Origin of the sequence: Chromobacterium sphagni (genome assembly GCF_001855555.1) — a bacterium.
GTDB lineage: Bacteria > Pseudomonadota > Gammaproteobacteria > Burkholderiales > Chromobacteriaceae > Chromobacterium > Chromobacterium sphagni.
The window spans coordinates 1-44,288 of the sequence record NZ_MKCT01000028.1 but is presented as its reverse complement, the minus strand read 5'-3'; the positions used below and the strand labels follow the sequence as shown (position 1 = coordinate 44,288).

The following is a 44,288-nucleotide window of genomic DNA, read 5'->3' as shown; positions in this document are numbered from 1 at the left end:
CGCCGCGCAACTGGCCGCCACCCGCCTGAGCAGCCAGGCTCAGCTAGCCACCGCCTACCTGCAGCTGGTGGTAGCCGATGTGCAGCTCTCCAAACTCACGGACAGCGCAAAGCTGCTGGCGCAAACGCTGCAATTGACCCGCAACCAGTACGCCGTCGGCATCGTTGGCGACGACGCGGTGGCCTCGGCGGAAAGCCAGTGGAAAACCGCCCAGGCGGTAGTGGTGGACAAGCGGCTCACCCGCGCCCAGCTGGAACACTCCATCGCCGCGGCGCTCGGACAGCCGCCGGCCAGCTTCACCCTGCCGGCGGCCAGCCAACCGCCTCGCCTACCGCAAATCCCCGCCGGCCTGCCTTCCACCCTGCTGGAGCGCCGGCCCGACATCGCCGCCGCCGAACGCAACGCGGCCGCCGCCAATGCCCAGATCGGCATAGCAAAGGCCGCCTTCTTCCCCACCCTGACCCTGGGCGCCAGCGGCGGCTACCACAGCCCCAGCTTCGCCGACTGGATCAGCCTGCCCAACCGCGTCTGGTCTATCGGCCCGCAATTGGCGCTGACCCTATTCGACGCCGGCCTGCGCAAGGCCCAGACCGATCAGGCGATAGCCAGCTACGACGCCAGCGTGGCCAGCTACCGCCAAACCGTGCTGGCGGCATTCCAGGGCGTGGAAGACAATCTGTCCGCGCAAAGCCTGCTGCAGCAGGAGGCGGACATGCAGGCCGCGGCGCTGAATGCTGCCGCGCGGGCGGAAACCATCACCCTAAACCAGTATCAGGCCGGCACCGTCGCCTACCTGAACGTGCTGTCGGCGCAGAACAGCCGAATCAACGCGGAAAACAATCTGTGGAACGTGAAGAATCGCCAGTACGCCAGTAGCGTAGCGCTGATCGCCGCGCTGGGCGGCAGCTGGTAATCCCGCCCCGCCAATAGAAAAAACCGGGCATCCGCCCGGTTTTTTCTTTGCCGAACCATGCAGCATGGTTACTGCCGCGACAGACCCTGCCTCACCGCCGCCCAGAAACCGGCGTCTTCCATGCCCAGCGCGTAGGTGGAAGTGCCGCCCAAGCCATAGGCATTGACCAAGCTGGCCTTCAGCGCCACGCTGCGGCTGTTTTCCGTCCAGACGGTATGCTGGCCGCTGCCATCCCTGGCGATGTAGGCGAAATTGACGGAATTGGCGCCGGCATCATAGCGCGGCTTGACGCCATACTGGTTGATCAAGGCCTGGGTCTTGCTCCAGTACAGCTGCTGGCCGCTGTTATCCGCCTTCCAGTCGTAACCGTAAGCCGGAATGCCATTCAGTATCTTGCCCGGCACCACCAGCGACACCGCATAGTCCAGATCGTTTTCCATCCAGTCCGAACCCGCCACCGGACCTGGGCCCAGGTGGGGATCGCTTCGTCGTAAGTCATGATCTGCAAGTAGTCGGCGGCTGCGCCCAAGGCTCGCAGATCGTAGCCGTAATTGGCCTCATGGTTGAAATCCTTGGCCGAGAACGCAGGCACGCTGACGATCAGCTTCAATCCTTGGCGTGCAATGCCCGGCCCAGCGCTTGGATGAAGTTGCTGAAATTGTTGCGGTCGCCCTGAGCCACCGCTTCAAAGTCGATATTGATGCCGGCAAAGCCATTGGCCTGGGCGAATTTCACCAGGTTGGCCACCGACGGGTTCAGCGCGGTGGTGGACACCGCATGGGCGATATCCGCGCTCCAGTCGCCATCCACATTGGAAACGCAGCCGTAGGCGGCGATTTTCTTGGATCGGAGGAAGGAGAGCGCGTTGGTCGGCGCGTCCGCGCCGTTACCGGTGATCACGCCGTCCTTGGTGATGTTGTAGAAATCTACCGATGCGGCATTGAAATTCGAGTAGTACTTGGTCAACGCCGCGTAATTGCCCGGATAATCGGAGTAGTAGGTCAGCACCATCGGAGCCGCCATGGCCGCTGCGGACGAGAAAGCCAAGCCAGCCAGCAAAACAGCAATCGTTTTTTTCATGCATCCACCTTGAAATATTTCATAGCCAATCCTTTGCATTCAGCATGGCCGGCAATCGTTTACTTACAACCGTCCACACTCTACCGCTGCAACTTTAAATATTTCCTAAACAGCGTCCCACAATAATACTAAGTACTTATCAAAAATCAAGCCACCTGTCGCAATTTCCTCCAACAACCTCACCCCGTATTCGCCGCGTAGTCCTCTCTTTCCCTAGCCTTTCCTAGCTTCGCGCCGGGATTGCCAATCCGCGCTCAACCGCCGGCCGCTCGACGAAAGCTTGCAACACCCGCTGCACATTGGCAAAATCGGCAAAGCTCACCAACTCGCCGGCATCGTAAAAACCCACCAGATTGCGCACCCACGGCCAAATGGCGATGTCGGCGATGGTGTAGTCGTCGCCCATGATCCAGCTGCGGCCCGCCAGCCGCCCCTCCAGCACCTGCAGCAAACGCTTCGCCTCGGCCACATACCGATCGCGCGGGCGCTTGTCCTCGTAGTCCTTGCCGGCAAACTTGTGGAAGAAGCCACTTGGCCGAACATCGGCCCCACGCCGCCCATCTGGAACATCAGCCACTGGATGGCCTCGTAACGCACGGCCGGGTCCTTGGGCAGCAACTGGCCGGTCTTGTCGGCCAGGTAGATGAGAATGGCGCCGGACTCGAACAATCCCAGCGGTTTGCCGCCGGACCGTCGGGATCGAGTATCGCCGGGATTTTATTGTTCGGATTCAAGGACAGGAATTCGGGCGACAACTGATCATTGCGTTCGAAGCTGACCAGATGCGCCTCGTAGGGCAGCCCAGTCTCCTCCAACATGATGGAAACCTTGACGCCATTGGGCGTCGGCAACGAGTACAACTGCAGTTGATCAGGATGCTGCGCCGGCCATTTGCCGGTGATTGGGAAAGCAGACAGATCTGCCATGGCGTTATCCTTTGAGAAACGGCAAGACGCTCACTATACCCGCATGGCATCCTTGCGTCTTCCGCTTCGCCGCGCCGAACATGCCATGAGGATGCCGCTCCAGCAGTGGCGACGAACGGAGGCGCCCAGCTCGGGATGGCTCGCGCCTCGCCGCGGGTATATCATTGGGGCTTTGCGCAATGCGGCGGCGCTTCGCTGCCGCCACGGCTGAACACACAGGACAATTCCCTTGATGAACGTTACCCTCTCCCCCTCCATCAATGTCGGCAACCAGGCGCCGTTCACGCTGTTCGGCGGCATCAACGTGCTGGAGTCTCGCGACCTTGCCCTGCGCTCGGCGGAAGAATACGTCCGCGTCACCCAGAAGCTGGGCATTCCTATGTGTTCAAGGGCAGTTTCGACAAGGCCAACCGCTCCTCCATCCACTCCTACCGCGGCCCCGGCCTGGAAGAGGGGATGAAAATCCTGCAGGCGGTGAAGGACGCCTTCGGCGTACCGGTGATCACCGACGTGCACGAGCCCTGGCAAGCCGCGCCGGTGGCGGAAGTGGCCGATATCCTGCAACTGCCGGCCTTCCTCGCCCGCCAGACCGACCTGGTGGTGGCGCTGGCCAAGACCGGCCGGGTGATCAACATCAAAAAACCGCAGTTCATGAGCCCGCCGCAGATTCAGAACGTGGTGGAAAAGTTTGTCGAGGCCGGCAATGAACAGCTGATCCTGTGCGATCGCGGCACCTGCCTGGGATACGACAACCTGGTGGTGGACATGCTGGGCTTTGGCGTAATGAAGAAAGTGACCGGCAACCGCCCGGTGATCTTCGACGTCACCCACTCGCTACAACAGCGCGAAGCCGGCGCCGCCGCTTCCGGCGGCCGCCGCGAACAGGTGGCGGAACTGGCGCGGGCCGGCATGGCTGTCGGACTGGCCGGTCTGTTCCTCGAAGCGCATCCGGACCCAGCCCAAGCCAAGTGCGACGGCCCGAGCGCGCTGCCGCTGCATCTGCTGGAACCTTTCCTGGCCGACCTCAAGGCTCTGGACGATCTGATCAAGTCGTTCGCTCCGTTGCAGGTGAGCTGATACAGCGCACCAGCACCAACAGCAGCCGTAAAAATGGCGCAGCTCCCGGCTAGGACTGCGCCATTTCTTGCGGCCAGCGCCGCTGAGCCATCCCGCCGTCAGCGCCGGGGAAACCACCAGCCGCGCCGGAAAGCATCGCGGATGCGGGATTGCTCCAAGTCGCCCGTTTCCATCTGACGCGCAATCAGCGCATAGCGCAGCGCCAGCACCACGCCGGTGGCGGCCGCCATCACCAGATTGTACGCCAACAGATAAGGCAAACCCTTGATCAGCGCCAGGGTGGCCAACAACGGGCAGCACGCAGTGCAATACCAGATCAGCCTGGATGTCCTGGCCGCAACAAGGCGGATGGCCTCGTGATTGGCCGGCCTGGCCCAGGCGACAAAGCCGCCCTCTCTCTGCCCAGGCAAAGCCGAACGGCGGATGGCTGCCAAAGTCTTGAACGGCGCCAGCAGCGGGCTGATGATGAATCCAAAAAAGCGCATATCGATTCCCTGCAAGATTAAGATTGTTCGCCGCCTCTCCGCCGACCTCGATCAATCAGCGGGACTTTCCTCTGACACAAACAACTGGTTTCCGTCCACGCCAAACAACTTGGCGATGTCCCCCTCGGCAAGTTGGCCATCCCGGACTCCGGCCCGAAGAGGCGCCGGCGGAATATAGGCGGCGCGGCCATCGGGATCATGCGCGGCACGATTGATCGACATGAAGAATTGCTGCAAATCTGTCTGGCTCAACTCATCCTCCACCACCACTCCATGGCGACGATCCCGTCGCCCCGCTCCCGCAGCGCTTCGCGCCCGCACGCTGGCATAGGCTCGGCTGACCTGCTGCTTGCGTAATCTTCGCAGCTGGCTATAGGCACTTTCTTCCTTTTCAAAGCACTGGCGTTCTCGTTCGCATTGCCGCGCCTCTACCATGCGACGACGATCATCCCGATACGATTGCCAGGCAAGACAACCGGCCACAATGGCGACGATGGCGAAAGGGAAACTCAATGGGCTGGCCACGACCGCCGCCAACAAGCCAAAACCGGCAGCGCCACCGGCCAACAATCGAGTCTGCAGCGATTGCGGCGCGTGGCGCGGCCCAAACTCCCGTGACAGCAAGGGGTCAGGCGCTAGCGGCACTCCCAGACAACGTTGCAATTCCGCCAGTCGGCAGGATGCCCTGCCGCGCCTCCTCGCATGCCCCCTATCTCCCCCCACGACGGCCTCGCCCATATTACCTCTAAATTGTTATATTAAAATATCAATCATAATAAACAAATTCTATCCTTGCCAATAACGAATGCGTCCGGTGTCAATATGAACGAAACCCTTGCCAGGATAATAACCCACTCCACCGGCCCGCAATGCGGCTGACATTTGCCACAGCTGGGTAGTGGTGAGTCCGCGCACCCGCACATCCGCCGCCTTGCCATAAGTGTGCATCGAATTTTTGACCGCACCTTCGATGCCGCGATTGCGCGCCGGATTGCGATACCCCGATGTCACCACCAGCGGCTCATACACGCCGTTGGCCAGATACCAGCTCTGTATCGCGTACAACATGTTGAGCAAACCCAGGTCGATCTGCCTCACTTCGCCCGCCACCACATCGCGCAATAGATTGCAGGCTTCGATATAGCCATCGCGCAACCAGCCTTGCTGCGGATGCCACAATAAGATGCGATGTCGCTCAGCAGTGGCCTGACGATGAATGACCACCTCGCGCGGACGCTCCCAAATTGCGGCAAAAGGATTTCCCGCCAGCCCCCGAGCCGCCAGCACCTCGGCATCGGACCTGTCGGCCAATGCGGACAAGCCGGAAAGCGCCAGAAACGCCCCGCCGGCCTGCCGCAGGAAACCGCGCCGGGACAAATCCGGCAATGCGATGGGCTTAATCACGGCTAAATCGCCAAAGAGGATGTAGGCTTCTTGGGAACACGGGCATCCTTCATGACATCCGCAGGCGACTCTCCATTCAGCAAGCGCTTCACCAGCCCCTGCTCGGCCTCGCCCAACGCGCCCATTCTGCGTTCAACCCGCTCCGCCAATCCCTTGGCGCCATGCGCTTCCTCCAGCGCCACATTGATCATCAGGTCCTTGCGGTACTTCGCATTGCCACGCATCTGGAAAAAGTCCAGCAAATTGCGATCCACATTCACGCTCTCCGGCTTTGCCTGCGAAGCTTGCTGCATGGCCGCCATTTTCTGCATTTCCCTGGGCGCCACCGGCGTAACATCGGCAGGACGAATGGCCATGTCGACCACCTCGCGGGTCAGGCTGGTATGGCCGGCAACCGCCGCACGGCGCACTGCGGCAGCATCCAGCGCCGTGATGGGCGCGCTGCTCATCGGAAACAGCGTGGACAAAGGCATCGCGCCCAGCGCATCCTGCTGCTTGAGGGCCTCGGCGCGCAAAAAGAATTTGGCGACATTGCTCTCCGTCATGGACGCGGGAGGTGCCCCATCCAGAAAGGCATGCTGCTTCCACTCATCGAAGCGTTCCCGCATTGACGCAGGCACTTCGCCTCTGAAATAGCTAGTCCGCAATTCCTCCGGCAGAACGGCCGCAAGTTGACGCTCATACACAGGTATGTTTACCGTAGACATCTATCACACCCTTTTGCGTTAGACCCGATCATTACCGAATAACACCTTGCTCTTTCAGGGCCGGCATTTCACCGGTGGCGACTTGCTCCATTCTGGATAACAGTTGCAACAACTTCGCTAGGCTGGCCACGCCAGACACCGACAGGCTGGGCATCGCGCTTTGCTGCAGCATGGTCGCCTCGGCCTCGCCTTTTGCCGCAACGAAATTCACCACCGGATCACGATCTGGCGAGTGATTCTTGGAAAAACCAACCACCACAAATACCTGATCCTCAGGCAGCCTGCCATTCTGACGCGCAACGCCCTCCTGCATCAGACAGATTTCGTCGCCGGAAACAATGCGCTTCATATAAGCGACATAACGGCGCACCTCGGCAAGGCTCATGACTCCAGCGGGCAGAAACTGCGGCATGCAGCGCTTTGCCAAACTGGACGCGATTGTCGCCGTGTCAGCGACAACATACACTGAAGCGGCGGCAAAAGCCTTCTTCAGCTTTGCCCAATACCCAGCCACCAGGAATACGCGACCGTCATCGTACATTTTCTTGTCCCTTCACTTGGCTGTCGCGAGCAGTCCAAAACTCTTGGCACCAAGGCCAGGAGATTGCTGTTTCTTTTAGTTTCATTACTATTAGAGTGTACCACAAGGCCACAAAAAGTCATTTCCCTGGAGTGCAAGCAGTTATTAAGCGCATCAGAGCAAAGATTTTCGCGCTGGCTGCGCGCCCGCCCCCCAAGCCAAGACAAGGACATTCCCAAACATGGCGCCAACGCGGCAAGGCCGCCGCTCGGACCAGTCCACTCAAGAGGCAAACAGGCAAACAGGCAAATCAAAAGTCGACCACGCAATGGGGCCGGCCCGTCCCGACGGACACGCCCGACAAGCCTTTGAAGGCTCCCGCCATTATTTATGCGATCGTATTGTCATGCATTGCCGCCTGCAGCTTGCCGATCGTCTCATCCACCCATAACAGGAAATCCCGTATGCTGATAACCAGCTCCTGAAACTCCTCGGCCAGGGCCGGGTCATTGAGATCCTTGGCAGTCCAGTACGCCATGGTTTCGAGGCTGTTCGCCAGATGCCCCCTGATCCGCACGCCCTGCACCAAATCATTGGCCTGCTCCTGGCTCAACACCCCGGCGTGCGTTGCCTCATCGATCAAGTTGGCCAATAGCAAGGTTTTCTGTGCAATATCCTTGAGTACCGCTTGAATTTTTCTCATATGAACTCTTTTCCGCCCTTCGCGCCTCGTTAAAAGCCAACTGCCCGGTCAACGCAAGCCTCCCTCCACTCCGCGCGGCCCATACCGGACTAGCCACGCCCTTCGCCAACCCTGCGCATTAGGCGGCAAGAATAACATACTGTATAAATTTGTTATAGTTTAATACATATTATAGTACTATTTTTTAAAGGAAAATCACTCCATAGGACAGGGGAAAAAGCTCAATAAATTATCAAATTCCAATTTAAATCAATAACATACAAAACAATCCATCGACCCCAATGACAGCACGGCAAAACTGCAACACCGCGCTTGCCAACATCATCCACAGATGCAGAAATTTCTTGCTGCTCGTCAATACAAAAACATATACTATAGTTAGTATTATGATGAACTTTATTTTAATGCCCAAGTAAAATCGCATCTACAAAAGCCCCACCTCACGGGATGACCCTCGCCAGTCCGCGAGCAACTCAGGCATCGCTCAGCCACACCGACGGCGAGGCATGGCACACCGCATTCAGGAGATATCGATGACTTACAACAACTCACACTCCACGGCATCGGCTGAACACACCACGGAGGTTGTGCTGAATCTAGAGGACCGCAACCATTTCCTCCACATCGCCCATGAAGCTCAACGCGAAGTGACAAATGAACAGCAAAGCTCAGCCCCAACACGCAAAACCAGTCTCGACCATCAAACCCCACACCCCAAGAACGCAATATGATCTCTTGGCCACAATGATCAGAAATTATCCATGCGCCCGCAAAACGCACTTGAAAACTATCGACTTCAATGCCTTGCAGTCAGAATGCTCGAGCAGGCGGCTCTGGATATGGCGACCCACCTTCGAAGCCCTGACGAAGCTGGCATCACCAAACAAGAGCGCTACATGAGAAACCAGGCGGCAAGCCATCGGCTGGATGCGGAAAGGTGGCTATGCAATAACACCGAACAGGCGGATGGCCTGAATTTTCTGCTCTGCTCTGCCGTCATCGGGGATCACCTGAAACTGGACAGCCTACCCACCGATGAAATAGCCCGGTGCATACGAAAAGCAGTCATGCGGACCCCCAGCGAAATGGCATTGATCCTGAGTAATCTGCGTAGACAGATGATGAGCGAAACAGCCACCGCCGAATAGGCATCCGCTTCGACACCTCATGGAATATTTTGGCAAAATGAATACGAAAAAACTGAAGATATTTGATTACAATCCAGCGTTTCTCTATGCAGAAAAACCTGCCCTCACCCCATATCAGGTACGCCACCGGGGCAAGCCCGTCGCCGGTTCTGCCATCTTGCCCCATGGCACATTTGTTCTGATTGATCAACTCAATGGTTTTCTTTCATTGAAACATTTGGTCGTCAGAGCTTTCCTGCATCAAGAAGATCGGGAACTAAGCACAAGAGCCCTAGTCAGTGAACATCATGAACATCAAGATAAAAAATGGCACAGCTGCATTATTCAGCAAAAAGACGTAATCCAGGACTTTGGTTGCTACTCAAGCTATATCTCGCGAGCAGAAAATACCCAATGGCATGAAACTCTGCTGCGATATCAATCACAATGGCATGGCTCGCTTGACATGATACGACTGATTGAATTCCTGAAAAGCACCAATCCACCGACAACTCGAAATGCAATCCATGCCGCCGAGAACCAGCTGAATCACTGGTATCAACTTGCCGCCAGGGCCATTCACCATCTCGCGCCTCAAAACATGCCATATGCCTAATCAGCAACAAAGCTCCGTGCAATTCAAACGCACCAACCAGTTTTTACGCGCCACGTATGGCAATTTCCGGATTGAGCTATTCTCATCGGAATCATTTAAAAATACCATAATCATAAATATAGAAGTATTTGACGAGAATGGAATTTTCCAAAACTCTCTTGAAAAAAAGGCGGAATTCAGCACGCTGGATGCCGCCTTCATGATCGCCCACGGCACAACGGAAGATCTGCTGATGATACTTCACCGCTGCCAGCAACTAGCTTTGGGGGCCATTCACACCAGATCAAGCATAGGCCACAAGTCGGACGCCACGCTGACCGGGCTGAAAGAAACATTATCCCTCCCTTGGGGCATTGGCATCTGACGGCGCACCATTATCGTCTTGCCCGATAAAAAAACCCTCCACCAATAGCAGAGGGTTTTCGTTTGGGATGCGGGCATCTAGCCGCACGCACCGAGTAGAGTCAGTCGCGATTGCCGCCAAAGGCCAACAGCAGTTGCAGCAGACTGGTAAACAGGTTGTAGATGCTGATGTAGATGGACAAGGCAGCGGAGATATAGCTGGTCTCGCCGCCATCCACCACCATCTTGACCTGCCACAGAATCATCAGCGAACTGAACAGGGCGAAAGCCGCGGACAGCATCAGTTGGAACGCAGGCATGCGCAGGAACAGGTTGGCCACAATCGCCACCATCAGCACGATACCGCCTACCATCAAGAAATTGCCCAGGCCACTCAGATCGCGCTTGGTGGTGGTGGCGATGCCCGCCATCACAAAGAAAACCACCGAAGTGGCCGCGCCGGCAGTCATGATCAACTGGCTACCGTTGGTGAACTTCAGTGCAAACTGCAGCAAGGGCCCCAGCAGCACGCCCATCATGAAGGTGAAGCCCAGCATCAGGAACACGCCAGCCGAGCTGTAACGGTTTTTCTCGATGGCGAACACCAAACCGTAGAAAACCGCCATGATCAGTAGCATGCCGATGATCGGGCTGCCTGCCAGGAAGGCGAAACTCATGTGGGTGCCCACAATGGCGCCCATCACGGTCGGGATCATCGACAGGCCCAGCAGGCCGTAGGTATTGCGCAGAACCTTATGGCGTACATCCGCCATAGGGGTCGATTGATAGGCCGTTTGAAAGTCCGGGTGCATGTGAAACTCTCCTGAGTTGGTTGTTCTGTAGAAACGCTTGGAATTGTAAGCAAGAGACCATGCCAAAGGGAATAAGTTTCCGCCATCCACCAAACACTTGTCTTGGCCGGGCACTTAGGTTAACATCACGTCCTCTTCTAGCCAGAAGGTGGGTGGCAATATCCCCATTTTCAAGCCCTGAAGGATGCGAGAGTGGCGGAATTGGTAGACGCACTGGATTTAGGTTCCAGCGCCGCAAGGCGTGAGAGTTCGAGTCTCTCCTTTCGCACCAACCTAAAAGTTCTAAATTCCCTCAAAACACCGCCCCCCCCCCCCCCCACAGAATAAGGCTTTTAAGCCAGCTCTAGCGGTTTGCAAAATCAATATCCTACGCACTTTTACACCGTTTTCCGCTATAGTTTGTCCCACCAGTGACTCAGGAATGGCCGCCTACGAACAGCGCGGCGACAAATGGCGCGCCAAAGTGCGCAAAGCCGGCGCATCCAAAACGGAAACATTTAAGCGAAAATCTGACGCCGTTGCCTGGGCAACGAAGCGTGAAGCTGACATTGAGGCCGGGAAAGTGGGATTGATCCCGAACAAGTCCTTCGCTGAATTGCCAAAACGGTATGCGGACGAGGTCAGCATCAACAAGCGCGGCGCCCGTTGGGAGCAGATGCGCATCGCCATGTTCATCCGGGAGTACACGCAGCTTTGCGAGACTCGCCTTCCTGACCTGGGGCCGGAAACTTTCGCAGCCGCGCCTGCAATTGGTCAGCCCTCGCGCCGCAGCAGCACATGGATGCGTCGCGCGCCGTAGCGAATGCGCGTGGCAAATCCGCTGGCGCTCCGCACGGTCATCGCGGGATCGGGGTCGATAAAAATAGGTGCCTTGCCGCAGTTGAATGACGGCAGTCGCGCGGCGAATGCTGACGCGGTAGGCGGCGATCAGGAAGTTGGCCAGCTCGCGTCTGCGAGCCGGCTTCACAGCTTTTTTTGGATAAAGTCCTGCAGCATCTGCTTGTCCAGGCTCAGGTCGGCGACCATGCGCTTGAGCCGAGCGTTCTCTTCTTCCAACTGCTTGAAGCGGCGCAGCTCGCCGACGCCGAGACCGCCGTATTTCTTCTTCCAGTTGTAGAAAGTGGCCTCGGAGACGCCCATCTTGCGCCAGACCTCGTCGACGCTGGTGCCCGACTCCGCCTGGCGCAAGGCGAAGGCGATCTGTTCTTCGGTGAACTTCGATTTCTTCATGACAAATCTCCTGCCCGGATGGGCTTAAATTTGCCAGAAATCTCTACTTTTCGCCGCTACGTTTTTGCGGGAGGAGGTCATGATTTCTCGCTTGAGCAAAGCACATTCTGGCACCTGCTGATCATAAAAAAACCACCAAATATCATCCACACGACCATTTACCGACTTGCCAAGCTTATCGTGGACTTCCTTTGACAACACCATGCTGCCAGCGCTAGCTGTTTGATGTTTCCTTCAATTCATATGGCTCAAGCGTGTAGCCACAATACCGTTCCTACGTACACGCCGATAGCAATGATGCTGAGGCATGTACCGCAGGCGATCATGCTGGCGGAGCGACCACTCTTCATGTAGTGGGTCTCAAGTACAATGATATTGGCTGCCGGTGGCAAAAGCCCGATCAGGTACAGAGCTGGTTTGTTCTCGGTGACCAAGGTTATGTCGTAATGCTCGCAGACCAAGATAAACAAACTGGTCAGGGCCGACACAGTCAAGAGGCGTGCCACGAACGGTAGCAACGCTTTTTTGAAGTCAGCGGTTTTCAGTGGCGTCGCCGATAGCCAGATACCAAGTATTGCCATACCAAGGAAACCCATCAGGAATTTTAGCAAGTCGTATATAGGCTTGGCGTAGTGTTCAATCTGTCCACCAAAGGGGATGCAGGCGAGTCCCAGCAGCAGCGCCCATACAGGTGGGGCCTGTATTGTTTGACGAAGACGGGTCTTCAGGTCTTGGCCATGGGCCATGAGGCCTACGCCTACTGAGTTGCCGAACAGAGAGCTGCCCACATAGGCGGCGATGATGACCATCGCCGCTCCGTCGCCAAACAAGGTGCTGGCGATAGGGAGGCCTAGCCATCCGATGTTCAGGTAGCAGAAACACAGATTCTTCACTGGGTCGCGGGTAAAAACCCGGCTCAGTAGCAGCATCAGCCCCATCATGGCGATCATGCCGAGCATGATGGCAAAGACACCGGACCGATGCGTGGCAATGTTGTAGATAATGACCGATGGAATCACCCATTTGGTTAACATCGCAGATGCACGTCCCTTGATTTCAAACGGGACTCGGCTTAGCCCAAGCCCAACCAAGAGGTATAAGAGAGGAGCGAAGAGCGAAATTGACATGTCAAATACCTACCGAGTTCTTTTTGGTCATCTCAATGGCCCATTGCCTGGCCCAGTGCCCTGCACAACGTGCATTGAACCAAAATGCATTTGTTGAGAACAAACTTCCCTTGTTCAAAGGCCCCAAGCTATACAGCCCTGGTACTGGCTTGCCGTTCACCTGACATTGGAAGGTCAGCGGATGAATATCTATGCCGCCGCAAGGATGGGCTTCGATGAGTTGCTGTTCCGTTAGGTTGCGCAGCAAAGGTGAGTCGATCAAATCTAGCCGATTGGTACCCCCAGTACCATCTACCAAGTTCTGGGCACGAATGGTTTTCCCGGAAGTGGTTTCCAAGACGAACTGGCCATTTTCCCAATACGGTGAATTTTTCCCCTGATGGATGTGCAGACGCTGCTCTCTGGCTGCAGCAGCCAGTTCCGCGATGACTTCATAAGGAATAGGATGCCGCCAAGCCGCCCAACCCGCACCGTAATTAATGTTGAAGGAAATTCGGTCTTCAATTGGCATAGAACGCCAGAGTTTATGCATGTACGGTCTGGTAGATACCAGGATATCTTGATAAGGCAAATCCGCTGCCTGGGATCTCTCCATCAGATATTCAAAATATTGTGCTGGCCTGTGTTCTCGCAGAATCTGCATTGCCGGTATCCGCTCACCGCCATCCGGCAAGCGCTTGCATTCTTGTTTGAGTGTTTTCAGAAAGTACTGCAGCCGAACGGAGCCATTCTGCTCTTTCAGCAATGTGGTCCAATTCAGAACTACCGGTATGTAACGGTTTTCTTTGGTCAGGCAGGTGGGGGCAAAGCCCTGTCTCGAGAAAAGATGGATCTCGTTATTTTTCCCTTGGTTCAAGGAGCGGAATACATCAACAGCAGTCAGGCCCGAACCTGCAACCAAAACCGGCCCTCCCTTGACCTTGGAAAATTTAGTGTGGTGATCGATAAAACCAGGCTGTTCCGACAGTTGCCTAAAGTTGGTTCCATGCAAAGAACCTAGACAAAGCATAATTTTATGCGCTGTTACAGTTTTGCCGCTCTCGCTGCGTAGTTGGTAGCCAGGAGTTTGAGCTGTTACCACTTGAACCGTTTCGTGAAACTCTTCGATTTCCAACAAACCGGAACGAGCAATGTCCTGATAAGTCTCCTGCAAGAATTTGGAATAGACCAACCGATTGGGATAGAGCTCGTTGGCGTTGCCCTTGGCGTTCATCCAGTGGGCGAATCCGACAGGTTCACTGTTGGAAACGGAAAGCATGCTGGGGGGGTATTGACTTTATGGATAACGTCAGCATCTCCGAATGCGTGCCCACGGGCAAAAGCTGCTCGGGGACTGAATAGGGCAATCCGTGGGGCTCTTAGCCCGGATGCGTAAACTTCATCCTGAATTTGTTTGAGAAGGCTAACTCCAGTCGCTCCAAACCCGACAATGGCAAGATCAAACAATTGCAATCCTAACGACATAAATTGGGTGCGTATTCTATTTGCAAAAAATATCATCGTCAATTAAGTTGATGCAACTTTGGACTTGAAATGATGTGGGCGCACACGCCAATTTGGACCGCCCCGGGCTGGGCTGACCCGGCTCCTGTAGGCATTCCTACCTTATGATTTGTGGAGTTGGAGTTGACCCAACTCCATGGACGGTTGGTGGTTTGATTTTCAAATCATTTCAGGCTCTATCATCACCTCTGCATTGACCTCATCTGTCACATCAAACAGCGCGGCGCAGCTTCTTTCGAAGTTCATCGGCGAGAGATAGCCCAGACCACTATTGGCGGCGTCTGGGGTTGTACCAACCCTCAATCCAGGTAAACACCGCCATCCGCGCCTCTGCCTTGCTGCGGAAGCTGTTACGCTCAATCAGCTCACCTTCCAGACTGGCAAAGAAACTCTCCGCCATCGCATTGCCGTAGGCGTCTCCTGCCGTTCCCATTGAAGGTCGTACCTTCATCTGCCGGCAGCGCTCGCCGAAAACCAAGCTTGTGTATTGACTACCCTGGTCCGAGTGGTGAATGACGCCATCAGGCCTGCGTTGCTCCAGCGCCATGTTCAACGCCATCAACACCAGGTCAGTGGTCATATGCTCTCCCATGGTCCAACCGACGACACGACGGCTCCAGACATCGATGACCACCGTGACCTCCTCCCGGCTAACCGAGCGGTCTAGTCTAGAGATTTCCGGCTTCAAGGTGAGCAAGTCGGAACTCGCTCGGGGTCTGGTCGCCCAGCGAACTGTGCGGCCTGAACTCGTTGTAATCCTGCCGCCAACGCTCGATCTTTTCACGTGCGTCATCCAGCGACAGAAACCAATGCACATTCCGGCACTCATCCCGCAGACTGCCGTTAAATGACTCGATGAAGGCATTATCCATGGGTGTCCCTGGTCGTGAGAAGTCCAGCGTGACGCCTTGCTCATGGGCCCACTGATCCAGCGCCACGGGAATAAACTCGCTGCCGTTGTCGACCTGAATCCGTTGCGGCGTCCCGCGCAAGGCTTGCACATGCTGCATCGTAGCAACCACGTCCGCGGCTTTCAGCGCGAAATCCACCGTGATCGCCAGGCTCTCCCGGCTAAAATTATCCACTACAGTTAAGGCCCGGATTTTCTGGCCGTTGAACAGCTGATCAGCGACGAAATCCATGCTCCAGCAGGCATTCAAATTGGAGACAGCCGGCCGAGCGTGGCGATGCGCCGCCGCCACTCACCGTTTGGGCCGCTTGCGCCGCAGATTCAAGCCTTCTTCGCAGTCGATCCGGTAGGTCTTCTTGTGATTGATCCGCCAGCCTTCGCGCCGCAGCAGAACATGGATGCGGCGTGCGCCATAGCGAATGCGGGTGGGGGCGATCTCGCGGATTCGCTGCCGCTCGGCACGATCGTCACACGGGTGAGGGCGATAAAAATAGGTGCCTTGCCGCAGTTGAATGACGGCAGTCGCGCGGCGAATGCTGACGCGGTAGGCGGCGATCAGGAAGTTGGCCAGCTCGCGTCTGCGAGCCGGCTTCACAGCTTTTTTTGGATGACTTCCTGCAGCATCTGCTTGTCCAGGCTCAGGTCGGCGACCATGCGCTTGAGGCGGGCGTTCTCTTCTTCCAGTTGTTTCAGGCGGCGCAGTTCGCTGACACCCAGGCCGCCGTATTTCTTCTTCCAGTTGTAGAAAGTGGCCTCGGAGACGCCCATCTTGCGGCAGACCTCGGCGACGGTCGTGCCTGACTCGGCCTGGCGCAATCCGAAGGCGATCTACTCTTCGGTGAACTTCGATTTTTTCATGACAAATCTCCTGCCCGAAAGGGCTTAAATTTGCCAGAAATCTCTACTTTTCGCCGCTACGTTTTTGCGGGAGGAGGTCACCTCGAAACTCCCCCCGTTAGCCGTATCGTAGCCGACAAAGCGCTTTGCGCCGGCCAAGAAAACCGGGCTTCAGCAACAATGAATCGCGACCTCCTCAAAACTACGCACTAAAATTCACCCCGTATACAAGGCGAAAATGGCGACTGGTTCAACTCTGGGCGCCGACAGCCGCCCATCAGCGCCAACACATGCCGGATAGTCGCGCCGAATACGGGAGTTATTAGTCGAAAAGAGAGGAATCTCATGGGCATCGTCACCACAACTGAGCAGCTGGGCCGCATTGTTCAGGAACACCGCGCCTATACCCACCCGATATTCCAGCACTGGTCGCATGCCGCGCCGAATGCGGAAGAATGCGCAGCGTTGCTCCACCAAATATTGACGCTATGCGCCGCCACCCGCCCCGGACAAGCCTTCCCAACGGCGCTGGAAGCCATCGGCCTGGTCCGCCAGGCTCAGTTGATGGACGAGATCGCGCTCTCCAGGCAAGGAAATGGCGCGGAGCTTGCCAGAATGGCCGGCCACATTGTCAACCGCAGCGGCATGCATGCCAAATTTGCCGATATCGAAGACCAGCAGCAACTGGAAGCCGGCCTGCGGGATGCATCGAACAGGCTGTTGGGCGATCAGCCCGGCTATGAGCATGCCACCGGCCTCATGCAGCAGACACGCCGCGCCATGGCCGCTTTCCAGCGCCGCGCGCGCAGCGATTTCGATTCCAGCATGCGGAATCTGGGCACCGCCTTCGCGCTGGAGATCATCTTCAATCGCTCGCTGATACCCGGCGCAAAACAGGCCCTGGTGGACGCCGGACACTACGGCGTCAAGCTGGACGACCCGGAGATGCGCTATCTGCGGAACCACTGGAAAGAGGGTGGCGGCGAAAGCCGCGACGAGCACTGCGCTCGCGAAGCTCTGGCCGCCACCTTGACGGCAACAACCGCTCCGCTGATTCTGGAAGGCATGCTGGATTTTCTCGATTCGCTGGCGGAGTTATGGGATGCGCTGGACCAAAGCCTGCTGCACTCCCGCGCCAGCAACACGGCATAGCCGCCGCATTCCGGAGAGGCTCCGCCTGACGGCAGGGCCATGACAGCGCGCCTAGCGCACGCACACCAGCGAGCACGCCTTCATAGCCACCGGATTGGGGTTGCGGACCGTCTTGACATACTTGCTCGCCCGGCAACTGCCATCCATCTCGAAAACATACTCCTCCAGCACCGGATATTGCTGGTCGGACACATGGGCGGTCACCGCCTGCAGCGCATGTCCGCTCAGCCCACCGATCTCCTGCTCGGCAAACCCGCCGCCACCAACGATATCGATCTGATACATCCATCTGGCGCCATCGAAGCGCCTGATCCTGTCTTCTTCGCCCGACACCTGCGTCAGCGAGTGACTGCCATCCGACGCGGTCACCACGCACTCGCCCGAGCAATGATAAACACCGCCGATATCGCGCAGCTCGCCGCATTTTCCCGCGCCAAGGACAAGATCGTCGGCCCAGGCAGGCGCTGCGCAAAATTGCGCAGCCAGCAGCAACGCCGCGCCCCACCCCGCATGTCGGTTCATAAGCCCTCCTCAACAGCCTGAGACTCACTCCGCCCATTCATTCAACATGACAAAACAATGAACTGAGAACCTCAAGAAAGACAAAGCCATGCCTGCAGAACCAAGCGACGGGCCTGCCACCATCAACAGCATGCCGCGACTGGCACGCCGTTTCCATCTACAACGGGAAGGCAGCTGCCTGACACAGATCCCGCCCGCCAATTCCCGCATGGACGTCACCCAGGCCAGACCAACGCTGGGGCAGCCTGGCGCGGAAACCCTGCTGTACAGTGGATGCAGTTTCAGGCCGAGACAAGACGACACCGCCATCTCCCCCCAGGCAAGGCCAAGCCAGCCCGGACTCAGAGCGGAAACTCCGCCTCCACCTCGTTGCCGCCGCCGCGGTAGACCAAGCTCGAACACAAAGCGTGCACCATCGCCACGCCGCGGCCATGAGGATGGCTGTATTGATTCCGTCTGAGCCGCTCCATCAGCGAGTGGTGATCGAACCCCTCTCCGCTGTCGCTCAGCCGGATATAAATGCAGTCTTTCCGCTCGTCGCGTCGACGCTCGAGCAGCAATGCTATCTTCCCTTCCTGCAAGGCATTCAGACGCTCTCGCCGCAGCACAAAATAGCGTTCGTAACCGTCTTGCTGATCCTTGATCTTGGAGTCCAGCCGCAATACGCCGTGATCCAACGCATTGTTGAACAATTCGGAGATAATCAGCAGCACCTGCTTGAACTGCCGGCCGCGCAGGCCCAGCTGGTTCAGCCAGCCAATCAGCAAGGGGATGGACTGATCGCGGCGCAGCTCCGCCGCATTGAATTCCAGCCTCACCTGCCAACTGGACAGCTGGCCGCCGTCGTCGCGCCCCACATGATCGGCAACCCGCCCCAATACCGCGTTCACGCCGGCCTCAAGGCGAATCACCCCCAACGAGATGTCGTCTCGATTCTTGGCGCCGGCCAGGTGCTCCAGCACCGCCAGCCGTATCGCATCCAAAGGCGCGCCCTCTCCCGCCCGCGACAACGAGTCCAGCACGCCCCGGTTGCCAAACTGCTCGCCTCGGCTGTCCTCGGCCTCCGTCAGGCCATCGGAACACACCACCAATTGTCCGGTCTGCTCCCAAAAATAGGACTCGCTGCCCCAGCGGAACGCCTCCGCATCGAAAATGCCCAATGGCGGATATTGCGACTTCCATTCCTTGAGCAAGGTGCCGTCGTCGGCAACGAACATCACGCAGGGGATGCCGCCGTTCCACACCTCGATGCAACCCAGCTCCCAATCTATGGTGATTAAGGCGGCGGCGACAAAGCGGCCTATCGGCAACAGGCGGTTCAGCTTGGCGTTGATCTCCCGCGCCATTGCGGTAAGGGGAAAACCGCGCCGAGCCATCGCGTAGAAGATGTCCACCGCCGGCAGGCAAGCCAGCGCGGCGGACAGCCCGTGGCCGGTGCTGTCCGCCAGCATGAGGCATAACTGGCCGGTGGGAGACAGCGCGCGCGCCAGCACATCGCCGCTGAACTGCTCGGCCGACAGCTGCCAACTGGAAACGCCGGGCAAATCCTGCTCCTCACTGCCGACTATGCTGTCCAGAACGTGCTTGGCGAAAAGTTGCTCGCGCTCGTTGACGTTGTAGTAGCTGAGCAGTTTTTTCGAATCCGCCGAAATCCGGCTCTGCATCTCGCAGATGCGCTGCATCACGCGGATCTTGGCCGCCAGCATGGTGAGGTTGATCGGCTTGGCCAGATAATCGTCGGCGCCGATGTCCAGGCTGCTGATATGCGCCTCCTCGTCGCTGCGAGCGCTGAGAAAAATGATGGGCAGCCAACGGTCGCTGCAAAACTGGCGGATCTGCCGCGTAGCCTCGTACCCGTCCATCACCGGCATCATCATGTCCATCAGAATCATGTCCGGCAATTGCCGACGGCACTGCTCCACGGCCTGCTGGCCGTTCTCGGCATACCAGACAGCATGCCCAAGCTCTTCTATCACCAGCCCCATCAGCAGGCGGGTCGGCTCCACATCTTCGGCTACCAACACAGTAAAAGCGGGTTCCATCGCTGCGTCCTGATGATGAAAATGTCAAAAACCCCGCTCAAACGGTCGATTCAGCGGCGGCCAGATGGCCATCTTGCGGAGCCTTGGATTCCTGGGGCCGGAATGGCAAGACAACCAACAACTCCAGGCTGCGAGCGCCGCCATCCGCCATAAAATGAAAAATGGATTGTCCGTCCAGCCAAGGATGCTAAAACCCTTAACTGCGATATGGCGCATCAAGACACCCATGTCAAACGAACGGGAGCAAAAACCTCCTGGCATGCCATAATTAGCCGCCATATCCTGCAAAGCCTATCCTTGCAGCCTCCCATGGCTGCCACGACCTCCATGCAATGCCGACAACATGGATTGGGTTTTGTTGCATAGCCCCGCCGTCCGTTGCGGTATGCTGAGTCGATGAACACCGCAACGCCCCAGAACAAGAAGGCCAAGCAGCGTTACACAACCACGAACTGGCATGACTACGATGCAGCTCTGGCCGCACGCGGATCGCTGCTGGTCTAGCTCGACAAAGACATGCAATGGCTGGCCCAACCAGCCAGCAACAACGGCCGGCCTGCCAAAACTTAACCTCATGACCAAGAGCGCTGAGTTGCCGGGCCCAAACGTAGTGAACCTGGAAGACGTTCATTTCATTCTGTTCAATCTGCCATTGCGGCAGGCTCTGGGCATGGTGCAAAGCCTGCTGCAATTAGCTGGACTGACTGGCCGGTGCCGGATCACTCCACCGCATGCCGTCGCCAGCGCACCTTGCAGGTCAAGATCGGCTATCGCCGCAGCAACGGCCCGCTGCATCTGCTGATCGATAGCACCGGCATCCCGTTTCTCGGCGAAGGCGAGTGGAAACGCAAAAAGCACGGCGCCGAATATGGTCGGCAGTGGCGCAGGGCACACCTGGGCATTGACGCCGAAACGCTGGAAATCCGAGCTGTCGAGGTGACCGGCAACGGCGTGGGCGACGCGCCGATACTGCCGGCGTTGTGAATGCAGCTGGCGGATGAGCCGGCTGCCACGACGACGCTGGATGGCGCCGATGACGCACAGGGTTGTTACGCTGCGCTGTTTGGCCGAGAGATCATGCCGATGATTCCGCCGCGCAAGAATGCCAAGCCGTCGAAGTCGAAAATCACCGGCAGCGAGGTGCGCAACGCCGCGATCGCGGCGTGCAAACGCTTGGGGCGGCGAATCTGGAAGCATTGGAGCGGCTATCACCGCCGCAGTCTGGCGGAAACGAAGATGCACGGTTTCAAGCGACCGTGTAGCCGGGTGATGGCGCGCACCTTTGATCGACAGGTGGCGGAACTGCAAGTGCGCGCAGCGTTATTGAACCATTTTACCGCTCTGGGCCGCCCCCCGAAGACCGTGGCGGTGGCAGCGATGAACTGAATTCGCCTTGGGCAAGGGGACACTCGTTCTTGGGCGGGGCAACAAAGCCCATATGCAATACTAATGCACAAACAATGCAATCAAGATAATGATGGGAATAGGTATGCCCAGAAACAACAGAAGTAGCGAACGCATAACTATCCCCTCCCGAAAATAAGTGTCTGGTTTATTGATTCAGCGGTCGCGATGCCGCCCTCCGTAGGTGGCCGCCAGACTGGCAAAAAACGCTCCTATCAATAGTGAAATAAACAGCCAAAGCGCTACATAGGCAGATGCCTTGCGTGCTTTTTCAGCCGCTTCCTTCGCCATAGTTTCTGCATTGCTTAAGGCGGTCTGCATACGAGCATAGGTGTTTTTCACCCGTATTTCGGCGTCTTGCTGACTAAGATCAGTACGCTGGGCGACCAATTGGCCGACATAGCGCACATCCGCAGCAGGTAGCGCATCGCCTCTTACCAAGCTGTTCATGAAGATTCCACCCACTTCGGCAATTGGTCTCGCTGTTTCAGGGTTAGACGCAGAGTCAAGTTGTCTCGAAACAGGTTTTGCGCCCCGACGGAATAGAGAATCCAGAAGATAAACCGTCGATCCTTGCCCAGCGCCGCTGGGCCCCGCCATCTGGAGTGTGGGTATTGTCGAGGCACCGACGGCAGTCGCGGCCACGCCGACGCCATTGTTGATAATCGATCCAATCACTGACGTCAGCAGCGTTGCCGTTATCAGAGCGGCTAGCGCCCACGCTAGAAAACCATGCGCGGTATCGCGGAAATAGACCTCGTTGGTATGCCCGGAAACCCATTTTGTCCTCAACCTGCCGGCGAGGTAGCCCCCCATGCCGGAGGCGAGCAGTTGGGAGATAGTGATCCAGATAATTGCTGAGACGCCGAAGGTAGTTGCGGTAACGCCGCTATAGGCCCATGGTGAGACGGTGGAAAGCTCCAGTCCGGCGCCAAGAAGCAGTAGGATGAGGGATAGCGCCGCTGTGGCAACTGCGCCGGCCACAATGGCACCCCAGGATACGGCGCTGGGGGTGGATATTGCTGGGCTATTCTCTAGGGCTATCGTATTGTCGATATAGCCGCTCTGTTCGTTTGGCTTATTCATGATGGTCTCGAGGTAAATTTCACAACTCGCCAAATTGCGGCGCACTTGGGAGGAATGTCACAACCAGACCTTGATGCATCGGCAAAAAAGTGTCTGTGCGTTACCACACATGGCACATTGGACTGTCCCAGCTCCTGTAGGCATTCCTGTCTTCAGACCTTTCCTAACTTTTTAACACATTCTCTTGCCAGGTTTTCTTTAAACACCTTAATCAACAAGCATATATCTTGCTTGGCTAATTTACTCGGCCATCCCTCCCTGGTTTCTGCTATTACTTTTCGACACTTAACTCGGGCAACAATTAAGATATGGAGTTTATGCTCATCTGTCTGCCTGGCTTGTGCCACCTTCAAGAGATTGTCTACGCGACGAAGTAAAGAAGGGCTGATATCTTTTCCTTTTTCAGAAATCAATCTTAGCATTTGAGTTAGTGCGTCGATGAAAGTATTATCTTCAATCAACATTAATTCCTCTCAAGTAGTGTTCCGCAAATTTTATAGTGCGTATCACCCACCTGAAAATAAGACTAATCTTAAAAATACTTTGTTAATGGTATGGACGCTCCCTTCCTGACCAGGGCAATCGCACCTTCACGTCATAAAGGCGACATGCCCAGCAACTCGGCCAACGCGTCATCACCCCAGCCTGCCCGTTTGCGCCGCACCCGCATGCTTTTCTTGGCCTGATACGGCGAGCTGCGCAGCAGGTTGAGCGCAAATTTCAGCAGCAGCGCAAAATTCTGCGGTCCATGATCTTCGCGCAATGGGCAGTTATCTTCCCGAAAATCACATCCAGACACCAATGCAGGCCATTTTTGATCGCCCAATGACGGCGCACCGCCTGCGCCAGCTCTTCCGCGCTCAACGCGCGCGACGACAAATAATAGCGCTGCTCCAGCGCCGATTGTCCGCGACCATCCAGCCGCACCGAATCCACGCGGCCCACTGTTTGGCAACTGGGCCAGGCCTGAGCGTCGACAATGCCTTCCTCCGGGGCAATCACGACATGTTGCAACACCGTGCGGCCATGCCCCTTTTGCGCGCTGGCCACTCGCTCGGTGGGATGGTCATGCAGCGCACACGCTACGGCCTGGCGCAGCTTGGGCTGGTTCTCCTTCACCGCCAGCAAATAGTCCGCTTTACGCGCCACGATGGTCTGGGCCACCTGTTTACTGGCAGCCCATCGCATCCAGGCTGACCAGACAGCCCTCCACATCCAGCGCAGCCAGCAATGCCGGTATCGCAGTGTTTTCATTGCTTTTGTCAGCAACTTTCTCCTGCCCCAGCGCCAAGCTCAGTTCAGTAGCGAAGGCACTGACCATGTGCACCGGGCTGTGCGCGCCGCGAGCGGTGCCACGCAGGCATTTGCCATCGATGGCGATCTGCTGGAACGAGCCCAGCAGTCCTTGCGTCCAGCTACGGAAGGCGTTCTCGAACTGCTTGGGATCCAGCAGTCGGAACATGCGGTTGATGGTATCGTGAGAAGGAATGCCGTTCTTCAACGGCAGGAAGCGCCGCAGCCAAGCCTCCTTGACCTCCGCCCACTCGACCGCCTCCACAAAACTCTCCGCCCCCGCGAAGATGGCGCACACGGCAATCACCAGAATTTCGTCCAACGGATGGGCAATGTAGCGCCCGGTTCTCGGCTCAGGCACCTCGGCCAAATGTTCCATCAACGTTCTCATCCCGGTAAAACCCGGGAGTTCACCTCAAGTCTGGGCAGGTTGGCAAGTCTGTTTATTTATGACAAGAAGGTGAGATTGCCCTGATGCACATGTGGCTTGCTCAAAAAATAAAATTAAGTCTTTGGTTTAATCTTCCTAATATATACAACTTCGACTCTATCACCAAAAACACCACCAAAGAATTCACCAACTCTGAGCTTGATTTCGAAATCCTCATTTTTCGGTGTATAAACCTGCAGCACAATCCTAACAGGCCAAACCATCTTATTTGATGTCACGACTTTAACAACACAGCCGGGGTAATTCTTTTGCAACCATTCGCGGGCCATCTCTCGCGCAACTCTATCCCTTCGCCCCATCTCAAAATAGATACCATACACAGCAAATGGAATGATAAATAAAACTGGAATTACATTCTGCATCAACATCCCCGGCCACCTTGCTGTAACTTTGCGCGCCCAAAGCACCGGGCTGTCACTCTTTCACCCAGTAACTTGAAGCAATGCATCTTGGTTTCCACCAAGCTGCGGCGATGGTAGCCGCTCCAGCGTTTCCCGATCGCCCTGCCTAGCCGTTTGGTGGCCCGCAGAATCTCGTTTCGAGCCAGCACACCCGGCGAACTTCCTTTCCACGGCCGCGCATTCTTGCGCGTCGGGATGCACCCGATTGCGCCGCGCGCGGCAATCGCCTCATGACATGCCTTGGTATCGAAAGCCCCCTCGCCACTCACGCAGGCTATCGGCTGATCGGCCGGGATTTGCACCAAGAGCGAAGGCAGCATTTGCGCATCGCCCTGGCGCTTGTCTGTCACCTCCATGGCACGGATTTGCAGGGTTTTCGCATCGATGCCCAGATGCACCTTGCGCCATTGCCGGCAGTATTCCGCGCCGTGTTTCTTGGTTTTCCACTCGCCTTCGCCCAGCATCTTGATCCCGGTGCTATCCACCAGAATATGCAACGCGCCTGAACGCTTTTGATAGGGGATGCTGACCTGCAGCATCTGCTGCCGCCTGGACAACGTGCTGTAGTCCGGGACGCTCCAGTCCAGTCCCGCCAACTTGAGCAGGCTTTGAATGAAACCGATGGTCTGCCGCAAAGGCAGTCCAAATAGGTTCTTGATGGTCAGACAGAATTGAATGGCGGCATCGCTATAGGCCTGCGCCCGGCCGCGCTTGCCCTGTCGCGTTGCCCGCCATGACATGCTCGTGTCCAACCAGATGGACAGGGAGCCGCGCTGGATCAGGGCTTGGTTGTAGGCTTTCCAGTTGGCGGTTCGGTAGCGTTTCGGAGCGGGCTTGGTCATACCGCTATCTTACCAAGCCGCTGCGTTGGCAGATTTTTGCACAGAGCTGGTTGGCAAGTCTGTTTGTTTATGACAAAAAGCTGCGATTGCCCTGCTTCCTGACCGGGTAGTCCAATGAAATAGTGCAAACAGGCATGCAGGTCGATGGAGTCATCCTGATAGTCGCTAGCTGGTGAAGAAAATCTGGCCCGGACTGTGGAAGCTGCCAGCGGCAGGATGGCAGGCTGTTGCGAGATAGCGAATGGGAGATTGGTGATCATGAGTGTCGGCAATTTTGAATTTGCACGAATTCAAATCACGCCATGACCTAACACTTGCCGCCAACAAGCATGTTGATAGGCAGTCGACATATGCGGGCCGCAGGCCAGGCTACAGGGCTGCGAACAGCTCTATCATCCGGTATAGTAATCCTCAAGCCTCCTCCCCCAGCAAGCCCAGCAAAACAAATAGGGGGTACAACTGGGGTACCAAATAACTGGCCAATCAATTGAATCCAGTTAAATCAAGGATTTAAGCCGAATATGCTATTAATGATCGACAACTACGACTCCTTCACCTACAACTTGGTCCAGTATTTCGGCGAGCTGGGACAAGAGGTGAAAGTGTTCCGCAATGACGAAATCACCATACAGCAGATCGAAGCGCTGCAACCGCAATATCTGGTGGTATCCCCGGCCCCTGCACGCCCAACGAAGCCGGCGTGTCCGTGCCCGCCATCCTGCACTTCGCCGGCAAGCTGCCCATCATGGGCGTCTGCCTGGGCCACCAGGGCATAGGCCAAGCCTTTGGCGGCAAGGTAGTGCACGCCAAACAGCTGATGCACGGCAAGGTGTCCCCGGTGATGCACCACGATATTGGCATGTTCCGCGGCCTGCCCAATCCGGTCACTTGCACCCGTTACCACTCGCTGGTGATAGAGCGCGAATCGCTGCCGGACTGCCTGGAGATCACCGCCTGGACCGACGACGGCGAAATCATGGGAGTGCGCCACAAGACGCTGCCCATCGAAGGCGTGCAGTTCCACCCGGAATCCATCCTCACCGAGCACGGCCACCGCATGTTGGGCAATTTCCTGAAGGAATTCGCCTGATGCCGGGGCGGTTGACGCTGACCCTCGCCCTGCTGGCCTCGCCGGCATGGGCTGGCGCGCTGGACGACTGCAGCCGAACCCAGGCCGACACCCAGGCCATCGCCTCCTGCCTGAAACAACGCCACGCCGACATCCACCAGCAACTGATCGCACAGGAAGACAAGACTCTGGCGGCGATGCGCCAACTGGACCGCGCCACAGATAACCGCTTTCATGCTGCCCGCGCGTTGCGCCGCGCCCAGCAGACTTACCAGGCGTATCTCCAGCAGCAGTGCGACTGGCTGGCGGCCAGCCACGCCAGCGGTAATGGCGCCGACCGCGCCCGCCTGGCCTGCGAAATCGACCTGGACACGCAAAGGCTGGCCGACCTCGCCCGTCAAGGCACATAGGAATCCATCATCATGATCAGCCCGCAAGTGGCACTGAACCGTCTGATCGACGGCAATGAACTGTTTTACGACGAGATGCTGGACATCATGCGCCAGATCATGCGCGGCGAGCTATCGCCGGCGCAGACCGCGGCCATCCTCATCGGCCTCCGGGTCAAGGTGGAGTCGGTGTCCGAAATCGCCGCGGCGGCCACCGTGATGCGCGAATTCGCCACCCCCGTCCCGGTGGCCGACCGCAGCCATCTGGTCGACACCTGCGGCACTGGCGGCGACAAATCACACACTTTCAACATCTCCACCACCGCGGCCTTTGCTGCCGCCGCCGCCGGGGCTCGCGTCGCCAAGCATGGCGGCCGATCGGTATCGTCCAGTTCTGGCAGCGCCGATGTGCTGGAGCGGCTGGGCGTCAACCTGGCGCTTACGCCGGAACAGGCCGGCCGTTGCATCGACGAAATCGGCCTTGGCTTCATGTTCGCGCCCAACCACCACAGCGCGATGAAACATGTTGCGCCGATACGCAAGGAACTGGGCGCGCGCACCATCTTCAACATTCTGGGGCCGCTGACTAACCCGGCCAATGCCGACAAGCAGCTGATGGGTGTGTTCCACCCCGACCTGGTCGGCATCCAGTCACGGGTGCTGAAACAGCTTGGCAGCCAGCACGTGATGATAGTGCATGGCTGCGACGGCCTGGACGAATTGACACTATCCGGCCCCACCATGGTGGCCGAACTGAAAAACGGCGAGATACTGGAATATCAGCTGGAGCCGGAGGAATTCGGCCTGATGCGCTGCGAGCTGAAAGACCTGCGCGCCGACACCGCGGAACAATCCCGGCTGCGCCTGCTGTCGGTGCTGAACGGGGAGCCGGGCCCGGCCCGCGACATCGTGCTGTTCAATGCCGGGGCCGCGATATATACCGCCGATATCGCCCCAAGCCTGGCCGACGGTGTTACCATGGCGCGCGAAGCGTTGGACAGCGGCAAGGCGCGCCAAAAGCTGGACCAGCTGGTTGCCCTGAGCCGGCAACTTGGCAGCTGAATCCCGACAAGACGGCGGCCAATCAAGACGGTGCCGCCCTTCAAACACTATCGACCGTAACAAACCATCATGAACAAACTATCCAAAGACATCTTCAAAGCCTATGACATCCGCGGCATCGTCGGCAAAACCCTGACCGCCGCCGTTGCGCACCAGATTGGCCAGGCAGTGGGGTCGGAAGCGCTTGCCCGCAAGGTGCAGGCCATAGTGGTGGGGCGTGATGGTCGGCTGTCCGGCCCTGAACTGTGCGAAGCGCTGGCGAACGGCATCCGCGCCGCGGGGGTGGACGTCATCGACGTGGGCCGCGTGGCCACTCCCATGCTGTATTTCGCCGCCCACCAGTTGGGCACCCTATCCGGCGTGATGGTCACCGGTAGCCACAATCCGCCTGACTACAACGGCTTCAAGATGATGTTGGCCGGCGACACGCTGGCCGGCGACGACATCCAGAAGCTGTACCAGCGCATTGTCGACGGCGATCTCAGCCAGGGCGAAGGCGGCTATCGCACCGAGGATGTCGCTGAAGCCTACTTCGAACGCATCACCTCGGACATCAAGCTGGAGCGCCCGATGAACATCGTGGTGGACTGCGGCAATGGCGTGGCAGGTGCCTTCGCCCCGCTGCTGTACCGCCGCCTGGGATGCAAGGTGCGCGAGCTGTTCTGCGATGTGGACGGCAACTTCCCCAACCACCACCCGGATCCGGCCAAGCCAGAAAACTTGAAAGACGTGATCGAAGCGCTGCAAAAGACCGACGCCGAGATCGGTCTGGCCTTCGATGGCGACGGCGACCGCCTGGGCGTGGTCACCAAGAACGGCAACATCATCTGGCCGGACCGCCAGCTGATGCTGTATGCCGCCGACGTGCTGGAGCGCAATCCCAAGGCCAAGATCATCTTCGATGTGAAGTCCACCCGTCTGCTCAAACCTTGGATCAAGCAAAACGGCGGCGTGCCGGTGATGGCGCGCACCGGTCACAGCTTCATCAAGGCCAAGATCAAGGAAACCGGCGCGCTACTGGCCGGCGAGATGAGCGGCCACGTGTTCTTCAAGGAGCGCTGGTACGGCTTCGACGACGGCATCTACACCGGCGCCCGCCTGCTGGAAGTGCTGTCGCGGGTGGAGGATCCGAGCGAGCTGCTGAACGCCCTGCCCAACGCGGTATCCACCCCTGAGCTAAACCTCAAAATGGCGAAGGAAGGCGAAAACCACGCGCTGATCGCCAAGTTGCAGGAATCGGCCAAATTCGACGGCGCCGAAGAGGTCAATACCCTCGACGGCCTGCGAGTGGAGTACAAGGACGGCTTCGGCCTGGCCCGCGCCTCCAACACCACCCCGGTGATCGTGCTGCGCTTCGAGGCCGACACCGAAGAGGCCCTGGAGAGGATCAAAGGCGACTTCCGCCGCGTGCTGGGCACCGCCACCAGCGCCAAGCTGCCGTTCTGAACCTGAACGCCGCAGGATGAAATACCAGGGGACATGGGCCAACCATGTCCTCCTTGCATTGAAAGGAAACCCATGTACCAACAGGCTGCCAGCCACTTCACCACCGTGCGCGACCTGCTGCGCTTCGCCGTATCGCGTTTCAACGAAGCCGAACTCACCTACGGCCATGGCACCCACAACGCCCACGACGAAGCGGCCTACTTGATCCTGACCGCGCTGCAACTGCCGATCGAACAGCTTGACCCCTATCTGGACGCCAAGCTTCTGCCGTCCGAGATAGCGGAAGTGCTGGAATTGATCCGCCGCCGCGCCGAAGAGCATGTTCCGGTGGCCTACCTCACCCACGAGGCCTGGCAGGGCGAATTCAGCTTCTACGTCGACGAGCGCGTGCTGGTGCCGCGCTCCTTCATCTATGAACTCCTGGGCGAACCGCTGGAGCCATGGATCGAACACCCGGAACTGGTACACCGCGCGCTGGACCTGTGTACCGGCTCCGGTTGCCTGGCCATCCAGCTGGCCCACCACTACCCCGATGCCGAAGTCGACGCGGTGGACATCTCGCTGGACGCGCTGGAAGTGGCGTCGATCAATGTCGAGCATTACGGCCTGCAAGACCGGATCAACCTGATCCATACCGACATGTTCGAGGGCATAGAGGACAAGTACGACCTGATTATCTCCAACCCTCCCTATGTCGACGCCGAATCGGTGGAGACGCTGCCCGAGGAATACCTGCACGAACCGGAAATCGCGCTGGGCTCGGGCGAGGATGGTCTGGACGCCACCCGCGAGATCCTGCGCCGCGCGCCGGACTTCCTCAACGAGCGCGGCGTGCTGATGGTGGAGATCGGCCACAACCGCGACATGCTGGAAGAGTGCTTCCCCACCCTGCCCTTCATGTGGATGGAAACCCAGAGCGGCGACGGCTTCGTCTTCCTGCTGACGCGCGAAGATTTGGTATCAGCTAAAATCTAAACAGACCGAAAAGCCGCCAAACTAAAGGGTTTGGCGGCTTTTTTCATTCCATCCCGGTTCGGGCTGGAACAGTGACAACCTGGGGTGTCGCGGGGTACATTTGGGGGAACAACAGGGGGTATCTGAAAAAATACCCCGTTCTTCCGAGGTGAACACATGCCGCTAACAAAGCTGGAAATCGACCGGATCACGCCAGGCGAAAAACAAGTGAAAGTCACGGATGGCCAGGGCCTTTACTTGCTGGTCATGCCCAATGCCGCAAAATACTGGCGCCTGAAATACCGTTTTGCAGGCAAGGAAAAGGTTCTTGCCCTGGGTGTCTATCCAGAAGTGTCGCTCAAGGAAGCGCGGCTGAAGCGAGACGAGGCACGCCGCCTGCTGGCTCAGGGAGAAGACCCTGGCGAACAAAAAAAGAAGAACGCACGCAAGCAACTGGTCGAAGCCTCCTCCACCTTCCAAGCCGTCGCCCAGGAATGGTGGAACAAAATGTCTGCGGAATGGGCGCCCACTCATGCAACCGGGGTCTGGCGCTCACTGGAAATCCACCTCTTCCCCAAGCTTGGCGACCGTCCGATCCGTGACATCAGCGCAATGGACTTGCTGCTCGTCCTGCAATCTGTTGAAAAACAGGGACTGCACGACACGGCAAACCGACTTCGTGAACGCTGCAATGCCATCTGGCGAAGAGCGGTCAAAACAGGCCGGGCCGCGGCCAACCCTGCTGCAGACCTTGCTGGCGAACTGATCACCCCCATCACAAAGCCACAGCCATCCTTAACGCGCGAGGAGTTGCCAGCCTTCCTCGTCGCCTTGGGCACTAACGAACACATCTCGCTGCAAACCAAATACTTGATCAAGCTCGTCATGATCTGCTTCACCCGGATAGGTGAAACGGTCCAGGCGAAATGGGATGACTTCGATCTGGATAAAGCCATTTGGACCATCCCGCCGGAGACCCGAAAGCTGAAGCGAGTGCTCAAAGCCGCCGCCGCACCCCACATCGTCCCTCTTCCTTCTCAAGCGGTAGACATCCTAAGGCAGTTGCACATGCACCGTGTAGAGGGAAATGATTTCGTCTTCCCCAGTTTCTTCTATCGCGGCCGGCATATGAGCAAAGCCACACTGCTCAAGGCATTCGAACGCATGGGGTATAGCGGCAAAAATACGGAAAATGGGCATGTAGTCACCCACGGCTTCCGCGCCACCGCTTCCACCATTCTGAATGAAGCCGGCTTCAACCCCGATGCCATCGAGCGGCAGCTGTCTCACAAGGAACCAAACCAAGTACGGGCCGCCTACAATCGCGCTCAATACATGGAAGAGCGCCGGACAATGCTGCAAAGCTGGGCCGACTACCTCGACAAAGTCGAACAAGGGGGAGATACCACGCTGCTGGCTGCCATGCATGCATAGCGCGCATGAAAGCGCATGAGCCAGGGGCGGCCCGCCATCCGGCGATAGCACCGCATGGCGGGCCTTTGTGGGCCGTTCATGCAGGTGCATGATTTCCCGCACATGAAGCGCGGGGGCGAGGCGGGGCTTCGATTGCGCGCGCAGGGTGCTGGCAACCCTTCCTGCCTGGTTTGCCAGGGGGATACATAAGCCTTTTCACATATAATGCGCCCTTTGCCTGCCACTTCCATGAAGCGAATCATCCGCCTCGGCGACCCGACCGACCACGGTGGGAACGTCGTCAGCGCCAGCAGCACAACAACCATGTTTGGCAAAGCCGTCGCGCTGGTTGGCGACTCCGTCAGTTGCCCGAAGCAAGGCCACGTCAACTGCACCATCGTAGAAGGCGACCCATCATGGACAATAGGCGGCAAAGGTGTCGCCCTGGAGGGCCATAAAGTCAGCTGCGGCGCGACCCTCATCAGCACCATGGGCGAGGTGGGCCGAAATTATGAGGGCAGCGGATCGGCGTCAACAGGAGCTTCCACCGCTGGGACTGTGGCTGCGGCTGCGGCTGCGGCCGCCGCTACCGCTCCTGCTGCGGCGGCGACCACTGTCACAGCCTTTGACGAACAAATTCGTTTCTTCACGGCTGATCGCAATGCCCTGGCCGATACCCGTTACAAACTGACGCTTGAAGACGGAAGTACCGTCGAAGGGACAACCGACTCAGCCGGCAAGACAGAGCGGATCGCGACCGACAAAGCCACTGCCATTACCTGCGCCGAGTTCTACCCGGACACCGTCTACAGCTGCGCCTGCCAGATAGAACACATGTGCGAGACTGGAGGCCGCGGACCCGCGCCGGCTCTAAAAGCTGACCTCAGCGGCATCAAAACAAACCCGCAGGCTATTGGTTCATCTACGGTAAATCACACGCTGCCCAAGGCAACGGACACGCGGGGCATGACGCCAGGCGAGATTGCGATGGCGCGGACCGTCTTCAAGAACTCTCTGGATTACAGCAAGGTCAAAATCCACCGCGGTGGCCTGTTTGGCCAGCCAAACCGTTCAGGAAACGCCATGACACCCAAGGGTGAAATACACTTCCCTGACGACTCTTTCCGGCCTGACTTCTCGATAGAAAGTGATAGCGATAAGGTATGGTTCATCCACGAAATGACCCACGTCTGGCAGTACCAACTTGGCTACAACGTGGTATTCGGTGGGGCGGTGATTGGCATGAAAGGCGGGTATTCGGATGATGGCAAGCGCGGTCCCTCACCCGCCTACCGCTATAACCTCGCAGGCCAAGATAAGGGTAAGGCCATGCCAGACTTCAATATGGAACAGCAAGGAGAGCTGGTTTCACACTATTTCGGAGCAACCCAACTTGGCATAGATAGGGACGCCAATGCTTTGGCGCGAGCACTCGGTGGCTTCTTGACGAACCCGGCAAACCCTAGTCTCCTACCAGCAACAACAAAGATTGAACCATGATGAAATTACTACTTCTGGCAGGGCTGATACTGGCTGGTAACTCTTGGGCCATGTCCAAGCCTTACGACGCTGAGGCCACCGCTGTAATGAAAGACGGCAAGCCTTGCTTCTACTTGAAAACGCCGATAGAAGGTGACACACCCGACTACCTAAAAGGGCAAGGAGTATCTGCCGAAGTTTTCAATGAAACACAACATCGCTATATGTGGAAGTCTTGGTACAAAACCACGCTGAAAACGCCGCCTACATCACCACAGACATGCATTTCTTACGGTACAAAATCGCCAGACAAAAACCGGATGCTGGCCCTGCCACTGACCAACGACACCGCCTATATCTTCGACATGTTTGGCGAGTACGGCCGGAACCGACTCTACTTCTGCATCAAGAAGGACGCCCAAGGGAAAGACTACCTGTCCAAGTCTGGCCCGCAGGCGAACTGTTCGACTGACCCGCTATAACTCGCTGGGAGCCAACGCATCAAGGCACCCTGTAGCCCCACAAAAAAGCCCCGCATCGCGGGGCTTAGTTTTGGATCCTCTGTTCGCTCACGCCTGGGAAGCCAAAACACGGCTCAAACTGAGCTACTTTCTACTGAGCCGATCATAAGAAAAACAGGTGCGTCTACTCGCCCCCATCTGGGTCGCTAGCGCGGCCTCTTGCACGCTGACGAAGTCCAGCATTGATATGCTGGGCCAAGATACACCTTGCATAGCTCATGGATACGGGCGCAGTGCCAATCGTAGAGATCACTGCGCGCCACACTCCATTCACAATCCTACCCACAGGCAATGATTTGGCACTGCCTTGGAAAGGTGGGTCAAATAGGAACATCAACCCAGGCACGGTGGGCAGCTCAAACAGAACTGGCTCACGTCCCTGAATCAACTTGATTTCAGCAGGTTCAAGCAGCAGTTCTACTTGCCAATGATCTAGTTCAAAATCCAGTGACCTTGATATTTCCAACCACATATAGTGCCGACCTTCCTGTAGAAGTAAGACTTTTCCACCGAAATATCGATCAGCGCGAGTTGCATCTGCCTGCTCTGTTTAAGAGTCAAAAACAGAGAAAGGCAACGCAACGCCTCCAAACCCAGCGCTCTGGTGTCAGGCCATTGCAACAGAAAAATAATCGACTCTATAGTGACATCATCGACCATGGCTGGCTCCTTGTCTCCTCTTTGTTTCTTAGTAGCACCACTTAGCATCGACCGCTTGAAATATCTGCCTAAATTTTATAACTTTCCGTACAGGCACCAGCCTGGTGTAACATGAGGAAAGGTATCAAATGCAAATTATGTTTGAAGGTGGGCTATTTAAAGCTGATGGATACCAAAGTTTCCTAAACCAGCAAGGCCCAACAGAACTTTATACTTTAACTAAAGAGAATCTCTCATTTTCCTTAGAAATTACACGATCTGCCTCAAACCCGATCACCGACAAGAAAGGTCAAGTCCTTATCCAATCCGCCCCCTCCGGCCTACTAGTTAAAATATTTGAAGTCAACCCAACATCAGAAAATAGTAAACATGTTTTAAGAGGAAGCATTTTTATGGGCCATCCCATGGGACATCTCGATATCGCGGACTATGCCTCGGATGTACTGCGCCATGACGAGTAACACCGTTATAGACAAACTAAAGCCCCGCCGTTGCGGGGCTTCATCTTTGACATGCAACACGCTCACGTCTGCATAGCCAGCGCATACGGTCCAAACTGGATCACCTTCTCCCCTGCCCACTCGTTGACCTCCTCCAGCCGCATCATCAGCGGCTTGATTTCGTTTTCATAGAACACGCTGGCCGCCTTGTTGGCGTCGCCGAAGCCGCCGGTATTACTGGGGATGACACCCATCAGCTGCGGCGGCACCCGGTGCGCCGCCAGCACGTCGTCGCGTGTGATGTTCTTGATGTTCAAGAACTCGTCCTTGGCCGCCACCTCCGCCAGCGGAATGATCTGTATCCCGTCCTTCTTGCCGTTGGGCGCGTACATGAACACGTTCCGGAAATTGCCCGGTCCCTTGCTGTCCTTCAGCGCCTTGCGCATCGCGTCGACGTCCTCCTCTTTTTGCGCGGGGTCCGTCATGTACATGATGAAACCGGCGTGACTGCCATTCAGGTAATACTTGCGGCGGAACAGCGTGGCCGACTCGTTCAGCCAGGCCGATTGCAGCGCGGCCAGATATTCCGGCAGGCCGTACACCTCCTGATTGATATCCGGCTCCAGCAGGTGGAACACCTCGCCCAGCGCCTGCTCTTGATCGTAGCCCGGCACCCACCAGAAGCCGGCCAGGTCCTTGGCGCGCCGCACGTACTTGGCCAGCGCCGGCTTCAGCTCCAGCACCCCGCCCAGGCGGTGGCGCCGCTTTTCCAGATAGCCGTTGCCGAACACCAAGAAGTCCATCACCAGGCTGGCGAACGCCGCCCGGCTCAGCAGCGGATGGGGCTGGAAGGTGCTGACCAGCACATTGCGCTTCACCGCCAAGGCGCTGGCATGGTGGACATTGGCCCGCAGGCTGCGCGCCAGGCCGTCCCAGGCGATGGGCGGCTCATACCACTTGCCGGCGTCGGTGCATTGCAGGTAATCCATGATCTCGCGCCGGTCCAGCATCGGCACCGGCTCGCCGAAGCTGAACGCCTGCATGCTGCCGGCCTCCGCCGGCGCGGCGGCCATCGTGGTGGATCGGACGGCGGGTTTCTTGTGGCGTCGGGACATTAGCAGAACTCCATGAAGCTGGAGTTAGCCGCGGTGGCCCCCTCCAGCGGTTCGTTGAATAGGGCGTGCATGGTTGCCCACGCCAGATCGGCGTGGCTGGTTTCTTCCGAGCGGCCGGCAGCGAAGGTGATGGCGCGGCCGCTGGCGGTGGTGGTTTTCTTGATCGCCAGGAAGCTGGCGGCAATGTCGTTGTGGCTGGCGTCGAACTGGAGCCGGCCATTGTGGATCACGTCCAAGGCTTTCAGCACCAGGCGGGTTTTCACCTCCGGGCTGTACTGGAACCCCACCGCGTCCGGGCGGAACTGCTTCACCAGCTGGAACACCCCGGTCCCTAGGCCGGTGGTGTCGATGCCGATGTACGCGACGTTGAAGCGCTGGCACTGCTGACGGATGAAATCCGCCTGGCCGGCAAAGTCCATGCCCTTGAACTGCGAGCGCTCCAGCACGCGGAACGGGCCGCCCGGCGCGGCCGGCGGCGCCAGCACAACCAGCGCGGCGCTGTCGCCGGTATGGCTCGGGTCATAGCCCAGCCAGACCGGACGGTTGCCGAATGGCCGCGCGGCGAACGGCTTGTAGTCGTCCCACTCGTCCCAGGCATCCACCATGCAGCGTTGCAGCGCCGCGAACGAGAACACGCTGGCGCCGTCGTCGATGAACTGGCACATGAACAGCTGCAAGAACTCTTCCGGGCTGTACTCCAGCCGCAACTGGTCCACATCGAACAGATCGCAGCCGCCGGCCAGCGCATCCAAGATGGTGACGATCTGGCGCCAGCGGCCATCCGGCCCGCGCCCGCCGCCGGCCAGAGCCTGATGCGAGACATCGAGCCGGATGTGTTCGGCCTTGGGCCGGCCCTTGTTGAACGCCTCGCCGGTCCAGACCCGGTATGCCTCGTGCGACATGGCCGAAGGGGTGGAGAAGTAGGTCTGGCGGTATTGCTTCTGCGAGGCCATCGCGCTGGCCAGCTTGCGCAGTTCCAGAAAGCGCGGAATCCAGAAGTATTCATCGACATACAGATCGCCATGGCGGCCCTGGGCGGTGCGGCTGTTGGTCCCCAGGAAGCTGAGTTCCGCGCCGTTGCCAAGCTTGATTACCTCGCCCTTCAGCTCAACGCCGGCCACCTCTTTGACGAAGTCCACGATGTAGCTGCGGAACTGGAACGCCTGGGCCTTGGACGCGGATAGGAAAATCTGATTGCGGCCGGTCTCCAGCGCGGTAATCAGCGCCTCATGCGCAAAGTAATAGGTGGCGCCGATCTGGCGGGATTTCAGAATGTCGCGGATGCGCTCGGTTTGGCCGGCGCGATACCAGTTCTTCTGGTAGCCGTACATCCGGTCCATGAACGCCGCCACCAGCTGGGCTTGCATCTCCTCGCTGATCGCGTTTTTTTCGGGCGGCTTCTTCGGCCCGGCATTGCGCGCGGCGATGTTCGGGTTCAAATCGGTTTCGCGCCCGGTCTGCTGATACTTGCCCACCCGCGCCAGCCGCTCCACCTGGCGGCCGAGCAGGTCGATTTCCTTGAAGTCGATCCCCTCCTTGCGCTCCTTCAGGATCAACTGTTGCAAGCGGGTTTCTATCGCGCAGCCGATGCGCTCCGCCGGGTCCGAGTCGTCCCAGCCGTCGCGTCGTTTCCAGCTGTGCACCGTGCTGGACTTCGCGCCCACATGCTCGGCAATGCGCGCAATGCGCCAGCCCTGCCAGTAGAGCGCGCGCGCCACTCGGCGCGGGTCCATATCGTCGGGAATCGGGAGTTTTGAGTTCATGCCGGGCAGTGTGCCGCGCGCCGGCCAGCCTTTCGCCGCCGGCCGGTTGTGCCGGTTCGCCACACAACAGCCACCGATGGCGGGCCGCCCGCGAGGGCTGGATTATGGGCGCATCGCCACCACCGACACCCTCGTAAGGACACCCAACACATGGCAAGAGCAAAGAAATTCCGCGTCGCCACCGAAGGCGCCACCACCGACGGCCGCAACATCGAACGCAGCTGGCTGGAACAGATCGCCGCCAACTACAACCCAGCCACCTACGGCGCCCGCGTCAACATGGAACACATCAAGGCCTACACCGCAGATAGCCCGTTCAAGCGCTATGGCGACGTACTGGAAGTCTCCACCGAAGAAGTAGACGGCAAGCTGGCGCTATTCGCCGTGATTGATCCCACCGACGAACTAGTGGCGATGAATAAGGCCCGGCAGAAGGTGTACTGCTCCATCGAGGTGAACCCCAACTTTGCCGACTCTGGTGAAGCGTATCTGGTGGGCCTGGCCGTCACCGACGACCCGGCCAGCCTGGGCTGCGAGATGCTGCAATTCTGCGCCCACGCCAAAGCCAGCCCGCTGGCGCGCTACAAGCAGCAGCCGGCAAACCTGTTCACCGAGGCGATGGAATTCACGCTGGAGCTGGAAGAAGAGAACAAGCCCAGCCTCAACCTGTTCGCCAGGGTCAAGGAACTGCTGGCCGGCAAGGGCAAGACCGACGCCGCCCAATTCGCCGACATCGGCCAGGCGGTAGAGACCGTTGCCGCGTCTCAACGCGACCTGCTGGACAAGTTCGCCACCCTGGGCCACCAGCAGGGGGAACTCCAATCCTTCAAAACCCAGCTGGCCACCCTCAGCGCCGACCACGCCGCACTGGTGCAGAAACTCAGCCAGCAGCCCAGCACCCAGCCGCGCACCACCGCCACCGGCGGCAACGCCGAAGTCGTCACCGACTGCTAAGCCCCCAACACTACACCGGAGCCAAAATGAAGAACGCAACCCGCAACGCCTTTGACCAGCTGCTGGACCAGATCGCCAAGCTGAACAACGTCAGTACCCAAGCGGTCACCAAAAATTTCGCGGTTGCCCCGTCCGTCCAGCAGAAGCTGGAAAACCGCATCCAAGAAACCAGCGAGTTCCTGACCCGCATCAACATCATCGGCGTGGACGAGCAGGAAGGCGAAAAGCTGGGCCTGGGCCTGATGGGCACCGTGGCCGGCCGCACCAAGGTGACGCCGACCAACCCGCGCCGCCCCGCGCAACCTGACCGACCTGAACAGCCAGCGCTACCGCTGCGAGCAAACCGAGTTCGACACCGCCATCCCGTATGCGCAAATCGATATGTGGGCCAAGTTCCCGGACTTCCAGACGCGCATCCGCGACCTAATCGTCAAGCAGCAAGGCTTGGACCGCATGATGATCGGTTTCAACGGTGTCGCCGCGGCGCCGCAGACTGACCGCGACAAATTCCCGCTGCTGCAGGACGTCAACAAAGGCTGGCTACAGCAGTACCGCGACAACGCCAAGGCGCGCGTCATGGCCAGCGGCGACAAGAAAGACGGCAAGGTGCTGGTGGGCCATGGCGGCGACTACGCCAACCTCGACGCGCTGGTGATGGACGCCGTGGCCAGCCTGATCGACCCGACCCTGCAGGGCCACCCCGACTTGGTGGTGATCCTGGGCCGCGACCTGCTGCATGACAAGTATTTCCCCATCGTCAATCAAGACCAAAAACCGACCGAGCAACTGGCCGCCGACATCGTCATCAGCCAGAAACGCATCGGCAATCTGCCGGCCGTTACCGTGCCCTTCTTCCCCGCCAGCACCATGCTGATTACCACGCTGGCCAATCTGTCGATCTACTTCCAGAACGGCAGCCGCCGCCGCCATCTGCGCGAAGAGCCGGACTTCAATCAGGTGGCCAACTACGAGAGCAGCAACGACGCCTACGTGGTGGAGCGCTACGAGGCCGGCTGCGTGATTGAAAACATCGAGCAGCTGCCGCCCCCGCCGCCGCAAGCAAAGGACGAGGCCGACAAATGACCAGCCCCGCCGCGCCCACTTCCTGCGCGTGACGGCGGCCGAGGCTTCGGCTTCGGCCGCCGGCGGGCTGGAACACTGCACCGGCTATGAGCTGATGCTGCACAAGCTGGCCGAGACCGCCGCCGCCTGAAACAGGTGCAGTCGATGGAACGCAAGGCCGAGGTCAAGCGCGAGATCCTGCCCGACTACCTGCCGTGGGTGGAGGGCGCGCTGTCCGGCGGCAAGGGCCAGCCCGATGAAGTGCTGGTGACGGTGATGCTGTGGCGCATCGACGCCGGCGACTACGGCGGCGCGCTGGATATCGCCGAGTACGTGCTGGCGCACGGCCTGCCGCTGCCCGACCGGTTCAATCGCACCACCGCCACCATCGCCGAGGAAATCGCCGACGCCGCCAAGCGCGCCCGCGTTGGCGGCGAGTCTTTTGCTTGCCAGGTGCTGACCTACACCGCCGAGCTGACCGACGGCCACGACATGCCCGACCAGTGCGCGCCAAGTTGCACAAGGAAAGCGGTCTGGCCATCGAGGCCGCCGACCCGGCCGCGGCGCTGGAACATCTACGCCGCCCCAGCAGCTGGACGGCAACGCCGGCGTCAAAAAAGACATCGAGCGCGTCATCCGCACCCTGAAAAACACTGTCCCGCCGCCCGATGGCGGCGAGGCATAACCGAGCCCCGCGCGACTGACGGCAGGGGTGGACGCCAGGCATTGCGCCGACAGCCGAAGCCCCTCCACCGTCACCCAGCCCAGGACACACCATGATCATCAAGCACTGCCCCGGCCACCGCTGCGCCCATCGCCAACGATGGCCAGCCGATCAAGGCCGCTTACTTCTGGCCGGAGATCGACCCGGCCCACGCCCGCGCCGCCATGCGGCTGGACGGCACCGTCACCGCGCCGCGGCTGCGCCATGCGCTGGTGGAGGCCGTCGCCGGCGTCAATCAAGAGCTGAGCGGCTGGCGGCAAATCCGCACCGCCGCCGGCGCCAGCCAGCTAGCCGAGGTGGCGGCCGAACAGATCGACGGCGAGTCGGTGCTGGTGCAGCGCTGGCGCCGCGCGGTCTACGCCACCGCGCCGCCGAGCTGGCCGAGCGCTACCGCAGCTTTGACACCACCGGCGCCGGCCGCCAGCGCGCCGACGATCTGGACAGCACCGCCGACGACCTGCGCGCCGATGCCCGCCCGCCATTCGCGCCATTTTGGCGGTGGGCCGCGCCACGGTGGAACTGATCTGATGCGCGCCATCCGCGCCGACCAGGGCGACACCGTGGACGCCATCGCCTGGCGCGCCTACGGCACAACCCGCGGCGTAGTGGAGCGGATTCTCAGCGCCAACCCCGGACTGGCCGACCTGGGCGCGGTGCTGCCCATGGGAACGCTGGTGCAGCTGCCCGACTTGCCGGCCGACCCCGCGCCGGCGCAAACCCTCATCAACCTATGGGACTGAATCACATGGCCGAACCCGTAAGCAGTACCGCCACCACCGCCACCCTGGCCGCCGTCGCCGGGCTGGCCCTGTTCCCCGGCATCGACGCCGCCACCGTTTTGGGAGCCTTCCCGGCGCCGCGGTGTTCGTGCTGAGTTCCGACAGCCTGGGCCTGGCCAAGCGCGCGATGTTCTTCATCGCCAGCTTCATCGCCGGTTGTCTGGCCGCCGCCTCCGTCGCCGGCCTGCTGGCCAAATGGATGCCGATCGAGGCGAGCCCCGGCGTCGGCGCGCTGATCGCCGCCGCCCTGCCGTCAAGGTGTGTACCTGATCCGCCTGGCCGACGACCCGGCAAGGCGTTGCGCACGCTGAAAGGGGGCGGCCAATGATCGCCCATGCCCACATCGTGCTGGCCGGCGCCCTTGCCTGGTCCTGCTGGCCTTCCAGCGCGGCGACAGCCAGCACCGCCCCATTGCCAGCCTGTTGGCTTACCTGCTGATCGTCGCCGCCGGCGCGGTGGCGGTGCTGCGCCTGTTCGGCCTGCCGCAGCTGGCCGACGGCCCGCAGCTGTTTCTCAACGCCGTATGGCTGCTGGCGTTGCTGGCCCAGCGCGGCAACGTGGTGGAGCTGTTCCGCGCCAGCGGCCCGCGCCAATCGCGGCTGGCCATCCTGCTGAGGAGGGAGACATGGATCTGATCTTGAAGAAGGGCGACCACGGCCAGGCGGTGCAAGACCTGCAAGCCCAGCTCCGCGCCCAGGGCGCAGCGCTGGCGATAGATGGCTGGTTTGGCGAAGCCACCGAAACCGCCATCGCCCAGGCGCAGCGCCGCGCCGGGCTGGTGGTGGACGGCATCGCCGGCCGCAAGACCTTGGCGGCGCTGCGCGGCGTACGCGACCCGCCCGGCTGACCGAAGCCGACCTGCAGGCCGCCGCCGACGCCTGGGCGTGGCGCTGCCAGCATCAAGGCTATCCACGCGGTGGAGTCGCGTGGCAGCGGATTTCAGGCCGATGGCCGGCCCGTCATCCTGCTGGAACGGCATGTCGCCTACCAGCGCGCCGGCGTCGCCCACCAAGATGCGGCACAGCTGGCCACCCGTTATCCGGCCATCTGCAATCCCGCCCGCGCGGCTACGCCGGCGGCGCGGCCGAGTGGGTGCGCTTCGCCAGCCTGGCGGCGGTGGCCGGCGACCTTGTCGCCATCGAGTCTTGCAGCTGGGGGCTATTCCAGATCATGGGCTATCACTGGCAGCGGCTGGGCTACGCCAGCGCCGCAACATTCCGCGCCGCGATGGAATCGGGCGAGGCCGCCCAGCTGGAAGCCTTCGCCCGTTTCATCGAAGCCGAGCCGGCGCTGCTCAAGGCCCTGCAGGCCAAGCGCTGGGCCGACGTGGCCAAGCTCTACAACGGCCCGGCCTACAAGGAAAACCTCTACGAAGCAAGCTGGCGGCGGCCTACGCCCGCGCGGAAAGGCTGGCCGCATGATGGCCGCCCTCGCCCCGCTACGTCGGCACTCTGCTGATCGCGCTGGCGCTGCTCGCCGGCTTCACGCTGTGGCAGCAGCGCGGCCAGCTCCAGCGCCAGGCCGCAGAGCTGGCCACCGCACGCAAGACAGCGCCCGCTTGGCCACGCTCAACCAGCTGCAAGCCGAGCAGCTGGCGGCCCAGGCTATCGACATCAAGTTGCAGGCCGCCGCCAGCCGCGAGCTGGCCGAACAGGTGGCCGCCCTATCCCGTAAACACGCCGCCGCCGCGGCCAAACTGGAGGCCGCCATCCATGCCACGCCTGCCGCCGCTGCCTGGGGCAGCGCTGCTATTCCTGCTGACCTTGCCCGCCTGTTCGACACCACCGCGCCAGCCGGCGCCGCGCCCGCTGCTGCTGCAACGCTGCCCGGCGGTGACGGCCTGTCCGCTGCCGGCGCTGGCGCCAACCACCAACCAGCAACTGGCCGACAGCTGGCAGCAGCACCGGGCGGCGCTTGAGTCCTGCGCCGCGCAGATCGATCACATCATCCATTGCCAACAGTACACGCCATGACCGATTTCTACGACCGCGCCCAGGCGCTGGAACAACTCCAGCGCGATGCCGCGCTGGCCCGCCAGCTCGCCAACATCACCCACCGCGCCAGCCTCAGCCATTGCGAGGATTGCGCCGAGCCGATACCCGACGCCCGCCAACGCATCGTCGCCGGCTGCTCGCGCTGCGTGCAGTGCCAACAGGAGTTCGAACGCTATGAACAAGCCCGCTAGCCTGCGCCAGGCGCTGGAAGCGGCGCTGCCGGAGCTGCGCGACAACCCCGACCGGCTGCTGATGTTCATTGAAGATGGCGGCATCGTCGCCGCCCCCGGCCGGCTGTCGTTCGGCTACCGCTACACCGTCAAACTGATCATCACCGACTACGCCGGCCACCTCGACCAGCTCATCATCCCGCTGCGCGGCTGGATCGAAGCCAACGAGCCGCCGCTGATCCAGAACCCGGAACGGCTGGAAAAAGGATTCCGCTTTGAAGCCGAGCTGACCAGCCTAGCCGCGATGGATGTGCAAATCACGCTCCAACTGACCGAAGGGGTCAAAGTTCAGACAGAGGCAGACGGCAGCATTACCGCCACCCACCGCGGCGAGCCGCCCGAGCCATGGGCCTGGGATATCACGGTGAAAAATGAACATGATGCAGCTTGAAACCGAGCTGTCCGGCCTGTTGCAGCGGGTGGAGCCGGCGGCCCGCCGCGCGCTGGCCCGCGACATCGCCAAAGCGCTGCGCGCCAGCCAGCAGCAACGCATCCGCGACCAGCTCAACCCGGACGGCAGCGAGTTCGCGCCACGCAAGCCGCAATTCCGCGCAAAGAAGGGCAAAATCCGCCGCCAGATGTTCAGCAAGTTGCGCGCCGCCAAGTGGCTGAAGGTGGAAGCCACCACCAACGGCGCCGCCGTTGCTTTCGTCGGCCAGGTGGAACGCATCGCCCGCGTCCATCAATACGGCCTGCGCGACCGCGTCAGCCGGCGCAGCCGC

47 protein-coding genes, 1 tRNA gene and 13 pseudogenes are annotated in these 44,288 nt (G+C 59.1%); 33 read left to right on the top strand and 28 right to left on the bottom strand.

All coding sequences use genetic code 11. The features are described 5' to 3' along the window. A partial coding sequence (locus tag BI344_RS12955; RefSeq protein WP_139167009.1) for an efflux transporter outer membrane subunit occupies positions 1-913 on the top strand: 913 nt, incomplete at its 5' end. A gap of 68 nt (positions 914-981) precedes the next feature. Here BI344_RS12955 and BI344_RS24900 read toward each other — a convergent pair. From BI344_RS24900 to BI344_RS25330, 4 genes are all read right to left on the bottom strand, one after another. Continuing rightward, positions 982-1,353 carry a glycosyl hydrolase family 18 protein gene (locus tag BI344_RS24900; protein WP_071113337.1) on the bottom strand — a complete coding sequence of 124 codons (372 nt, stop codon included), beginning with the start codon at positions 1,351-1,353 and terminating at the stop codon, positions 982-984. Positions 1,354-1,519: 166 nt separating this feature from the next. Then, positions 1,520-1,993: a glycoside hydrolase family 18 protein gene (locus BI344_RS24895; protein WP_071113336.1), complete on the bottom strand. Its 474-nt coding sequence runs from the start codon at positions 1,991-1,993 to the stop codon at positions 1,520-1,522. 223 nt (positions 1,994-2,216) lie between these two features. Continuing rightward, positions 2,217-2,570, bottom strand: a complete 354-nt coding sequence (locus tag BI344_RS25335) for a glutathione binding-like protein (RefSeq protein ID WP_241499347.1) — start codon at positions 2,568-2,570, stop codon at positions 2,217-2,219. Beyond that, positions 2,563-2,919: a glutathione S-transferase N-terminal domain-containing protein gene (locus tag BI344_RS25330; RefSeq protein WP_241499346.1), complete on the bottom strand. Its 357-nt coding sequence runs from the start codon at positions 2,917-2,919 to the stop codon at positions 2,563-2,565. Before BI344_RS25330 ends, BI344_RS25335 begins: the two co-directional genes overlap by 8 nt. A gap of 232 nt (positions 2,920-3,151) precedes the next feature. On the opposite strand from BI344_RS25330, the pseudogene kdsA reads away from it, so the two are divergent. After that, positions 3,152-3,996 (top strand): annotated as a pseudogene (gene kdsA, locus BI344_RS12935) (3-deoxy-8-phosphooctulonate synthase). Between the two features lie 98 nt (positions 3,997-4,094). Here kdsA and BI344_RS12930 read toward each other — a convergent pair. From BI344_RS12930 to BI344_RS12905, 6 genes are all read right to left on the bottom strand, one after another. After that, complete coding sequence (locus BI344_RS12930) at positions 4,095-4,481, bottom strand: hypothetical protein (RefSeq protein WP_071113335.1); 387 nt, start codon at positions 4,479-4,481, stop codon at positions 4,095-4,097. A gap of 51 nt (positions 4,482-4,532) precedes the next feature. Then, the gene (locus BI344_RS12925) at positions 4,533-5,105 is read right to left on the bottom strand and encodes a hypothetical protein (RefSeq protein ID WP_206600394.1); all 573 of its coding nucleotides are present in this window, start codon (positions 5,103-5,105) and stop codon (positions 4,533-4,535) included. Positions 5,106-5,267: 162 nt separating this feature from the next. Beyond that, on the bottom strand, positions 5,268-5,858 hold the full coding sequence (locus BI344_RS12920) for a YcbK family protein (protein WP_158021066.1): 591 nt from the start codon (positions 5,856-5,858) through the stop codon (positions 5,268-5,270). A gap of 29 nt (positions 5,859-5,887) precedes the next feature. Then, positions 5,888-6,592: a hypothetical protein gene (locus BI344_RS12915; protein WP_139167008.1), complete on the bottom strand. Its 705-nt coding sequence runs from the start codon at positions 6,590-6,592 to the stop codon at positions 5,888-5,890. 31 nt (positions 6,593-6,623) lie between these two features. Continuing rightward, positions 6,624-7,133 carry a hypothetical protein gene (locus tag BI344_RS12910; protein WP_071113332.1) on the bottom strand — a complete coding sequence of 170 codons (510 nt, stop codon included), beginning with the start codon at positions 7,131-7,133 and terminating at the stop codon, positions 6,624-6,626. Between the two features lie 367 nt (positions 7,134-7,500). Then, entirely contained in the window at positions 7,501-7,815 is a 315-nt protein-coding gene (locus tag BI344_RS12905; protein ID WP_071113331.1) for a hypothetical protein, read from the bottom strand. Positions 7,816-8,348: 533 nt separating this feature from the next. Here BI344_RS12905 and BI344_RS24000 point away from each other — a divergent pair. The 4 genes from BI344_RS24000 to BI344_RS12890 are packed head-to-tail and all read left to right on the top strand — an operon-like array spanning position 8,349 to position 9,922. Further along, positions 8,349-8,546, top strand: coding sequence for a hypothetical protein (locus BI344_RS24000; RefSeq protein WP_139167007.1), 198 nt, complete (start codon positions 8,349-8,351; stop codon positions 8,544-8,546). Between the two features lie 30 nt (positions 8,547-8,576). Further along, entirely contained in the window at positions 8,577-8,963 is a 387-nt protein-coding gene (locus BI344_RS12895; protein ID WP_139167006.1) for a hypothetical protein, read from the top strand. Between the two features lie 37 nt (positions 8,964-9,000). Beyond that, complete coding sequence (locus BI344_RS23995; protein WP_206600393.1) at positions 9,001-9,558, top strand: hypothetical protein; 558 nt, start codon at positions 9,001-9,003, stop codon at positions 9,556-9,558. Further along, positions 9,551-9,922 carry a hypothetical protein gene (locus tag BI344_RS12890; RefSeq protein WP_071113328.1) on the top strand — a complete coding sequence of 124 codons (372 nt, stop codon included), beginning with the start codon at positions 9,551-9,553 and terminating at the stop codon, positions 9,920-9,922. Before BI344_RS23995 ends, BI344_RS12890 begins: the two co-directional genes overlap by 8 nt. A gap of 100 nt (positions 9,923-10,022) precedes the next feature. On the opposite strand, the gene BI344_RS12885 is transcribed toward BI344_RS12890, so the two are convergent. Beyond that, positions 10,023-10,712, bottom strand: a complete 690-nt coding sequence (locus BI344_RS12885) for a Bax inhibitor-1/YccA family protein (RefSeq protein WP_071113327.1) — start codon at positions 10,710-10,712, stop codon at positions 10,023-10,025. 186 nt (positions 10,713-10,898) lie between these two features. Between BI344_RS12885 and BI344_RS12880 the strand changes: the two genes are divergently transcribed. Further along, positions 10,899-10,983, top strand: a tRNA-Leu gene (locus BI344_RS12880). A 150-nt stretch (positions 10,984-11,133) separates the two neighbouring features. Beyond that, positions 11,134-11,511, top strand: a complete 378-nt coding sequence (locus tag BI344_RS12875) for a hypothetical protein (RefSeq protein WP_071113326.1) — start codon at positions 11,134-11,136, stop codon at positions 11,509-11,511. Here the strand turns inward: BI344_RS12875 and BI344_RS25325 are convergent. The 6 genes and pseudogenes from BI344_RS25325 to BI344_RS23000 form a co-directional block, all read right to left on the bottom strand. After that, a pseudogene (locus BI344_RS25325) lies at positions 11,469-11,942 on the bottom strand (transposase); the annotation flags it as partial. The gene BI344_RS12875 and the pseudogene BI344_RS25325 overlap by 43 nt on opposite strands. A gap of 24 nt (positions 11,943-11,966) precedes the next feature. Beyond that, the gene (locus BI344_RS24890; RefSeq protein WP_206600392.1) at positions 11,967-12,140 is read right to left on the bottom strand and encodes a hypothetical protein; all 174 of its coding nucleotides are present in this window, start codon (positions 12,138-12,140) and stop codon (positions 11,967-11,969) included. 50 nt (positions 12,141-12,190) lie between these two features. Further along, a complete protein-coding gene (locus tag BI344_RS12860; protein WP_071113323.1) occupies positions 12,191-13,069 on the bottom strand; it encodes an AEC family transporter in 879 nt (292 codons plus the stop codon). A gap of 1 nt (position 13,070) precedes the next feature. Then, positions 13,071-14,533 (bottom strand): annotated as a pseudogene (locus BI344_RS12855) (FAD/NAD(P)-binding protein). Positions 14,534-14,731: 198 nt separating this feature from the next. Next, positions 14,732-15,212, bottom strand: a pseudogene (locus BI344_RS12850) (IS3 family transposase); the annotation flags it as partial. A gap of 28 nt (positions 15,213-15,240) precedes the next feature. Next, positions 15,241-16,310, bottom strand: a pseudogene (locus BI344_RS23000) (IS3 family transposase). Between the two features lie 354 nt (positions 16,311-16,664). Between BI344_RS23000 and BI344_RS12830 the strand changes: the two are divergent. Continuing rightward, positions 16,665-17,471, top strand: a complete 807-nt coding sequence (locus BI344_RS12830; RefSeq protein ID WP_071113319.1) for a hypothetical protein — start codon at positions 16,665-16,667, stop codon at positions 17,469-17,471. A gap of 51 nt (positions 17,472-17,522) precedes the next feature. Here BI344_RS12830 and BI344_RS12825 read toward each other — a convergent pair whose 3' ends face one another. Further along, entirely contained in the window at positions 17,523-17,993 is a 471-nt protein-coding gene (locus BI344_RS12825) for a hypothetical protein (RefSeq protein ID WP_071113318.1), read from the bottom strand. A 341-nt stretch (positions 17,994-18,334) separates the two neighbouring features. Then, a complete protein-coding gene (locus tag BI344_RS12820) occupies positions 18,335-20,035 on the bottom strand; it encodes a fused response regulator/phosphatase (RefSeq protein ID WP_071113317.1) in 1,701 nt (566 codons plus the stop codon). A 396-nt stretch (positions 20,036-20,431) separates the two neighbouring features. Here BI344_RS12820 and BI344_RS12815 point away from each other — a divergent pair. Then, positions 20,432-21,421 (top strand): annotated as a pseudogene (locus BI344_RS12815) (IS5 family transposase). A gap of 174 nt (positions 21,422-21,595) precedes the next feature. Here the strand turns inward: BI344_RS12815 and BI344_RS12810 are convergent. From BI344_RS12810 to BI344_RS23970, 6 genes and pseudogenes are all read right to left on the bottom strand, one after another. Further along, positions 21,596-22,525, bottom strand: a complete 930-nt coding sequence (locus BI344_RS12810) for a hypothetical protein (protein ID WP_071113316.1) — start codon at positions 22,523-22,525, stop codon at positions 21,596-21,598. Positions 22,526-22,677: 152 nt separating this feature from the next. Further along, on the bottom strand, positions 22,678-22,989 hold the full coding sequence (locus tag BI344_RS23985; protein WP_139167003.1) for a hypothetical protein: 312 nt from the start codon (positions 22,987-22,989) through the stop codon (positions 22,678-22,680). Between the two features lie 131 nt (positions 22,990-23,120). Then, positions 23,121-24,197 (bottom strand): annotated as a pseudogene (locus tag BI344_RS23980) (ISAs1 family transposase). A 125-nt stretch (positions 24,198-24,322) separates the two neighbouring features. Then, on the bottom strand, positions 24,323-24,637 hold the full coding sequence (locus BI344_RS23975) for a hypothetical protein (RefSeq protein ID WP_139167002.1): 315 nt from the start codon (positions 24,635-24,637) through the stop codon (positions 24,323-24,325). Positions 24,638-24,663: 26 nt separating this feature from the next. Continuing rightward, a pseudogene (locus tag BI344_RS12795) lies at positions 24,664-25,512 on the bottom strand (IS5 family transposase); the annotation flags it as partial. Further along, positions 25,509-25,772 carry a S24/S26 family peptidase gene (locus tag BI344_RS23970; RefSeq protein ID WP_139167001.1) on the bottom strand — a complete coding sequence of 88 codons (264 nt, stop codon included), beginning with the start codon at positions 25,770-25,772 and terminating at the stop codon, positions 25,509-25,511. The pseudogene BI344_RS12795 and the gene BI344_RS23970, both read right to left, overlap by 4 nt. A 261-nt stretch (positions 25,773-26,033) precedes the next feature. On the opposite strand from BI344_RS23970, the pseudogene BI344_RS12790 reads away from it, so the two are divergent. The 8 genes and pseudogenes from BI344_RS12790 (at position 26,034) to BI344_RS12755 (ending at position 33,806) form a co-directional block, all read left to right on the top strand. Further along, positions 26,034-26,602, top strand: a pseudogene (locus BI344_RS12790) (aminodeoxychorismate/anthranilate synthase component II). Next, the gene (locus tag BI344_RS12785) at positions 26,602-26,991 is read left to right on the top strand and encodes a lysozyme inhibitor LprI family protein (protein ID WP_071113312.1); all 390 of its coding nucleotides are present in this window, start codon (positions 26,602-26,604) and stop codon (positions 26,989-26,991) included. The pseudogene BI344_RS12790 and the gene BI344_RS12785 overlap by 1 nt, the downstream one beginning before the upstream one ends. 12 nt (positions 26,992-27,003) lie before the next feature. Then, positions 27,004-28,032 carry an anthranilate phosphoribosyltransferase gene (gene trpD, locus BI344_RS12780; protein WP_071113311.1) on the top strand — a complete coding sequence of 343 codons (1,029 nt, stop codon included), beginning with the start codon at positions 27,004-27,006 and terminating at the stop codon, positions 28,030-28,032. Positions 28,033-28,101: 69 nt separating this feature from the next. Next, the gene (locus BI344_RS12775; protein ID WP_071113310.1) at positions 28,102-29,478 is read left to right on the top strand and encodes a phosphomannomutase/phosphoglucomutase; all 1,377 of its coding nucleotides are present in this window, start codon (positions 28,102-28,104) and stop codon (positions 29,476-29,478) included. Positions 29,479-29,550: 72 nt separating this feature from the next. Beyond that, positions 29,551-30,453: a 50S ribosomal protein L3 N(5)-glutamine methyltransferase gene (prmB, locus tag BI344_RS12770; protein WP_071113309.1), complete on the top strand. Its 903-nt coding sequence runs from the start codon at positions 29,551-29,553 to the stop codon at positions 30,451-30,453. 156 nt (positions 30,454-30,609) lie between these two features. Continuing rightward, positions 30,610-31,866 carry a tyrosine-type recombinase/integrase gene (locus BI344_RS12765; protein WP_071113308.1) on the top strand — a complete coding sequence of 419 codons (1,257 nt, stop codon included), beginning with the start codon at positions 30,610-30,612 and terminating at the stop codon, positions 31,864-31,866. Positions 31,867-32,094: 228 nt separating this feature from the next. Further along, complete coding sequence (locus BI344_RS22995) at positions 32,095-33,345, top strand: PAAR domain-containing protein (protein WP_083370200.1); 1,251 nt, start codon at positions 32,095-32,097, stop codon at positions 33,343-33,345. Further along, positions 33,342-33,806, top strand: coding sequence for a hypothetical protein (locus BI344_RS12755; RefSeq protein ID WP_139167000.1), 465 nt, complete (start codon positions 33,342-33,344; stop codon positions 33,804-33,806). The genes BI344_RS22995 and BI344_RS12755 overlap by 4 nt, the downstream gene beginning before the upstream one ends. A gap of 471 nt (positions 33,807-34,277) precedes the next feature. Here the strand turns inward: BI344_RS12755 and BI344_RS12750 are convergent, their stop codons facing one another. Then, the gene (locus tag BI344_RS12750; protein ID WP_071113306.1) at positions 34,278-34,505 is read right to left on the bottom strand and encodes a hypothetical protein; all 228 of its coding nucleotides are present in this window, start codon (positions 34,503-34,505) and stop codon (positions 34,278-34,280) included. Between the two features lie 128 nt (positions 34,506-34,633). On the opposite strand from BI344_RS12750, the gene BI344_RS23965 reads away from it, so the two are divergent. After that, a complete protein-coding gene (locus tag BI344_RS23965; RefSeq protein WP_139166999.1) occupies positions 34,634-34,966 on the top strand; it encodes a hypothetical protein in 333 nt (110 codons plus the stop codon). Positions 34,967-35,028: 62 nt separating this feature from the next. Here the strand turns inward: BI344_RS23965 and BI344_RS12745 are convergent, their stop codons facing one another. Both BI344_RS12745 and BI344_RS12740 read right to left on the bottom strand, forming a co-directional pair. Next, a complete protein-coding gene (locus BI344_RS12745) occupies positions 35,029-36,060 on the bottom strand; it encodes a phage portal protein (RefSeq protein WP_071112871.1) in 1,032 nt (343 codons plus the stop codon). Then, positions 36,060-37,823 carry a terminase ATPase subunit family protein gene (locus tag BI344_RS12740; protein ID WP_071113339.1) on the bottom strand — a complete coding sequence of 588 codons (1,764 nt, stop codon included), beginning with the start codon at positions 37,821-37,823 and terminating at the stop codon, positions 36,060-36,062. Before BI344_RS12740 ends, BI344_RS12745 begins: the two co-directional genes overlap by 1 nt. A gap of 150 nt (positions 37,824-37,973) precedes the next feature. On the opposite strand from BI344_RS12740, the gene BI344_RS12735 reads away from it, so the two are divergent. The 14 genes and pseudogenes from BI344_RS12735 to BI344_RS12685 all read left to right on the top strand — a co-directional run. Then, positions 37,974-38,777 (top strand): GPO family capsid scaffolding protein, encoded by an 804-nt coding sequence (locus BI344_RS12735; protein WP_071113199.1) that lies wholly within the window; start codon positions 37,974-37,976, stop codon positions 38,775-38,777. Between the two features lie 26 nt (positions 38,778-38,803). Next, positions 38,804-39,028, top strand: a pseudogene (locus BI344_RS25320) (P2 family phage major capsid protein); the annotation flags it as partial. Positions 39,029-39,080: 52 nt separating this feature from the next. Continuing rightward, a complete protein-coding gene (locus BI344_RS12730) occupies positions 39,081-39,860 on the top strand; it encodes a phage major capsid protein, P2 family (protein ID WP_338152215.1) in 780 nt (259 codons plus the stop codon). 144 nt (positions 39,861-40,004) lie between these two features. Further along, entirely contained in the window at positions 40,005-40,619 is a 615-nt protein-coding gene (locus BI344_RS12725; RefSeq protein ID WP_206600391.1) for a phage terminase small subunit, read from the top strand. A gap of 108 nt (positions 40,620-40,727) precedes the next feature. Beyond that, a pseudogene (locus tag BI344_RS22990) lies at positions 40,728-41,086 on the top strand (head completion/stabilization protein). Then, positions 41,031-41,303, top strand: coding sequence for a tail protein X (locus tag BI344_RS12720; protein WP_420912612.1), 273 nt, complete (start codon positions 41,031-41,033; stop codon positions 41,301-41,303). Before BI344_RS22990 ends, BI344_RS12720 begins: the two are co-directional and overlap by 56 nt. Then, positions 41,294-41,670 (top strand): annotated as a pseudogene (locus BI344_RS26175) (putative holin). Before BI344_RS12720 ends, BI344_RS26175 begins: the two are co-directional and overlap by 10 nt. A gap of 37 nt (positions 41,671-41,707) precedes the next feature. Next, complete coding sequence (locus tag BI344_RS12710; RefSeq protein WP_083370199.1) at positions 41,708-41,977, top strand: phage holin family protein; 270 nt, start codon at positions 41,708-41,710, stop codon at positions 41,975-41,977. Further along, positions 41,968-42,189, top strand: coding sequence for a peptidoglycan-binding domain-containing protein (locus BI344_RS24885; RefSeq protein ID WP_206600390.1), 222 nt, complete (start codon positions 41,968-41,970; stop codon positions 42,187-42,189). Before BI344_RS12710 ends, BI344_RS24885 begins: the two co-directional genes overlap by 10 nt. 69 nt (positions 42,190-42,258) lie before the next feature. After that, positions 42,259-42,800, top strand: a pseudogene (locus BI344_RS24880) (N-acetylmuramidase family protein). A 254-nt stretch (positions 42,801-43,054) separates the two neighbouring features. Beyond that, a complete protein-coding gene (gene lysC / locus BI344_RS26170) occupies positions 43,055-43,315 on the top strand; it encodes an Rz1-like lysis system protein LysC (RefSeq protein ID WP_071113304.1) in 261 nt (86 codons plus the stop codon). Continuing rightward, positions 43,312-43,527, top strand: a complete 216-nt coding sequence (locus tag BI344_RS12695; protein WP_071112861.1) for a TraR/DksA family transcriptional regulator — start codon at positions 43,312-43,314, stop codon at positions 43,525-43,527. The genes lysC and BI344_RS12695 overlap by 4 nt, the downstream gene beginning before the upstream one ends. Continuing rightward, positions 43,511-43,957 (top strand): phage tail protein, encoded by a 447-nt coding sequence (locus BI344_RS12690; RefSeq protein ID WP_071112860.1) that lies wholly within the window; start codon positions 43,511-43,513, stop codon positions 43,955-43,957. Before BI344_RS12695 ends, BI344_RS12690 begins: the two co-directional genes overlap by 17 nt. Then, positions 43,944-44,288: phage virion morphogenesis protein (locus tag BI344_RS12685; protein WP_071113303.1), on the top strand; the 345-nt coding region annotated here is incomplete at its 3' end. The genes BI344_RS12690 and BI344_RS12685, both read left to right, overlap by 14 nt.

What these genes read in the sequence shown, in the direction of transcription:
- BI344_RS24900 (WP_071113337.1), bottom strand. Translation starts at nt 1,353, where the DNA reads ATGGAAAACGATCTGGACTATGCGGTGTCGCTGGTGGTGCCGGGCAAG.
- BI344_RS24895 (WP_071113336.1), bottom strand. Translation starts at nt 1,993, where the DNA reads ATGAAAAAAACGATTGCTGTTTTGCTGGCTGGCTTGGCTTTCTCGTCC.
- BI344_RS25330 (WP_241499346.1), bottom strand. Translation starts at nt 2,919, where the DNA reads ATGGCAGATCTGTCTGCTTTCCCAATCACCGGCAAATGGCCGGCGCAG.
- BI344_RS12930 (WP_071113335.1), bottom strand. Translation starts at nt 4,481, where the DNA reads ATGCGCTTTTTTGGATTCATCATCAGCCCGCTGCTGGCGCCGTTCAAG.
- BI344_RS12915 (WP_139167008.1), bottom strand. Translation starts at nt 6,592, where the DNA reads ATGTCTACGGTAAACATACCTGTGTATGAGCGTCAACTTGCGGCCGTT.
- BI344_RS12910 (WP_071113332.1), bottom strand. Translation starts at nt 7,133, where the DNA reads ATGTACGATGACGGTCGCGTATTCCTGGTGGCTGGGTATTGGGCAAAG.
- BI344_RS12905 (WP_071113331.1), bottom strand. Translation starts at nt 7,815, where the DNA reads ATGAGAAAAATTCAAGCGGTACTCAAGGATATTGCACAGAAAACCTTG.
- BI344_RS24000 (WP_139167007.1), top strand. Translation starts at nt 8,349, where the DNA reads ATGACTTACAACAACTCACACTCCACGGCATCGGCTGAACACACCACG.
- BI344_RS12895 (WP_139167006.1), top strand. Translation starts at nt 8,577, where the DNA reads ATGCGCCCGCAAAACGCACTTGAAAACTATCGACTTCAATGCCTTGCA.
- BI344_RS23995 (WP_206600393.1), top strand. Translation starts at nt 9,001, where the DNA reads ATGAATACGAAAAAACTGAAGATATTTGATTACAATCCAGCGTTTCTC.
- BI344_RS12890 (WP_071113328.1), top strand. Translation starts at nt 9,551, where the DNA reads ATGCCTAATCAGCAACAAAGCTCCGTGCAATTCAAACGCACCAACCAG.
- BI344_RS12885 (WP_071113327.1), bottom strand. Translation starts at nt 10,712, where the DNA reads ATGCACCCGGACTTTCAAACGGCCTATCAATCGACCCCTATGGCGGAT.
- BI344_RS12875 (WP_071113326.1), top strand. Translation starts at nt 11,134, where the DNA reads ATGGCCGCCTACGAACAGCGCGGCGACAAATGGCGCGCCAAAGTGCGC.
- BI344_RS12860 (WP_071113323.1), bottom strand. Translation starts at nt 13,069, where the DNA reads ATGTCAATTTCGCTCTTCGCTCCTCTCTTATACCTCTTGGTTGGGCTT.
- BI344_RS12830 (WP_071113319.1), top strand. Translation starts at nt 16,665, where the DNA reads ATGGGCATCGTCACCACAACTGAGCAGCTGGGCCGCATTGTTCAGGAA.
- BI344_RS12825 (WP_071113318.1), bottom strand. Translation starts at nt 17,993, where the DNA reads ATGAACCGACATGCGGGGTGGGGCGCGGCGTTGCTGCTGGCTGCGCAA.
- BI344_RS12820 (WP_071113317.1), bottom strand. Translation starts at nt 20,035, where the DNA reads ATGGAACCCGCTTTTACTGTGTTGGTAGCCGAAGATGTGGAGCCGACC.
- BI344_RS12810 (WP_071113316.1), bottom strand. Translation starts at nt 22,525, where the DNA reads ATGAATAAGCCAAACGAACAGAGCGGCTATATCGACAATACGATAGCC.
- BI344_RS23985 (WP_139167003.1), bottom strand. Translation starts at nt 22,989, where the DNA reads ATGTTGATTGAAGATAATACTTTCATCGACGCACTAACTCAAATGCTA.
- BI344_RS23975 (WP_139167002.1), bottom strand. Translation starts at nt 24,637, where the DNA reads ATGTTGATGCAGAATGTAATTCCAGTTTTATTTATCATTCCATTTGCT.
- BI344_RS23970 (WP_139167001.1), bottom strand. Translation starts at nt 25,772, where the DNA reads ATGATCACCAATCTCCCATTCGCTATCTCGCAACAGCCTGCCATCCTG.
- BI344_RS12785 (WP_071113312.1), top strand. Translation starts at nt 26,602, where the DNA reads ATGCCGGGGCGGTTGACGCTGACCCTCGCCCTGCTGGCCTCGCCGGCA.
- trpD (WP_071113311.1), top strand. Translation starts at nt 27,004, where the DNA reads ATGATCAGCCCGCAAGTGGCACTGAACCGTCTGATCGACGGCAATGAA.
- BI344_RS12775 (WP_071113310.1), top strand. Translation starts at nt 28,102, where the DNA reads ATGAACAAACTATCCAAAGACATCTTCAAAGCCTATGACATCCGCGGC.
- prmB (WP_071113309.1), top strand. Translation starts at nt 29,551, where the DNA reads ATGTACCAACAGGCTGCCAGCCACTTCACCACCGTGCGCGACCTGCTG.
- BI344_RS12765 (WP_071113308.1), top strand. Translation starts at nt 30,610, where the DNA reads ATGCCGCTAACAAAGCTGGAAATCGACCGGATCACGCCAGGCGAAAAA.
- BI344_RS22995 (WP_083370200.1), top strand. Translation starts at nt 32,095, where the DNA reads ATGAAGCGAATCATCCGCCTCGGCGACCCGACCGACCACGGTGGGAAC.
- BI344_RS12755 (WP_139167000.1), top strand. Translation starts at nt 33,342, where the DNA reads ATGATGAAATTACTACTTCTGGCAGGGCTGATACTGGCTGGTAACTCT.
- BI344_RS12750 (WP_071113306.1), bottom strand. Translation starts at nt 34,505, where the DNA reads ATGGTCGATGATGTCACTATAGAGTCGATTATTTTTCTGTTGCAATGG.
- BI344_RS23965 (WP_139166999.1), top strand. Translation starts at nt 34,634, where the DNA reads ATGCAAATTATGTTTGAAGGTGGGCTATTTAAAGCTGATGGATACCAA.
- BI344_RS12745 (WP_071112871.1), bottom strand. Translation starts at nt 36,060, where the DNA reads ATGTCCCGACGCCACAAGAAACCCGCCGTCCGATCCACCACGATGGCC.
- BI344_RS12740 (WP_071113339.1), bottom strand. Translation starts at nt 37,823, where the DNA reads ATGAACTCAAAACTCCCGATTCCCGACGATATGGACCCGCGCCGAGTG.
- BI344_RS12735 (WP_071113199.1), top strand. Translation starts at nt 37,974, where the DNA reads ATGGCAAGAGCAAAGAAATTCCGCGTCGCCACCGAAGGCGCCACCACC.
- BI344_RS12725 (WP_206600391.1), top strand. Translation starts at nt 40,005, where the DNA reads ATGGAACGCAAGGCCGAGGTCAAGCGCGAGATCCTGCCCGACTACCTG.
- BI344_RS12720 (WP_420912612.1), top strand. Translation starts at nt 41,031, where the DNA reads ATGCCCGCCCGCCATTCGCGCCATTTTGGCGGTGGGCCGCGCCACGGT.
- BI344_RS24885 (WP_206600390.1), top strand. Translation starts at nt 41,968, where the DNA reads ATGGATCTGATCTTGAAGAAGGGCGACCACGGCCAGGCGGTGCAAGAC.
- lysC (WP_071113304.1), top strand. Translation starts at nt 43,055, where the DNA reads ATGCCACGCCTGCCGCCGCTGCCTGGGGCAGCGCTGCTATTCCTGCTG.
- BI344_RS12695 (WP_071112861.1), top strand. Translation starts at nt 43,312, where the DNA reads ATGACCGATTTCTACGACCGCGCCCAGGCGCTGGAACAACTCCAGCGC.
- BI344_RS12690 (WP_071112860.1), top strand. Translation starts at nt 43,511, where the DNA reads ATGAACAAGCCCGCTAGCCTGCGCCAGGCGCTGGAAGCGGCGCTGCCG.